The sequence below is a fragment of the Variovorax sp. YR634 genome (assembly GCF_900106655.1).
Classification (GTDB): Bacteria; Pseudomonadota; Gammaproteobacteria; order Burkholderiales; family Burkholderiaceae_C; genus Variovorax.
Genome location: NZ_FNOL01000012.1, coordinates 54,871 through 109,515, shown reverse-complemented (window position 1 = coordinate 109,515; position 54,645 = coordinate 54,871). Strand labels below are relative to the sequence as shown.

The 54,645-nt window shown below is 67.5% G+C and carries 55 protein-coding genes and 1 tRNA gene (2 of these 56 cut by a window edge); 18 read left to right on the top strand and 38 right to left on the bottom strand.

Going from position 1 to position 54,645, the window contains the following annotated elements; genetic code table 11:
• Positions 1-1,048, top strand: partial view of a rhodanese-like domain-containing protein gene (locus BLV60_RS20330; protein WP_093057089.1) — the 3' portion only. It extends 614 nt beyond the left edge of the window; 1,048 of the gene's 1,662 nt are visible here — the last part of the coding sequence; its start codon lies beyond the left edge, outside the window; the stop codon is at positions 1,046-1,048.
• On the opposite strand, the gene minE is transcribed toward BLV60_RS20330, so the two are convergent.
• The 5 genes from minE to BLV60_RS20305 form a co-directional block, all read right to left on the bottom strand.
• The gene (gene minE, locus BLV60_RS20325; RefSeq protein ID WP_093057088.1) at positions 1,005-1,283 is read right to left on the bottom strand and encodes a cell division topological specificity factor MinE; all 279 of its coding nucleotides are present in this window, start codon (positions 1,281-1,283) and stop codon (positions 1,005-1,007) included. The two genes, BLV60_RS20330 and minE, sit on opposite strands and share 44 nt — an antisense overlap.
• 3 nt (positions 1,284-1,286) lie before the next feature.
• Positions 1,287-2,102, bottom strand: coding sequence for a septum site-determining protein MinD (gene minD, locus BLV60_RS20320; protein ID WP_093057168.1), 816 nt, complete (start codon positions 2,100-2,102; stop codon positions 1,287-1,289).
• Between the two features lie 72 nt (positions 2,103-2,174).
• Positions 2,175-2,948, bottom strand: a complete 774-nt coding sequence (gene minC / locus BLV60_RS20315) for a septum site-determining protein MinC (protein ID WP_093057087.1) — start codon at positions 2,946-2,948, stop codon at positions 2,175-2,177.
• Positions 2,949-3,076: 128 nt separating this feature from the next.
• On the bottom strand, positions 3,077-4,360 hold the full coding sequence (locus tag BLV60_RS20310; protein WP_093057086.1) for a solute carrier family 23 protein: 1,284 nt from the start codon (positions 4,358-4,360) through the stop codon (positions 3,077-3,079).
• Positions 4,361-4,473: 113 nt separating this feature from the next.
• Positions 4,474-4,896 (bottom strand): hotdog fold thioesterase, encoded by a 423-nt coding sequence (locus BLV60_RS20305; protein WP_093057085.1) that lies wholly within the window; start codon positions 4,894-4,896, stop codon positions 4,474-4,476.
• A gap of 93 nt (positions 4,897-4,989) precedes the next feature.
• Here BLV60_RS20305 and BLV60_RS20300 point away from each other — a divergent pair, with 93 nt between their 5' ends.
• Entirely contained in the window at positions 4,990-6,342 is a 1,353-nt protein-coding gene (locus tag BLV60_RS20300) for an AsmA family protein (protein WP_093057084.1), read from the top strand.
• Here BLV60_RS20300 and BLV60_RS20295 read toward each other — a convergent pair.
• The 3 genes from BLV60_RS20295 to BLV60_RS20285 form a co-directional block, all read right to left on the bottom strand.
• Positions 6,326-7,714, bottom strand: a complete 1,389-nt coding sequence (locus BLV60_RS20295) for a tripartite tricarboxylate transporter permease (RefSeq protein ID WP_093057083.1) — start codon at positions 7,712-7,714, stop codon at positions 6,326-6,328. The genes BLV60_RS20300 and BLV60_RS20295 overlap by 17 nt on opposite strands.
• Entirely contained in the window at positions 7,711-8,163 is a 453-nt protein-coding gene (locus tag BLV60_RS20290; RefSeq protein ID WP_093057082.1) for a hypothetical protein, read from the bottom strand. The genes BLV60_RS20295 and BLV60_RS20290 overlap by 4 nt, the downstream gene beginning before the upstream one ends.
• A 66-nt stretch (positions 8,164-8,229) precedes the next feature.
• On the bottom strand, positions 8,230-9,516 hold the full coding sequence (locus tag BLV60_RS20285) for a hydroxymethylglutaryl-CoA reductase, degradative (protein WP_093057081.1): 1,287 nt from the start codon (positions 9,514-9,516) through the stop codon (positions 8,230-8,232).
• 136 nt (positions 9,517-9,652) lie between these two features.
• On the opposite strand from BLV60_RS20285, the gene BLV60_RS20280 reads away from it, so the two are divergent.
• Complete coding sequence (locus tag BLV60_RS20280) at positions 9,653-11,038, top strand: aminotransferase-like domain-containing protein (protein WP_093057080.1); 1,386 nt, start codon at positions 9,653-9,655, stop codon at positions 11,036-11,038.
• On the opposite strand, the gene BLV60_RS20275 is transcribed toward BLV60_RS20280, so the two are convergent.
• Positions 11,028-11,810: a crotonase/enoyl-CoA hydratase family protein gene (locus BLV60_RS20275; RefSeq protein WP_093057079.1), complete on the bottom strand. Its 783-nt coding sequence runs from the start codon at positions 11,808-11,810 to the stop codon at positions 11,028-11,030. The two genes, BLV60_RS20280 and BLV60_RS20275, sit on opposite strands and share 11 nt — an antisense overlap.
• A gap of 77 nt (positions 11,811-11,887) precedes the next feature.
• On the opposite strand from BLV60_RS20275, the gene BLV60_RS20270 reads away from it, so the two are divergent.
• Positions 11,888-12,694, top strand: coding sequence for a PaaX family transcriptional regulator (locus BLV60_RS20270; RefSeq protein ID WP_093057078.1), 807 nt, complete (start codon positions 11,888-11,890; stop codon positions 12,692-12,694).
• A gap of 4 nt (positions 12,695-12,698) precedes the next feature.
• Here BLV60_RS20270 and BLV60_RS20265 read toward each other — a convergent pair whose 3' ends face one another.
• Genes BLV60_RS20265 through BLV60_RS20255 form a run of 3 tightly spaced genes read right to left on the bottom strand, consistent with a single transcriptional unit; the run spans position 12,699 to position 15,844 of the window.
• Positions 12,699-13,958, bottom strand: coding sequence for a metal-dependent hydrolase family protein (locus BLV60_RS20265; protein ID WP_093057077.1), 1,260 nt, complete (start codon positions 13,956-13,958; stop codon positions 12,699-12,701).
• Positions 13,955-14,464 carry a GAF domain-containing protein gene (locus BLV60_RS20260; RefSeq protein WP_093057076.1) on the bottom strand — a complete coding sequence of 170 codons (510 nt, stop codon included), beginning with the start codon at positions 14,462-14,464 and terminating at the stop codon, positions 13,955-13,957. Before BLV60_RS20260 ends, BLV60_RS20265 begins: the two co-directional genes overlap by 4 nt.
• A gap of 12 nt (positions 14,465-14,476) precedes the next feature.
• Positions 14,477-15,844, bottom strand: a complete 1,368-nt coding sequence (locus BLV60_RS20255) for an MFS transporter (protein ID WP_093057075.1) — start codon at positions 15,842-15,844, stop codon at positions 14,477-14,479.
• A 118-nt stretch (positions 15,845-15,962) separates the two neighbouring features.
• Here BLV60_RS20255 and BLV60_RS20250 point away from each other — a divergent pair, with 118 nt between their 5' ends.
• The gene (locus BLV60_RS20250; protein WP_093057074.1) at positions 15,963-16,880 is read left to right on the top strand and encodes a LysR family transcriptional regulator; all 918 of its coding nucleotides are present in this window, start codon (positions 15,963-15,965) and stop codon (positions 16,878-16,880) included.
• A 9-nt stretch (positions 16,881-16,889) separates the two neighbouring features.
• On the opposite strand, the gene BLV60_RS20245 is transcribed toward BLV60_RS20250, so the two are convergent.
• From BLV60_RS20245 to BLV60_RS20230, 4 genes are all read right to left on the bottom strand, one after another.
• A complete protein-coding gene (locus BLV60_RS20245; RefSeq protein ID WP_093057073.1) occupies positions 16,890-18,701 on the bottom strand; it encodes a feruloyl-CoA synthase in 1,812 nt (603 codons plus the stop codon).
• A gap of 127 nt (positions 18,702-18,828) precedes the next feature.
• Positions 18,829-19,779 carry a 3-hydroxyacyl-CoA dehydrogenase NAD-binding domain-containing protein gene (locus BLV60_RS20240; RefSeq protein ID WP_371127387.1) on the bottom strand — a complete coding sequence of 317 codons (951 nt, stop codon included), beginning with the start codon at positions 19,777-19,779 and terminating at the stop codon, positions 18,829-18,831.
• A 2-nt stretch (positions 19,780-19,781) separates the two neighbouring features.
• Positions 19,782-20,990, bottom strand: a complete 1,209-nt coding sequence (locus tag BLV60_RS20235; protein ID WP_093057072.1) for an ABC transporter substrate-binding protein — start codon at positions 20,988-20,990, stop codon at positions 19,782-19,784.
• A gap of 43 nt (positions 20,991-21,033) precedes the next feature.
• Positions 21,034-21,954, bottom strand: coding sequence for a beta-keto acid cleavage family enzyme (locus BLV60_RS20230; protein WP_093057071.1), 921 nt, complete (start codon positions 21,952-21,954; stop codon positions 21,034-21,036).
• A 153-nt stretch (positions 21,955-22,107) separates the two neighbouring features.
• Here BLV60_RS20230 and BLV60_RS20225 point away from each other — a divergent pair, with 153 nt between their 5' ends.
• The 3 genes from BLV60_RS20225 to BLV60_RS20215 are packed head-to-tail and all read left to right on the top strand — an operon-like array spanning position 22,108 to position 23,686.
• Complete coding sequence (locus BLV60_RS20225; RefSeq protein WP_176928843.1) at positions 22,108-22,488, top strand: DUF1090 domain-containing protein; 381 nt, start codon at positions 22,108-22,110, stop codon at positions 22,486-22,488.
• Positions 22,489-22,495: 7 nt separating this feature from the next.
• Positions 22,496-23,203 (top strand): Crp/Fnr family transcriptional regulator, encoded by a 708-nt coding sequence (locus BLV60_RS20220; protein ID WP_093057069.1) that lies wholly within the window; start codon positions 22,496-22,498, stop codon positions 23,201-23,203.
• 24 nt (positions 23,204-23,227) lie between these two features.
• Positions 23,228-23,686: a hypothetical protein gene (locus BLV60_RS20215; protein WP_093057068.1), complete on the top strand. Its 459-nt coding sequence runs from the start codon at positions 23,228-23,230 to the stop codon at positions 23,684-23,686.
• A gap of 43 nt (positions 23,687-23,729) precedes the next feature.
• On the opposite strand, the gene BLV60_RS20210 is transcribed toward BLV60_RS20215, so the two are convergent.
• The 9 genes from BLV60_RS20210 to BLV60_RS20170 all read right to left on the bottom strand — a co-directional run bounded on the left by BLV60_RS20210 (position 23,730) and on the right by BLV60_RS20170 (position 32,882).
• A complete protein-coding gene (locus tag BLV60_RS20210) occupies positions 23,730-24,431 on the bottom strand; it encodes an ABC transporter ATP-binding protein (RefSeq protein WP_093057067.1) in 702 nt (233 codons plus the stop codon).
• Complete coding sequence (locus tag BLV60_RS20205) at positions 24,431-25,180, bottom strand: ABC transporter ATP-binding protein (RefSeq protein ID WP_093057066.1); 750 nt, start codon at positions 25,178-25,180, stop codon at positions 24,431-24,433. Before BLV60_RS20205 ends, BLV60_RS20210 begins: the two co-directional genes overlap by 1 nt.
• Positions 25,177-26,136 (bottom strand): branched-chain amino acid ABC transporter permease, encoded by a 960-nt coding sequence (locus tag BLV60_RS20200; protein ID WP_093057065.1) that lies wholly within the window; start codon positions 26,134-26,136, stop codon positions 25,177-25,179. Before BLV60_RS20200 ends, BLV60_RS20205 begins: the two co-directional genes overlap by 4 nt.
• Positions 26,133-27,005, bottom strand: coding sequence for a branched-chain amino acid ABC transporter permease (locus tag BLV60_RS20195; protein ID WP_093057064.1), 873 nt, complete (start codon positions 27,003-27,005; stop codon positions 26,133-26,135). The genes BLV60_RS20200 and BLV60_RS20195 overlap by 4 nt, the downstream gene beginning before the upstream one ends.
• A gap of 149 nt (positions 27,006-27,154) precedes the next feature.
• On the bottom strand, positions 27,155-28,339 hold the full coding sequence (locus BLV60_RS20190) for an ABC transporter substrate-binding protein (protein WP_093057063.1): 1,185 nt from the start codon (positions 28,337-28,339) through the stop codon (positions 27,155-27,157).
• A complete protein-coding gene (locus BLV60_RS20185; protein WP_093057062.1) occupies positions 28,336-29,142 on the bottom strand; it encodes an alpha/beta fold hydrolase in 807 nt (268 codons plus the stop codon). The genes BLV60_RS20190 and BLV60_RS20185 overlap by 4 nt, the downstream gene beginning before the upstream one ends.
• On the bottom strand, positions 29,139-30,686 hold the full coding sequence (locus BLV60_RS20180) for a benzoate-CoA ligase family protein (protein ID WP_093057061.1): 1,548 nt from the start codon (positions 30,684-30,686) through the stop codon (positions 29,139-29,141). The genes BLV60_RS20185 and BLV60_RS20180 overlap by 4 nt, the downstream gene beginning before the upstream one ends.
• Before the next feature lie 30 nt (positions 30,687-30,716).
• Positions 30,717-32,267, bottom strand: coding sequence for a 3,4-dehydroadipyl-CoA semialdehyde dehydrogenase (locus BLV60_RS20175; RefSeq protein WP_093057060.1), 1,551 nt, complete (start codon positions 32,265-32,267; stop codon positions 30,717-30,719).
• Positions 32,268-32,390: 123 nt separating this feature from the next.
• A complete protein-coding gene (locus BLV60_RS20170; RefSeq protein WP_093057059.1) occupies positions 32,391-32,882 on the bottom strand; it encodes a DUF4863 family protein in 492 nt (163 codons plus the stop codon).
• Positions 32,883-33,045: 163 nt separating this feature from the next.
• Here BLV60_RS20170 and BLV60_RS20165 point away from each other — a divergent pair, with 163 nt between their 5' ends.
• From BLV60_RS20165 to BLV60_RS20145, 5 genes are all read left to right on the top strand, one after another.
• Entirely contained in the window at positions 33,046-34,002 is a 957-nt protein-coding gene (locus tag BLV60_RS20165; protein ID WP_093057058.1) for a helix-turn-helix transcriptional regulator, read from the top strand.
• A 411-nt stretch (positions 34,003-34,413) separates the two neighbouring features.
• Positions 34,414-36,090 (top strand): 2,3-epoxybenzoyl-CoA dihydrolase, encoded by a 1,677-nt coding sequence (gene boxC, locus BLV60_RS20160; protein WP_093057057.1) that lies wholly within the window; start codon positions 34,414-34,416, stop codon positions 36,088-36,090.
• A 31-nt stretch (positions 36,091-36,121) separates the two neighbouring features.
• The gene (boxB, locus tag BLV60_RS20155) at positions 36,122-37,549 is read left to right on the top strand and encodes a benzoyl-CoA 2,3-epoxidase subunit BoxB (RefSeq protein WP_093057056.1); all 1,428 of its coding nucleotides are present in this window, start codon (positions 36,122-36,124) and stop codon (positions 37,547-37,549) included.
• 50 nt (positions 37,550-37,599) lie between these two features.
• On the top strand, positions 37,600-38,886 hold the full coding sequence (boxA, locus tag BLV60_RS20150) for a benzoyl-CoA 2,3-epoxidase subunit BoxA (RefSeq protein WP_093057166.1): 1,287 nt from the start codon (positions 37,600-37,602) through the stop codon (positions 38,884-38,886).
• 10 nt (positions 38,887-38,896) lie between these two features.
• Positions 38,897-39,340: a MaoC family dehydratase gene (locus tag BLV60_RS20145; RefSeq protein ID WP_093057055.1), complete on the top strand. Its 444-nt coding sequence runs from the start codon at positions 38,897-38,899 to the stop codon at positions 39,338-39,340.
• Between the two features lie 65 nt (positions 39,341-39,405).
• On the opposite strand, the gene BLV60_RS20140 is transcribed toward BLV60_RS20145, so the two are convergent.
• The 3 genes from BLV60_RS20140 to BLV60_RS20130 all read right to left on the bottom strand — a co-directional run bounded on the left by BLV60_RS20140 (position 39,406) and on the right by BLV60_RS20130 (position 42,293).
• Positions 39,406-39,885 (bottom strand): adhesin, encoded by a 480-nt coding sequence (locus BLV60_RS20140; RefSeq protein WP_093057054.1) that lies wholly within the window; start codon positions 39,883-39,885, stop codon positions 39,406-39,408.
• A gap of 177 nt (positions 39,886-40,062) precedes the next feature.
• Positions 40,063-41,091: an alpha/beta hydrolase family protein gene (locus BLV60_RS20135; protein WP_093057053.1), complete on the bottom strand. Its 1,029-nt coding sequence runs from the start codon at positions 41,089-41,091 to the stop codon at positions 40,063-40,065.
• Between the two features lie 107 nt (positions 41,092-41,198).
• Entirely contained in the window at positions 41,199-42,293 is a 1,095-nt protein-coding gene (locus tag BLV60_RS20130) for an AraC family transcriptional regulator (protein ID WP_093057052.1), read from the bottom strand.
• A 118-nt stretch (positions 42,294-42,411) separates the two neighbouring features.
• Here BLV60_RS20130 and BLV60_RS20125 point away from each other — a divergent pair, with 118 nt between their 5' ends.
• From BLV60_RS20125 to BLV60_RS20115, 3 genes are all read left to right on the top strand, one after another.
• Positions 42,412-42,873, top strand: a complete 462-nt coding sequence (locus BLV60_RS20125) for an RrF2 family transcriptional regulator (RefSeq protein WP_093057051.1) — start codon at positions 42,412-42,414, stop codon at positions 42,871-42,873.
• Positions 42,863-43,765 carry an NAD(P)/FAD-dependent oxidoreductase gene (locus BLV60_RS20120; protein WP_093057050.1) on the top strand — a complete coding sequence of 301 codons (903 nt, stop codon included), beginning with the start codon at positions 42,863-42,865 and terminating at the stop codon, positions 43,763-43,765. Before BLV60_RS20125 ends, BLV60_RS20120 begins: the two co-directional genes overlap by 11 nt.
• Before the next feature lie 63 nt (positions 43,766-43,828).
• A tRNA-Gly gene (locus BLV60_RS20115) sits at positions 43,829-43,904 on the top strand.
• A 57-nt stretch (positions 43,905-43,961) separates the two neighbouring features.
• Here the strand turns inward: BLV60_RS20115 and BLV60_RS20110 are convergent.
• The 9 genes from BLV60_RS20110 to BLV60_RS20075 all read right to left on the bottom strand — a co-directional run bounded on the left by BLV60_RS20110 (position 43,962) and on the right by BLV60_RS20075 (position 51,647).
• A complete protein-coding gene (locus BLV60_RS20110) occupies positions 43,962-45,002 on the bottom strand; it encodes an RNA ligase (ATP) (protein ID WP_176928841.1) in 1,041 nt (346 codons plus the stop codon).
• 100 nt (positions 45,003-45,102) lie between these two features.
• Positions 45,103-45,243, bottom strand: a complete 141-nt coding sequence (locus BLV60_RS34445) for a hypothetical protein (protein ID WP_176928840.1) — start codon at positions 45,241-45,243, stop codon at positions 45,103-45,105.
• Between the two features lie 100 nt (positions 45,244-45,343).
• Positions 45,344-46,666 (bottom strand): fumarylacetoacetase, encoded by a 1,323-nt coding sequence (gene fahA / locus BLV60_RS20105; RefSeq protein WP_093057048.1) that lies wholly within the window; start codon positions 46,664-46,666, stop codon positions 45,344-45,346.
• 13 nt (positions 46,667-46,679) lie between these two features.
• Complete coding sequence (locus BLV60_RS20100; RefSeq protein WP_093057047.1) at positions 46,680-47,486, bottom strand: cyclase family protein; 807 nt, start codon at positions 47,484-47,486, stop codon at positions 46,680-46,682.
• A 68-nt stretch (positions 47,487-47,554) separates the two neighbouring features.
• Complete coding sequence (locus BLV60_RS20095; RefSeq protein ID WP_093057046.1) at positions 47,555-48,346, bottom strand: ABC transporter permease; 792 nt, start codon at positions 48,344-48,346, stop codon at positions 47,555-47,557.
• Positions 48,343-49,113 carry an ABC transporter permease gene (locus tag BLV60_RS20090; RefSeq protein ID WP_093057045.1) on the bottom strand — a complete coding sequence of 257 codons (771 nt, stop codon included), beginning with the start codon at positions 49,111-49,113 and terminating at the stop codon, positions 48,343-48,345. Before BLV60_RS20090 ends, BLV60_RS20095 begins: the two co-directional genes overlap by 4 nt.
• Positions 49,106-49,963, bottom strand: a complete 858-nt coding sequence (locus BLV60_RS20085; protein ID WP_093057044.1) for an ABC transporter ATP-binding protein — start codon at positions 49,961-49,963, stop codon at positions 49,106-49,108. Before BLV60_RS20085 ends, BLV60_RS20090 begins: the two co-directional genes overlap by 8 nt.
• Positions 49,960-50,904 (bottom strand): ABC transporter substrate-binding protein, encoded by a 945-nt coding sequence (locus tag BLV60_RS20080; RefSeq protein ID WP_093057043.1) that lies wholly within the window; start codon positions 50,902-50,904, stop codon positions 49,960-49,962. Before BLV60_RS20080 ends, BLV60_RS20085 begins: the two co-directional genes overlap by 4 nt.
• The gene (locus BLV60_RS20075; RefSeq protein WP_093057042.1) at positions 50,901-51,647 is read right to left on the bottom strand and encodes a TetR/AcrR family transcriptional regulator; all 747 of its coding nucleotides are present in this window, start codon (positions 51,645-51,647) and stop codon (positions 50,901-50,903) included. The genes BLV60_RS20080 and BLV60_RS20075 overlap by 4 nt, the downstream gene beginning before the upstream one ends.
• Positions 51,648-51,747: 100 nt before the next feature.
• On the opposite strand from BLV60_RS20075, the gene BLV60_RS20070 reads away from it, so the two are divergent.
• Positions 51,748-53,754, top strand: a complete 2,007-nt coding sequence (locus BLV60_RS20070; RefSeq protein ID WP_093057041.1) for an acetoacetate--CoA ligase — start codon at positions 51,748-51,750, stop codon at positions 53,752-53,754.
• A gap of 7 nt (positions 53,755-53,761) precedes the next feature.
• Positions 53,762-54,205 carry a YbaY family lipoprotein gene (locus BLV60_RS20065; protein ID WP_256329361.1) on the top strand — a complete coding sequence of 148 codons (444 nt, stop codon included), beginning with the start codon at positions 53,762-53,764 and terminating at the stop codon, positions 54,203-54,205.
• On the opposite strand, the gene BLV60_RS20060 is transcribed toward BLV60_RS20065, so the two are convergent.
• Positions 54,202-54,645 carry the 3' end of an adenylate/guanylate cyclase domain-containing protein gene (locus tag BLV60_RS20060; RefSeq protein ID WP_093057039.1) on the bottom strand. The gene runs 1,494 nt beyond the window's last position, so the window shows 444 of its 1,938 coding nt (coding positions 1,495-1,938); its start codon lies off the right edge, out of view; the stop codon is at positions 54,202-54,204. The two genes, BLV60_RS20065 and BLV60_RS20060, sit on opposite strands and share 4 nt — an antisense overlap.

Sequence of the window (54,645 nt, the reverse complement as noted above, 5' to 3'; positions counted from 1 at the left end):
CGTCGGCGCGACCACGCTGCGGCTGCTGGGCCGCGCGCCCGATGCAGTGTTCGTCGAGGACGGCGTCATGGCCTGGGGCCTGCAGGGCGCACCGACCGTGCAGAACGCAGCCCCCAGCGACGAACTGCCCCCCGAATCCCCCGAAGTGCTGCGCCGCATCGCCGACGACCTGCTCGAGCGCTTCGCCTTGCCCGTGGCCGACGCCGCACAGCTCGCCCGCTGGCGCGACGACAACGACCGCACCCTCTACGTCTTTGACGTGCGGCCTACCGCCGACCCGGCCTTCGTGGGCACAGGCGTGCAGCAGGTACCGGGTGGCCAGCTGCTGATGCATTTCGAGAACCTCGTCGGCACGCGCGGCGCGCGCATCGTGCTGCTCGACGATCCGGCGCATCGGCTGCGCGCCGCCATCACCAGCTTCTGGCTCACGCAGCTCAACCAGGCCGAGATCTACGTCTACGAAGGCGAGCTGGCGCCGGACCAGGCACCGCCTGCCACCGCAGCGACGGTGAACGATGCCCCTTCGCCTCTCGCCCCCGACGCGCTGGCCCAGCTGCGCAGGAACGGCGCTGTCACGGTGATCGACGTCGGCCCCAGCCTCGACTACGAGCGCGGCCACCTGCCGGGCGCGCTCTACATGCTGCCGGCCTCGCTGGCGCCATTGGCTTCGCACGCCGTGGCTGGTCGCACACTGGTCTTCACCTCGCCCGACGGCACGGCCGCCGCCCGCGTGGCGCGCGATGCGCACCAGCGCTGGCCGGGTTCGGGGGCGGTGTTCACCTGGCTCCAGGGCGGAACACAGGGCTGGAAGGCTTCTGGCAGGCCGCTCGCGACCGCTTTCGTGGCGGCCCAGCTGCTGACCCCCTTCGACGACGACTGGGGCTCGGTAATGCGCGTGTTCGGTCCGCGCCGCGATGCGGCCTGGGCCGACTACCTCGCGTGGGAACGCGCATTGACAGAACGGGTCCTGCAGGACCCGTCCGTGCGCTTTCGCTTCTTTCCGCTCAGCGCGCCGGCGCAGGAGTCGGGTCGGGCAGCTCGATCTTGATGTCGAGCACTTCGAGGTTGTCCTGGGTCTCCAGGTGCACCTTGATGTCTTCCGCGTTGATGGACACGTACTTGGAAATCACCGCCACCAGCTCGCGCTGGAGTTCGGGCAGATAGTCGGGCCGCTTCTTGCCGCTGAGGCTGGACCGCTCGTGGGCGAGGATGATCTGCAGCCGCTCCTTCGCGACGCTGGCAGTCTTCTTCTTTTCGCCCAGCAGGAACGAGAGAAAGGACATGGACTACTTGCCTCCGAAAATCCGCTTGAAGAAGCCCGGCTTCTCGGCGTCGACGAAGCGCATCGGCTTGTCTTCGCCGAGAAAGCGCGCCACCACGTCGCTGTAGGCCTGCGCCACGTCGGTTTCCTTGTCGTGGATCGCGGGCACGCCCTGGTTGGAAGCGTGCAGCACGCTTTCCGACTCGGGGATCACGCCGATCAGCTTGATGCGCAGGATGTCCTGGATGTCTTCGAGCGACAGCATCTGCCCGCCCGCCACCCGGTTCGGGTTGTAGCGGGTGATGAGCAGGTGCTCCTTGATGGGCTCGCTGCCGTCCTTGGCGCGCTTGGTCTTGCTGCTGAGCATGCCCAGGATGCGGTCCGAGTCGCGCACCGAAGAAACCTCGGGGTTGGTCACCACCAGCGCCTCGTCGGCGAAGTGCATGGCCATCATGGCGCCGGTCTCGATACCCGCGGGCGAGTCGCAGACGATGTATTCGAAGTCCATCGCGGCGAGGTCGGTCAGCACCTTCTCCACGCCTTCCTGCGTGAGCGCTTCCTTGTCGCGCGTCTGCGATGCGGCCAGCACGAACAGGTTGTCGCACTGCTTGTCCTTGATGAGTGCCTGGCTCAGGTTGGCTTCGCCCTGGATGACGTTGATCAGGTCGTACACCACGCGGCGTTCGCAGCCCATGATCAGGTCGAGGTTGCGCAGGCCCACGTCGAAGTCGATCACCGCCGTCTTCTTGCCCGCGAGCGCGAGGCCCGACGCGAAGCTGGCGCTCGTCGTCGTCTTGCCGACGCCGCCCTTGCCCGAAGTCACCACCACAATTTTGGCCATGGCCATTCCTTCTTGTTTCGATTCAGTTGTTGCTTGTCAGGGTCGCCGCGTTCCTTGAGCCGGTGATCCGGGTCATGGAATAGCGTCGATCGCAATTTTCTTGCCGTCCAGCCGCACCTGGGCCGACTTGCCCAGCACCGTGTCGGGCAGCGGCACCTCGTTGGTCCGGTAGATGCCCGCAATGGCCACCAGCTGCGCTTCCATGCAGGTCGAGAAGATCCGCGCCTCGGTGTTGCCCCGTGCGCCGGCAATGGCCTTGCCGCGCAGCGGTGCGTACACATGCACGTTGCCGTCTGCGATGACCTCGGCGCCGAAGCTCACCACCGCCGTCACCACCACGTCGCCGCCCCGGGCGTACACCTGCTGGCCCGAGCGCAGCGGCTTGTCGATCAAGAGCGTGCCGTTGGCTGGCACCGGCACCTCGCGCACGATCTGCGGGGCCTCCGAGGCGGGCGCCTCGGCCGGTGGCGCCGGGGCGCGGGGTGCGGGGGCTGCAGGCATGGCCGCCACCGAAAGGCCGGCAGCCCGGGCCGCGGCGTTCTGCTCGGCATTGCCGCCGCGCACCGCGATGGGTTGGGTCTGGTGGCGCGCCAGCAGGCTGCGCAGGGCGGCAAAGTCGATGTCGCCGACGGTTTCGCCACCCTCGCCCTGTGCTTCCTGCAGCAGCGAGAGGTCGATCACCACCGGCTCCTGCTCGAAGAAGTCGGGCGAATCGGCCAGCTGGGCGTCGAGTGCCTCGGCCAGCACGTCCAGGTCGGACGTCTTGAGGATCACTGCGATCAGCGGCAGCGTGGCGCTCTTGAATTCGAAAACCGCCTTGGTGCGCGCGGCGGAGACATCGGCCATTGGAAAACGTCGGTGCGAAAAGCGTTGGAGTCTAACGGGCGCGGGCCAAACCCCGGTGACCTGCCCCCGCAACAGGCCCCTTGGAGAACACTTCTTTCATGAGGTTGCACTTTTCCGGGGGCTTCGCTTCAGTTCTTCGAACGGCCCAGCAGGGCATAAAGAATGATCGCGCCGAAGGTCGCGGTACCGATGCCGCCGAGAGCGAAGTCGCCGAACTTCAGCGTGAAGTCGCCCGTGCCGATGATCAGCGTGATGGCCGCTACGATCAGGTTCTTGTTCTGCGAGAAGTCGACCTTGTTGTCGACCCAGATCTTGGCGCCGGCAATGGCGATCAGGCCGAACACCACGATGCTCACCCCGCCCATCACCGGCAGCGGAATCGCCTGGATCAGCGCGCCGAACTTGGGGCTGAAGCCCAGCACCAGCGCGATGACGGCCGCTACCACGAACACCGCCGTCGAGTAGATGCGCGTAGCCGCCATCACGCCGATGTTCTCGGCGTAGGTGGTCACGCCCGTACCGCCCGCGGCGCCGCTCACCACCGTGGCAATGCCGTCGCCGATGAAAGCGCGGCCCATGTACGGGTCGAGGTTGCGGCCCGTCATGGCCGTCACCGCCTTCAGGTGGCCGAGGTTTTCCGCCACCAGGATGATCGCCACGGGCGCGATCAGCAGCATCGCGTTGGCCGTGAACACCGGCGTCGTGAAGGTCGGCAGGCCGAACCACGCCGCGTTGGCAATGCCGCTCAGATCGACCGGCTTGCCCATGCCCATGACGTTGGTCAGCACCGCATAGACCACAGTGGCCAGGATCAGCCCCACCAGGATCAGCAGGCGCTGCAGCATGCCGCGCGCGAACACCGCCACCAGGCCCACGCAGAGGAAGGTCACGGCCTGCATCCACGAGTCGAAGTTGCTGGCCGCCATGTTCTTGATCGGTACGCTCGCCAGGTTGAGGCCGATCACCGCCACCACCGCGCCCGTGACCACCGGCGGCATGAAGCGCTCGATCCACCCCGTGCCGACGGCCTGCACGATGGCCCCGATCAGGATGTACACCACCCCGCAGGCCACGATGCCCCCCAGAGCCACCGCGATGTTGGCGTTGGGCCCCTTGCCCGCATAGCCGCTGGCCGCGATCACCACGCCGATGAAGGCGAAGCTCGAGCCCAGGTAGCTGGGCACCTTGCCGCCGGTGACGAAATAGAAGATCAGCGTGCCGATGCCGCTCATCAGGATCGCGATGTTGGGGCTGAAGCCCATCAGGATCGGCGCCAGCACCGTGGCGCCGAACATCGCGATCACGTGCTGCACGCCCATGGCGCCGGTCTGCAGCCAGGGCAGCCGCTCGTCGGGCGCGATGACCGCGCCGTTGGCCAGCGAGGACGCGGGCCGTTCAGTCCAGTTGAACATTTCTTGTCTCCTCTTGTTGGTTGTTGGTGGGGCGTGATTGTGGTCGATGAACCCCGCTCTGAACACACCGCAAGAGAAGAAGGAATGGCAGCCGCCCGCCGCCGCACTCTGCCTCAGCGCGGCTGCAGCACCGCCATCGTGATGCGCGACACGCAGGTCAGTTCGCCCGCCTCGTTCGTCAGGTCGATCTGCCAGACCTGCGTGGTGCGTCCGCGGTGCACCGGCCGCGCCGTGCCGATCACCCAGCCGCTGGTGACGGAGCGGATGTGGTTGGCGTTGATGTCCAGGCCCACGGCGCGGTCGCCTTCGGGGGCCGAGTAGTGGGCGCCGCAGGAGCCCAGCGTCTCGGCCAGCACCACCGACACGCCGCCGTGCAGGATGCCGTAGGGCTGGCGGGTGCGTTCGTCCACCGGACAGCGGGCGCGGATGAAGTCGTCGCCCACCTCCAGGAATTCCATGCCCAGTGCCGATACGACGGTGCCCACGTGGTTGCGCGTCAGCGCCTCGACGGAGATTTCTTTTTTCCAGATACGCATGGCGTGCTTCTTTCTTTGTGCCTGTAACAGTGGCCAAAACTATAGCGATGGCGACTGACAAACCGAGTCGCCTTTGCGTGTTACCTTGAATCGATGAAGCACCCCGTCCGCCGCTGGCTCATTGGCATTGCCGTCGCACTGCTGCTGGGCGCGGGCGCGCTGGTGTGGGTGGTGAGCGCGCGCCTGCCCACCGACGACGAGGTGGCCGCGAAGATCGCCGAAGGCTTCGAGAAGCGCTTCGGCGTTGCCCTGAAGGTAGGCGGCGCCCACTGGTCGCTGTTGCCGGTGCCCGTGCTGGTGCTGTCCGACATCGCCACCGACCAGCCGCGCCCCATCACCCTGCGTCGCGCCACCCTGCGGCTGCAGCTTGCACCGCTGCTGCAGCGCGTCATTGCCGTGGACGAGATCGAAATCGAAAGCCTGGTGCTGCCGCGCGCCTCGGTGCGGGCGTTCCGCGGCAAGGGGCCCAAGCCGCAGGAGGGCAGCGGCAACGTCGTCGCGCTGCCCGCGCCATGGACGCTTGCCCCCGTGCCCGTGGAACTGCTGCGCTGGCGCGACGTGGTCTGGATCGACCGGCGCGACATCTCGCTGGCCTACGACGGCGACGTCCGCTTCGACCCTGGCTGGCGCCCGCGCCAGGCCCGGCTCGAGCGCGCCAGTGTCACGCCACCCGTGCGCCTGCGCCTGGACCGCCAGGCCGGACAGGACCGCTGGCGCACCCGCATCGACGCGGGCGGAGGCACCTGGAACGGCGTCTCCCGCTTGGAGACACTGCCCGACGGCAAGCTGCAGTTTTCCGCCGAACTGGAGCCGCGCCAGATCGACATCGAGAGCCTGGTGCAGGCCTTCGACCGCCGCACTTCGGTGGCGGGCAAGTTCTCGGGCAACACCACGCTCGTGGCCGAGGCCGGGAGCTCCGAGGAACTGGGCGCGCTGATCCGCAGCCTGCACACCCGCACCACCTTCTCGGTGCAGCCCGCCACGCTCACCAAGCTGGACGTGGCCAAGGCCGTCGCCACTGCAGGCGTCAGCCGCGGTGGCACGACGCAGCTGGACGAGCTCACCGGCACAGTCGACACCCAGGGCACGGAAGACGGCGTGGTGATCCAGTACACCAACCTCAAGGCCCGCTCGGGCGTGCTCACGGCAAGCGGCAACCTGAAGCTCTTCAACCGCAAGCTCGACGGCGAGATCGCGGTGGACCTTGTCGACGGCGTGATCGGCGTGCCGCTGAAGATCGGCGGCACCGCGAGCGACCCCGAGCTCTCTCTGACCGGCGCCGCGCTCACCGGCGCGGCCATCGGCAGCGCGGTGCTGCCGGGCGTGGGCACGGCCATCGGGGCGCGCGTGGGGCAGCAGGTGGAGAAGATGTTCGGCGGGAGCAAGCCGAAGCCCAAGCCCAAGCCGGCACCCAGGCCGCGCACCGGCCCTAGGCAAACGCCTTGATCGCCGCCGGCACCGTCAGCACCGCCGTGTAGTACCCCATGAACTGCACGCCGGTGTTGAACCCGATCGCGCGCGACAGCAGCCCGCCCAGCAGCCCCATCGTCAGGATCACCAGCAGCCCGAGCAGCTGGCCTTCCCATACGCTGATGACCACGATCAGCCCGACGAAGGTCGCGATGATCGCCTCGTGGCTCACCTTGCGCGACACGAACAGCGCCGCGCGGCGCGCGAAGTTCATCGTGAACGGATAGGCCACCAGGGCAGCGAGCACCACCGCCAGCATGCCGTAGCCCAGGAACTCCCAGTGGTTCAGCAGGTTGTGCAGGTTGTGCGTCTGGCCGGTGGCCGCATCGATGGTGAACACCGGCGGCGCGTTGAACAGCGGAGCGGCCGGGCCGGCCGCCACAGGGCTCAGCGGCAGGCCGATGGCGATCAGCGGGATCAGCGCCTCGGCGATGTAGGTGGCCTCGGTCACGCCGTTGCGCGCGGCCAGAGTGGTGGTGAGCCGGTGGTACGCATGCTTGATGCGCGAGCCCACCAGTTCGCCCAGCACCACGGTCATCGCGACCGGGCTGAACACGAAGGTGGCGCTGGAGATCGCGGCCGTCGCGAAGGTCCACTTCACCTGCGTGCGGTCCAGCACCTTGAACGGATTCGGGAAGTAGCCCGACCAGCCCTTCACGTCGGGGGCGAGCGAGAAGGTGCGGACCTTGTCGCGCTTCATGCGTGCGCGCGCCGCCGGCGAGATCACCGAGAACAGGTCGGCCACCAGCGGCCCGATGGCAATGCCCAGGAAGTAGCTGATGCCGAGCTTCACGCCGTACTTGCCGGTGAGCGCCTGCAGCGCCACGATCACCATCACGAACGGCACCAGCGTGGCCACCGAGGCCCAGCGCCCGCTGGAGAAGTACGCGATGGCCACGGCCGCCACCACGAAGATCCACGGGGCCGCCTTGGTGATGGCCGCGCCGTAGGGCGCCAGCAGCACCGCGAACAGCACGGCCAGCGGCACCGCGATGAAGGCCGCGATGATCGCGCCCGACACCATCTTGCGCAGCGCGATGTGCGGCACGCCGAGGTTGCGCAGCACGTTCGCATCCTGCAGCAGCGGCGTGGCCATGGTGTCGCCCGGAATGCCCAGCAGCGCGGTGGGCACCGCATGCGTCATGTGCTTGGCCACGGCCGCCGCCAGGAAGAAGGTGAACACGCCTTCGGGCGGCACGCCGAGCAGCACCACCAGCAGGGTGAGCGGCGCGAGCGTGGTGGTCTCGTCGGTGCCCGAGACCAGGCCGATGGCCGCGAACACGACGGCGCCGACCAGGCCCATGCCGGTAGCCACGAGGATCTGGTTCAGGAGTGCGGCATCGATCATGGCGCGGCTCCTTCGGTACGGCGAGCGCGGGGCTTGTACGACGCGAACAGGTCGTGGATTTCGAGTTCCTTCATCTCGCGCACCACGGCAGGCGGCAGGTCGTCCACCGAGCCGAGGTCGCCTTGCTCGCCGGCCAGTTCGGCCAGCACCTCCTCGCGCCAGCGCGGATCGGCCGCTGCTCCTTCGACGACTTCGCGCTTCGGCGTGAAGAGCTTTGCGCAGATCAGGCCCGACACCACGCAGCCGCCCAGGCCGGCGAGCATGGCGTAGGCCCGTGCCAGCTCGGGCGTGCCGACAGTGCTCATGAGCACGCGGCTGGCCACGAGGTAGCCCGTGAGGCTCACCGCGATGCCGATGGCGATCGACCACGCGAGGTGGCCCAGGTCGGCCGTGTCGCCCCATATCTCCACCAGCCGCCAGCGGGCGGGCGTTGCACTGTCTGCACTCATTTTTCGATGTCTCCGTCTGTGGTTATCTGACGGCCGTCTTGCGTGGCCGCCGCGGTGCTCGTCTGCTTACTTCTTGCGCAGCGCTTCGAGCAGTGCGACCGCGCGGTCGGTGCGCACGTCGTGCTCGACCGCCATCTGCTTCGCGATGCTGTCGACCTCGTCTCCGGTGGCGCCCGCGACCAGCGCAATGTTGCGGGCATGCAGCGCCATGTGGCCGCGCTGGATGCCTTCGGTGGCGAGCGCGCGCAGCGCGCCGAGGTTCTGCGCGAGGCCCACGGCCACCGCGACTTCGCCCAGCTCCTGTGCCGACTTCACGTCGAGGATCTTCAGCGCGAGCCGTGCGAGCGGGTGTGTCTTGGTCGCACCGCCGACCAGACCCACCGGCATCGGCATCTCGATGGTGCCGACCAGCGCGCCCGCGGTGTCCTTCTCCCAGGTGGTCAGCGAGGTGTAGCGCCCGCTGCGGCAGGCATAGGCATGCGCGCCGGCTTCCACTGCGCGCCAGTCGTTGCCGGTCGCGACGATCACGGGATCGACGCCGTTCATGATTCCCTTGTTGTGCGTCGCCGCGCGGTAGGGGTCGATGGCCGCGAAGGTGTATGCGTCGATCACGCCCTCGACCACCTCTTCGCCGCTGCGCTCGCGCGTGGCCAGCACCGAGGGTGCCAGCCGCACGCGGGCACGCGCCAGCCGCAGATCGGCCAGGTTCGACAGGATGCGCAGCCGCACCGTGCCGCCCGTGAGCTTCTCGACCAGCGGCGAAACCGCCTCGGCCATGGTGTTGACCGTGTTCGCGCCCATCGCGTCACGCACGTCGACGATCAGGTGCATCACCACCATCGCGCCGCGCGGCGTGTCGCCGAACACATGCACCTCGATGTCGCGGCAGCCGCCGCCCAGGCCGATCAGCACCTTGTCGCGGCTGTTCGCCACGGCAAGGATTTCGTCGCGCGCGCGCAGCAGCGCCAGTCGCGCGCCATACGGATCGGTGATGCCGATCACCTGCACCTGTGCGCGCATCAGCGGGCCGGTGCTCGAAGCCTCGAAACCGCCGCCCTCGCGCGCCAGCTTGGCCATGAAGGAGGCGGCGGCCACCACCGAGGGCTCCTCCACCGCCATGGGCACGAGGTAGTCGCGCCCGTTGACGGTGAAGTTGCCGGCCACGCCCAGCGGCAGCTCGAAGGTGCTGATCACGTTCTCGACCATGCCGTTGGCGCGGTCTACGCGGAGGGCGCCGGGCTGGGAAAGCAGTGCCACTTCATCCCCGGAGAGCGATGCGGCCTGCGCGATGTGGGCCAGGCGCTGCGCGGGCGTGAGTGCGCGGAAATTGGGAATGCGGGAATCGGCGACCATCGTTGCTTGTCTCTTCGGAAGATGAATTCGGAGCAGGCAATTTAGGTCGGCTGTACCGCCGGTGGAAGGCACAGTTTGGCGGGACAGTGCGGACAGTGGTGCGCGAAAGCGGGCCGCTGTGTCACAGTCGGCGCCCATGACCACCATTGCCGATTCGCTCGCCGAGACTCTCGCGCGCCAGATCGCCAGCGGCGCCTACAAGGCCGGCGACAAGCTTCCTTCTCTGCGCGAGCTTGCGCAGCTTCATCGCTACGCCAAGAACACCGTCGTGGCCGCCTTCGAGCTGCTGGTGTCGCGCGGGTTGGTCGAGCCGCGCCGCGGTTCGGGCTACTTCGTGCTGCCGCAGCAGGTGGTCAAGCCGGTGGAAGAAGACGCCGGCAGTCTCGGTCGCGCCATGGACATCGTGTGGCTCATGCGCGAGCAGCTCAAGACCCAGCCCGACGCCATTGCGGTGGGCGATGGCTTTCCACCGGTCGAATGGCTGGCCGACGTGCGGCTCGACAAGTACCACCCGAAGGTGGTCCGCACGGGGCTCGGCGCGCTGTTCCGCTACGGCAGCCGCTTCGGCTATGCGCCGCTGCGCGACCATCTCGTGCGCAAGCTGGCCGACTTCGGCATCGGCGCCGAGCCGCGGCAGATCGTGCTGACGCACGGCGCCAACGAGGCGATGGACATCGTCATCCGCTACTTCGTGCCTCCCGGCGGCAAGGTGCTGGTGGACGACCCTGGCTACTACCCCCTCTTCGGCAAGCTCAAGCTCGCGGGCGCGCAGGTGCTGGGCGTGCCGCGCCTGGCCGACGGGCCCGACCTCGAGGCGCTGGAGCGCCTGCTCGTTGCCGAGCGGCCGCGCCTGTTCTTCACGCAGTCGATCGCGCACAACCCCACGGGCTCCGACATCTCGCCCGCCAAGGCCTTCCGCGTGCTGCAGCTCGCGCAGAAGCACGACCTGCTGATCGTCGAGAACGATCCGCTGGCCGACTTCAAGCCCACCTCGCTGCCGCGCCTGGCCGCGCTCGACCAGCTGGAGCGCACGATCTACATCGGCAGCTTCTCCAAGTCGTTCTCCGCAGCGCTGCGCGTGGGCTTCATCGCCTGCGGCGCCGACCTGGCGAGCGACCTCGCGGACCTGAAGGCACTGATCCACGTGAGCAGTTCGGAGTATTGCGAGCGCACGGTCGACGTCATCCTGAGCGAGGGCCACTACCAGCGGCACCTCAATCGCCTGCAGGCGCGGCTCGGCGAAGCCACGCGCAACGCGATCAAGCTGTTCGACTCGGTCGACGCAGAGGTGTTCGCGCGCACCCCGCAGTCGCTCTACGTGTGGGCCGCGCTGCCCGGCGTGGCCGACTCGCTGGCCTTTGCGAAGGAGCTGCTGCCACGCAAGATCGTGATGGCGCCGGGGCGTATCTTCAGCGTCGATTCGACGCAGGTGTCGCGCTGGTCGCGCTTCAACGTGGGCGCCATGGCCGACCCGCGCTTCGCCAAGGCGCTGCGTACCACGCTGCGCTTCTTCAGCGCTTGAACTCCCCGTGGCGACCGGCACCACCGGCGAAGCGCGCCGCGCCGGCTTGGCCTTCGGCGAAAACCATCGGCACGCCCTGCGCACCCTCGCGGCGCAGCGCCTCGGGCAGCGGCATGTCCCACTGCCCGTAGGCGGAGCGGCGGTCGGCCAGCATGCATTGCTGCGGGAAGGCGGCGAGTTGATGGGCCAGCTCTTGCGCGGCGGCCAATGCGCCGCCGGATGGCGTCACACGGTTGACCAACCCCATCGTCAATGCTTCGGATGCGCCCACCGGACGGCCCGAAAGAATCATGTCGAGCGCGCGCCCCATGCCCACGATGCGCGGCAGCCGCACCGTGCCGCCGTCGATCAGCGGCACGCCCCAGCGGCGGCAGAACACGCCGAACACCGCGTCGTCGTCGGCCACGCGCAGGTCGGCCAGCAGCGCGAGTTCGAGGCCGCCCGCCACCGCATAGCCGTTCACCGCCGCGATCAACGGCTTCGACAGCGCCATGCGCGTCGGCCCCATCGGGCCGCTGCCACCGCCTTCGGTATCGAGCTCATTGCGCCGGGCCGGGTCGCCTACGGCCGAGAGGTCGGCGCCCGCGCAGAAGTTGCCGCCCGCGCCGGTCAGCACCGCGACGCGCAGTGCGTCGTCGGCTTCGAAGCGCTCGAAGGCCTCGCGCAGTTCGGCGGCCACGACGCCGTCGACCGCATTGCGCTTTTCCGGGCGGTTCAGCGTGATGGTGCAGACCGTGCGGTCCACGTCGTACGCCACGTACTGCATGGCCATGCGTGCATCCTTTCGGGCTAAATTACATTAGCGGTCGCTCGGTTGCATCGTAGGAAATATTTCTCTGTTTCGCAATTATGGACAAAGTATGTAATGTGCCGGTCGCCATCCCCAGCGCGCCGGAGCTGATCCTCGACCTGCTGGTGGCCGACGGCGGCACGCTGAGTTCGCAGGCGCTGTGCCGCGCGGGCGAACTCATGGGCATCGGCGAATCGACGCTGCGCGTGGGCCTGACCCGGCTCGCGGCCGAGGGCAAGATCGCGCGCGGCGAGCGGGGCAGCTACGCGCTCAACCGCAAGGGCCCGGCGCTGTCGCGCGCGGTCGACGACTGGCGGCACAAGCAGGCGCAGGCTGTCGCATGGCGTGGCGACTGGCTCGCCGTGCACGACGCCGGCGTGCCGCGCGCCGACAAGACGGCGTGGCGCCATCACGCTCTTGCGCTGTCGCTGCGCGGCTTTGCGGCGCTGCGGCCGGGGCTGAACATCCGGCCCGACAACCTCGCGGGCGGGCTGGAAGGCGAGCGCGTGCAGCTGGCGGCCCTGGGCCTGTCGCGCACCGCCCTGGTGTTCCGGCTGGCCGATCTGGACGATGCCGCGCAGGCCGCCGCACGCAAGCTTTGGAATGTGCGTGCGCTGACGGCCGATTGCAGCCGCCTGCAGACGGGCCTGGAACGCAGCGAGAAGCGGCTGCGCACCCAGCGGCTCGAAGTGGCCACGCGCGAGTCGCTGCTGCTGGGGCGCGCCGTGATCGCGCACCTCATCCGCGATCCGCTGCTGCCGGCCGAACTCATGTCGCCCGAACCGCGCGCCGCGCTGCTCGCCGCCACCCGTCGCTACCAGGACAAGGCGCTGGTTCTCTGGCGCAAGTGGCTGGCGCTGCCGTAGCCCTTCAGTGGACGGTGCCCAGCTCGTCGAACTGCACCACGCCTTCCTTCATGACCAGCGGAATGCGCTCGCCCTGGCCGAGCAGGCAGCCGACGTCGCGCAGCGGATTGCCGTCCACCACCAGAATGTCGGCCAGCGCGCCGGGCACCAGCCGGCCCAGGCGTTCGCTCATGCCCAGCACCTCGGCCGCGACCGTCGTTGCGCTGGCAATGGCCTCGGCGGGTGACAGCACGTCGGCGCGCAGGCGGAACTCGTCGCTCTGCAGGCGCTGCGATTCGCCCAGCAGGTCGGAGCCGTAGCCCATCTTCACGCCCGCTGCCTTGTAGATCTCAAGCGAGCGCAGGCCGGCCTCGCGCACGCTGGCCACCTTGGCCACGCTTTCCTTCGGCAGCCCGAAGCTCTCGCCCTCGTTGGCCAATGCGTCGTAGGTGACCAGCGTTGGCACCACATACGCGCAGAGCTGCGCCATGAGTTCGGCCGTGGGCGCATCGACAAGGTTGCCGTGCTCGATGGTGCGCACGCCGCAGCGCACGGCCCGCGCGATGGCCTCGGCGGTGTAGGCGTGTGCCATCACATAGGTGCCGCGCCCGCGGGCCTCTTCGACGATGGCGCGGATCTCGTCCTCGCTGTAGCCGAAGGCGCCCACCGGGTCGGTCGGGGAGGCCACGCCGCCGGAGGCCATGATCTTGATCTGGTCAGCGCCCATCTGCAGCTCCTCGCGGACGGCACGGCGCACCGCGTCCACGCCGTCGGCCACGCGCGCCAGCGCACCGACGCGTACGCAGGTGGCGCACGCCCCGTCGTTGCTTATCAGGTAGTCGGAGCGCGCGCGCATGTCGCCGTGCCCGCCGGTCTGGCTCAGTGCGCGGCCGGAGACGAACAGGCGAGGACCCTGCGCCAGCCCTGATTCCACCGCCTGCTTGAACGCGAAGCCCGCGCCGCCCGCGTCGCGCACCGTGGTGAAGCCACGGCGCAGCATGCCGCGCAGCATGGGCACGCTGCGCAGCGTGATGAGCACGTTGGGCATATGCACCTGCCGCGAGAGATTGAGCTCCACCGCGATCACGTGCACGTGCAGGTCGATGAGGCCGGGCATCACCGTCTTGCCCTTCACGTCGATCGTGCGGGCCGAGGGGCTGTGGATCGGCTTGTCGGAAACCTCGCGGACCACGCCGCCTTCGACCAGGATGTGGTGGTTTTCCAGCAGCTCGGGGCGCTGCGGGTCGAGCAGGTTGGCGTTCCTGAAAAGTACGGTGTTCGTCATGCCATGGACTCCTTGGTCTGTTGTGCCATCACGGCGGGCAGCGCCAGCTGCGCGAACACGCGCGCGAGCTCGACGTGCCCGGTGTCGTACCAGTTTTCCTCGTGCAGCATGTTGAGCGTGCCCAGCGTCTCGCCGCGCCAGCGCAGCGGAATGTTCAGTACGCTGCGGCAACCCAGCGACACGATGAGTTCGTGGTCGTAGAACACGTCGCGCAGGTCGTCGGCGTTGCGGCCGATGTAGGGCAGGCCGCGCTGCATCACCTGCTGCATCCACGGGGAATCGGTGATCGGCTTGCGCCCGCCCACCGGGTAGGCCTCGCGCATGTTGGTGTAGATGCGTTCCGACTCGCGCGCCTCGCGGTGGTGCACCAGGATGGTGAAGAGCCGGTGGCCGATGGTCGCGGCCACCGCCTTCTCGAGCGCGTCGAAGGTGGCCTGGGGTTGTTGCGTGTCGGCATGCGCGCGCGCGACGGCCGACAGCGATTCATCGAGAAGCTTGGGTTGCATGGATGCTCTGAGTCAGGAAAGTTCGGCGGCCGCAATGTCTTCCAGCGAACGGCCGCGCGTCGGAATGCCCATGAAGGTGACGGCCGCCGCGCCCAGCAGCAGCACTGCCGTCGTCATGCCGAACACCCCCGCGAAGCCCAGCGCCGGATAGATGAAGCCCACCAGGATCGGCGCCGTGATGCCGCCGATGCGCCCGATGGCCGACGCCAGGCCGGAGCCGGTCGCGCGCACCTGCGTCGGAAACACCTCCGGCGTGTAGGCATAGACGCCCGCATAGGTGCCGTTCATGAAGAAGGACAGCAGCACGCCCGCCGCCATGATCTGCCCGTCGCTGTGCGTGAAGGCCAGCCCCAGCGCAGAGAGGCCGCCCAGCAGCATGTAGCTCACGATGGTGGCCTGCCGGCCGATCTTCTCGTTGAGCCAGGCGGCCGAAAAGTAGCCCGGAATCTGCGCGAGGTAGATCACCAGCGAGTAGCCGAAGCTCTTGGTGATCGTCATGCCGTTCTGGATCAGCAGGCTCGGAATCCAGGTGAAGAACGAGTAGTAGCTGAAGGTGATCGCCAGCCACATCAGCCAGGTCATGGTGCTGATGCGGATGAGCTTGCCGGAGACCAGCGTGGCGTAGTTCTTCAGCAGGCTGCCGCGGCTGTTGCTGGGCGGCGGCGCGGCCACGTCCTCTGCGTTGAGCGCGGGCAGCGCAAGGCCGCGCTGCACGGTCTCGGACTCCATCGCGTCCACGATGGTCCCGGCCTCGGCCTGCCGCCCCTGGCTTTCCAGCCAGCGCGGCGATTCGGGCAGCGCGCGCCGCCACCACAGCAGCAGCAGCACCGGCATCGCGGTGATGAAGATGACGATGCGCCAGCCCTGCGGATGCGCCGGCACGATGAAGTAGCCCAGCAGCGCCGCCGCCACGAAGCCGAACGAGAAGAAGCCCGCCAGTGCGCCGGTGAAGGTGCCCCGGTAGCGGCGCGCCACGAATTCCGACAGGTAGGGCGCGATGATCGCGCTCTCGGCGCCGGCGCCGAAGCCGGCCACGATGCGCAGCCCGAGGAACACCGTCCAGCTGTCGACCATGCCGCTGAAGAGCGACGCCACGCAGTAGATCGCCAGTGCCGACATCATCACCACGCGCCGCCCGAACAGGTCGCCGCAGGTGCCGGACGCGAGGGCGCCGAAGAAGAAGCCGATGAAGTTCGCACTGGCCAGCACGCCGATCTGCACGCTGCTGAGCCCCCATTCGGTGCGCAGCACCGGCAGCACGAAGGCGATCACCGCGGCGTCCATCGCGTCGAAGGTGTAGCCCAGTCCTCCCATGAGGAGCAGGCGCCGATGGAAACCGGAGAACGGCAGGCGCTCGATGCGGGCCGACAGCATGGTCATGTGAATCCCTCGACTTCGGTGGTGCAGAGAAGCGGCAGATCGTAGGATCGCGGGGATATCACGACAAATTTATACGTGTGATTGTGTTTATTGATTCAGTGAATGGTCAGGCCGCACGATGAACTACCGCTCCGCCGATCTCAACCTGCTGAAGGTGTTCGAGGCCCTCATGACCGAGGGCAACGTCACGCGTGCCGCCAGCAAGCTGTCGCTGACGCAGCCTGCGGTCAGCAATGCGCTGCGCCGGCTGCGCGAGACCTTCGACGACGCGCTGTTCGTGCGCAGCGGGGCCGGCGTCAACCCGACGCGGCGGGCTATCGACCTGTGGGAGCCGCTGTCGCAATCGCTGCATGCGATTCGCGGCACGCTCGACCTGGAGCGCTTCGATGCGCTGCGCAGCACCGCCAGCCTCAGCATCGCGATGTCTGATTACGTCTCGGGCATCGTGGTGCCGCGGCTCGCCAGCAAGCTCAGCAAGGCGGCGCCGTCGATGTTGATTCACGCGATTCCCAACACGCTGGTGGATTTCGACAAGGTGCTGGCCGACAACAAGGCCGACTTCGCGATCAGCGTCTACAACGAGGAAGTGCAGCGGCCGGCGTTCCTCAAGTCGAGGGCGTTGTGGTCGCCTGACTTCGTGTGCGTCATGCGCACGGGGCATCCGCTGGCGCGTGCCGACAGGATTCCGCTGAAGAAATTCCTCGCGGCGCGCCATGTGGACGTGAGCCTGGTCGGCAAGACCACGCCGACTTACGACCTGTTCCTGCACAGCCGAGGGCTGCAGCGCAACCTGGTCGCGACGGTGAACCACTACGGCGCCGCGTACGAAGTGGTGCGCCGCTCCGACCTGATCGCGGTGCTGCCGTGGTCCGAGAAGTTCGAGCCCGCGCGCCTGGCCGGCCTGCGCCGGATGCCCGTGCCGCTGGAGGCGCCGGCGCGCGTCATCGAACTGTTCTGGCACCAGCGGCACGAGACCTCCGCGCTGCACCAGTGGCTGAAGAACACGCTGCTGGCGCTGTTCGAGCAGCCTTCGTGATCTTCTTGATCAGGCGCGCAGCCGCACCACCTGCGGGTCGTCATCGGCAAGGGCGTGCAGGCGTGCCACGTCCGCCGCTCGGCGCGTGAGCACGGCGCGCTGGTTGATGTAGCCCTTGTCGGTGATCTCGCCCGCATCGAGGCTCGGCGGCTCGGCCAGCACCAGTGCACAGGCCGGGCATTGCGAGGAACCCGCGCCTTCGTCGCGCAGCGAACGCAGCACGCCGGCGATGCGCTCGCCCATGGCCTCCGGCGGCAGCGCCGCGCCTTGCGGGCTCGCAAACACCAGCATGCCGATCTCGTCGCGGTCGTGGCCGGTGAGCACCACGTCCTGCGCATGCGGCGCGAGCATCGACACCAGCTTCACGCGCAGCGTGCCCACCGACACCCAGGTGCCGGTCGAGAGCTTGAAGTCTTCCGCCACGCGGCCGTTGAAGATCACGCCATGCGCGGGCTGCGCCGGGTTCGCGAGAAAGCCGGCGTCGCCGATGCGGTAGTAGCCTTCTTCGTCGAAAGCCTGCGCCGTTTCGCGCGGCGCATCGCGGTAGCCGGGGAACACCGAGACGCCCTTGACGCGCATCTCCAGCTTCTCGCCGTTGGGCACGAACTTCAGCTCCAGCCCCGGCAGCGGCGCGCCGATGCAGCCGGCACCGTCAAGCTTCCAGTGCGCGGAGGTGATGGCGGGCGAGGTCTCTGTCGCGCCCCACGAGGTGGTGAGCCACAGCGGCCGCGTGGGCCGCACGCGCTTTGCCACCGCTTCGAGCCGCTGCCAGGTGGAGGGCGCCAGCGCCGCCGCCGCATAGAAGGCAAGCCTTAGCCGCGAGAACACTTCGGCGGCCAGCGCGTCGTCGGCTTCGAGAAAGGGCAGCAGCATGTCGAAGCCGCGCGGCACGTTGAACAGCAGCGTGGGCTTCACCTCGCGCAGGTTGCGCACCGTCTTCTCGATCAGCCCCGGCGCGGGCCGGCCCTCGTCGATGTAGAGCGCGCCGCCGTGGCACAGCACCATGTGCAGGTTGTGGTTCGCACCGAAGGTGTGGCTCCAGGGCAGCCAGTCGACCAGCACCGGCTTTTCCTGCGCGAGGAAGCGCCAGGTCTGCGCCATCATCTGCTGGTTGGCGCACAGCATGCGGTGCGTGTTGATGACCACCTTGGGCTTGCCGGTGGAGCCGGAGGTCAGCAGGTACTTGGCGTGCGTGTCGGGCAGCACGTCGGCGAAGGCCTGCATGACGGCGGGTGTTTCCTTTGCTGCGAGCAATCGTTCAAACCCGATCGCACCGGGATGCGCATCGGCGTTGCGGCTGAACACCGTGACCGCTTCCACGCCACAGCCCGCGAGCGATGCGCCGTATATCTTGGCGTCGGATGCATAGATCAACGCGGGCTTCAGCGCCTGCAGCATGCCGTGCAGCCGCGAAGGGTCCTTGGCCATGCGCGAATAGGCGCTTGAGAGCGAACACGCGGTGCGGCCGATGTGCATGGTCGCGAGCATCAGCACGGCGTGGTCTATGGCGTTGTCCGAGAGGATCACGACCGGCTGGCCTGCCGGCAGGTTCAGGTCGAGCAGGCCTTGCGCCACGGAGCCGACTGTTTGGCGCAGCGCACGGTAGTCGAGCTTGCGCCAGCCTTCGCCTGTTTCGTCGCGCTCGGCGAAGGCCAGTGCGTCGGGCGTTTCCGTGGCCCACCGTTCCAGCCATTCGCCGATGCAGCGTGCGTAGGGCTTCAGCGCCATCGGCGAGCGCAATGCGAACGAACCGTCGTCGAAGTCGATGCGCACCGTGCGGGGTGGGGCGATCAGGCTCTCGTCATTGAGGAAGTCGGTCATTTCAGTGTTCCGGGGTTTGTTCAGGGCGTGTGCGAATGACACCGGGTACTCCCCTCCGCGAATGTCCCCCGTCGGCGTGATCGCACCCCGAACGAACAACGCGAAAAATCGAAAAGCAAGCTTTCATCTAGTCGAGCTTGCCGGTCTCTGCCTTCGCGCGAATCAGGTTTAACAGCAGGGTGTCGCGCGCAGCTTCGAGGTCGCTGGTGCGGCGTGAGCCCAGTTCGTCGGCCACGCCTTGCGTCACTTTCTGCTTGAGATCTGCCGTCATCGACGGCGCGCCCAGGTCCTTCCACCAGTCCTCGATCGGCCCACCCAGGTGCGCGAGCACGTGCTCGATACCGCCCGCACCGCCCGAGAGATGCAGATTCATGAACGGCCCCATCACCGCCCAGCGCAGGCCGGGTCCGTGCGCGATGGCCGTGTCGATGTCGGCCACGCTCGCCACGCCTTCGTTGACGAGGTGGAAGGCTTCGCGCCACAGGGCCGCCTGCAGCCGGTTCGCGATGTGGCCTTTCACCTCGCGCTTCACGTGGATCGGCCGCTTGCCGATGGCGGCGTAGAACGCCATCGTGCGCTCGATGGCCTCGGCCGAGGTCTGCTCGCCACCGATCACCTCCACCAGCGGAATCAGGTGCGGCGGGTTGAACGGATGCCCCAGAACGACGCGCTGTGGATGCGCGCAGCCCGACTGCACGCCGCTGATCGCAAGGCCTGACGAGCTCGACGCAAGAATCGTTTCCGGCGGCGCCGCCGCGTCCATGCGGCGGAACAGGTCGATCTTGAAGTCCATGCGCTCGGGGCCGTTCTCCTGCACGAAGTCGGCCACGGACACCGCGTCTTCCAGGCTGTCGTGGAAGCGCAGGCGGTCTACCGACGCACCCGGCACCAGGCCAAAGCGCTCCAGCGTGGGCCAGTGCTGCGCCACCGCAGCGCGCAGCCTGTCTTCGGCGCCGGGCGACGGATCGGTCGCATTCACGTCGAGCCCGTGCGCGAGAAAGTACGCGACCCAGCTCGCACCGATCACCCCGGTGCCGACAACCGCCACGCGCTTCACGTTCGAAGAAGAAGTGCTCATGCTCATGCTGCTTTCCACCGCGCGCAGCGGCTTTCTGCCTTCGTGGTCCATGCGGCCTCGCCGCGGATCGGCTCGACCACCTTGTAGTAGTCCCATGGCTCCTTCGACTCGGCCGGCGTCTTCACCTGCATCAGGTGCATGTCGTGCACCATCAGCCCGTCGTCGCGCAGCCAGCCGCCCTTGACGAACATGTCATTGAACTTCGTCTTGCGCAATTGCGCCATCACCTTGTCGGCATCGTCGCTGCCCGCGACCTTCACGGCCTGCAGGTACTGCAGCGCGGCCGAGTAGTCGCCGGCATGGAAGGAGGAGGGCATGCGCTTGTGCTTGTCGAAGAAGCGGCGCGCCCATTCGCGCGCCTCGGGGCTCTGGTTCCAGTACCAGCTGTCGGTGAGGTACATGCCCTGCGAGCTCTTCAGGCCCAGCGCATGAACGTCGTTGATGGTGATGATCATGCCGGCCAGCTTCATGTTCTTGCTGATGCCGAACTCTGCCGCCGACTTGATGGCATTGACCGTGTCGCCGCCCGCATTGGCCAGCGCCAGCACCTGCGCTTTCGAGTTCTGTGCCTGGAGCATGAACGACGAGAAATCGCTTGCGCCCAGCGGATGCTTCACCGAGCCCGCCACCGTGCCGCCACTGGCCTGCACGATCTTGGCCGCGTCGTTCTGCAGCGCCGCGCCGAAGGCGTAGTCGGCCGTCACGAAGTACCAGCTCTTGCCGCCAGCCTTGACCACCGCGCTCGCAGTGCCGCGCGCCATGGCCACCGTGTCGTAGGCGTAGTGCACCGTGTAAGGCGAGCAGTACTCGTTGGTGAGGCTCGATGCGCCCGAGCCCACCACGAAGTAAGGCTTCTTCTTGTCGGCCGCCACGCCGGCCATCGCAATGGCCGCGCCCGAGTTGACGCCGGCGATCAGCATGTCGACCTTCTGCACGTCGAACCACTCGCGTGCTTTCGCGGCGGCGATGTCGGGCTTGTTCTGGTGGTCGGCCGTGACCAGCTCGATCTTCTTGCCGCCGATGGCCCCGCCCATGTCGGCAATGGCCATGCGGATGGCCTCTGCGCCGGCCGGGCCGTCGTAGTCGCGGTAGATGCCCGACATGTCGCTGATGAAGCCGATGCGTATCGTGTCGTCGGGCATCTGGGCAGAGGCGCTTGCTGCGAAAGCCGTGCCCAGGGCGAGGGCCAGGGCGGTGCGGGAAATGTTCATGTGCCTGTCTCCGTTCGTTCGTTGTTCGGGTTCTTCTTCGTCGTCAGCCCAGCGCGAATTCGGGCCGTGGCGTGCCCACGCGCGGCAGGCCCATCATCTGCCGCGCCTCGGCCGGCGTGGCCACCTCCATGTCGAGCTCGCGTATCACCCGCACGATGCGCTCGGTGAGCTGTACGTTGGTGGCCAGCTCGCCCTGGCGGAAGTAGAGGTTGTCTTCCAGGCCGACGCGCGCGTGGCCGCCCAGCAGCAGCGCCGCCACGTTGGCTTCGAGCTGCGAGGGGCCGATGCCGCTCACGCAGAAGATGCTGCCCTTGGGCAGGGTGTCGACCATCATCTGCAGGAAGCGCGGCGAGTAGGGCATCGCGTTCTGGAAGTTGCGGTGCACGTTCATCACAAGATTGATGAAGTAGGGCTCGTCGTCGTGGCCTTCCTGTATCAGCGTGGTCGTGTCCTGCAGGATGTGCGTGGGGCTGAACACCTCCCACTCGGGCTTGATGCCGCGCGCCTTCATGCCGGCGGCCAGCTCGCGGCCGCGGGTGATGGGCGTGTCCATCAGGATCTGCCTGCCTTCGAAGCTCAGGTTGAGCGTGGTCGCGTCGAGCGTGCACATCTCGGCGCCGGCGTCCATGCCCTTGATGCGCTCTTCCCATGCGATCTCCCAGCGCTCGCCGGCCAGCGGTTTCACCATGTCGCCGTGCACGCCGCCACCAGTGGAGTTGTTGATGACGATGTCGCTGCCGCCCGCGCGGATGCGGCTGTTGATGTCGCGGTACACGTCGGCGTTGCAGGTGGCGCCGTCGTCCGGGCGGCGCGCGTGGATGGCCACCACGCTGGCGCCGGCATTCCAGCAGCGCAGCACGTCGGCAGCGATTTCGGCGGGCTGCGTGGGGAGGTGGGGGTTCTGCGACTTGTGCGCCATGCCGCCGGTAGGGGCGATGGTCACGATCACTTTGCGCTTCGACATGCTCGGGGACTCCTGGTGTCTTTCATGGGGGCGCGTCATTATTTTTTGGGGCGCATTTGCACTCAGTCATCGCGACGACATTTGGGGGCAGGGTTTACGCTGCGCCAAACGCTAAAGTCGCCCCAGCGCCATTGCGCGCATCAAGGAGAACCAATGAGACTACTGCCCATCCTCCTGGCCGTCGCGGCCGCGCTGACCTCGACCTGGACGCTCGCGCAACCGGCAGGCCCCGCAACTTGCGACGCCAAGCGCGAGGCCATTGGCCGCGACATCGAGGCGGCCAAGGCCAAGGGCCAGAAGCAGCGCGTGCGCGGGCTCGAAAAGGCGCTGGGCGAAGTGCGCCGCACCTGCAGCGACGCGAAGCTGGCGGCAGAGCACCAGCGGCGCATTCGCAGCCAGGAGCGCAAGGTGGCAGAACGCGAGCGTGACCTGCGCGAGGCGCAGCACAAGGGCCGAGCCGACAAGATCGCAGACCGCGAAGAAAAATTGCGTGAAGCGCAGGCCGAGCTGCAACAGCTCAAGGGCGCGCAGTAAAAAGAAGATGCCCACGACCAGGCCCGCCATCCAGGCGGCATCGTTCACGATTCCCCAGTTGCTCCAGGGCTCGGCCTGGTTCCCGCTGCTCGACGTGGCGGCGGGCGAGCGCGTGCTCGACGAGATACGCGAGGTCGACGTGGCCGCGGGTGCCGCGCTGTGCCGGCGCGGCGACACGCCACTGCACTGGTACGGCACGCTCGAAGGGCTGCTCAAGTGGTCGATCACCTCGAGCGACGGACGCTCCGTGACCTTCGGCGGGCTCTCGGTCGGCAGCTGGTTTGGAGAAGGCACGCTGCTGCGGGCGCTGCCGCGTTCGGCCGACATCATCGCGCTGCGGCCGAGCCGCGTAGCGCAGTTGCCGCTCGAAACCTTCGAGTGGCTGCACCGCACGCAGCGCGGCTTCGACCACTTCCTGCTGCAGCAGATCAACGAGCGGCTGCACTGGTTCATGGGCAACTACGCGGCACACCGACTGCTCGATGCCGACAGCCAGGTGGCGCGCGCGCTGGCGGGGCTGTTCCACCCGTGGCTGCATCCGGGGAGCGAGCCGCACCTGCAGACCTCGCAGGAGGAGATTGCGAATCTCTCGGGCGTGTCGCGTCAGCGGTGCAATGCGGCGCTGAACCGGCTGAAGGAAGCGGGCTTCCTGCGGATCGAGTACGGTGGCATCACCGTGATTGATCTCGAAGGGCTGCGGCGCTTCATCGAATAGCAAAAGGGAATCGGAGTACGCCCCATGCACGAATTCAGCATCTTTGCCGACTACTTCCAGTTCTACATCCAGGACGAGGCCGCGGATGGCGACCTCTCCGATGCGTGGACAGACGAAGCCGTGGAACGCATGCTTGCGACCGAAGCCGGCGTCGTCGGCATCGGCACCGTTCGCAACATGGACGTGCCCGTCACCGTCGAGATCCTCGACACGGAAAGCCCGCTCGATCTCGATCAGTGGGAGCATGTCGTCGAATGCACGCTGGTGACGCAGAGTGCCAACCTGGTCATTGCCGGTTGTACCGACTACTTTCCCGATGCGGCGCGCATTCCCGTTGCGCCCGGAACCTACAGGCTGCGCGCCTGCTATGCGGGCCTGAACACGCTTTCCGAAGATGGGCTGGAAGGCAGCGATCGCTACCACCTGCAGCTCTGGCCGGCGCCGGCCATTGAACCGATTGTTCTCAAGCGGCGCGTGGCCTGATTTCTCACTGCGTCAGCCGCAACCGCGTGCGGGCGCACCCCTTCTACACGCCCAGCAGTTCTTCCAGCGCCTGCGGCTCGGCCAGCAGATCGGCCGAAGCCCCGTGCCGCACGATCTGTCCCTTCTCCATCACCACAGCAAGATCGGTGTGCGCCAACACCTTGCGGTAGTCGCGATCGACGATCAGCGTCGCGATGCCGGTCGCACGGATCTCGCCGATCACGCGCCAGATCTCGGCCACGATCAGCGGCGCCAGGCCTTCGGTGGCCTCGTCGAGGATCAGCAGGCGCGGGTTGGTCATGAGCGCGCGGCCGATGGACAGCATCTGCTGCTCGCCGCCCGACAGCTGCTGGCCGCCGTGCGACAGCCGCTCCGACAGGCGCGGAAATGTCGCCATCACGCGGTCGAAGGTCCACTCGCGCCGGCCGTCGATGCCCGCGCGTTCGCTCATCACGAGGTTCTCGCGCACCGACAGGTTCGGAAAGATGCCACGGCCCTCGGGCACGTAGCCGATGCCCAGCCGCGCCATCTTCTCGGGCGGCAGGCCGGTGACGGTGCGGCCGTCGACCTGCACTTCGCCCGAGGCGGGGCGCACGTAGCCCATCATCGTGCGGATCAGCGTGGTCTTGCCCATGCCGTTGCGCCCGAGCAGGCCGACCGAGGTGGCCGCCGGAATGCCGGCGTGCACGCCGCGCAGGATGTGGCTGTTGCCGTAGTAGGTGTTGAGGTCGCGGACGATGAGCATCAGTGGTCTTCTCCGAGGTAGGCGGTGCGCACTTCGGGGTTCTCGCGAATCTCTTTGGGGTTGCCTGTGGCGATGACGGTGCCGTTCACCATCACCGTGATGCGGTCGGCAATGCGGAAGACCGCGTCCATGTCGTGCTCCACCAGCAGGATGGCATGCGTGGCCTTCAGCCGCGCGAGCAGCGTGAGCATGCGGTCGGTTTCCTCCGCGCCCATGCCGGCGAGCGGCTCGTCGAGCAGCAGCACGCGCGGGTTGGTTGCCAGGCACATGGCCACTTCGAGCTGGCGTTGCGCGCCGTGGCTCATGGTGCCGGCGATGCGGCCCGCTTCATGGGCGAGGCCAGCAGCTTCGAGCGCCGCGTCGGCCGATGCGTTGCTGGTGGCGCAATCTTTCGACGATTGCCAGAACGCCCAGGGCTTGGGCGTGGCGGCTTGCGCGGCGAGGCGGCAGTTCTCGTGCACGCTGAACTCCGGGAAGATCGTCGTGCGCTGGTAGCTGCGGCCCACGCCGTCGCGCGCGCGCTTCGACTGGGCGCGGCCGGTGATGTCCACGCCGTCGAGCGCGATGCGGCCTTCGGAGGCTTCGATCTCGCCGGAGAGCATGTTGATCAGCGTCGACTTGCCCGCGCCGTTGGTGCCGATCACCGCATGGACTTCGCCGACGTGCAGGTCGAGCGTGACGGCATTGACGGCCGTGAGGCCGCCGAAGCGGCGCGTGAGGCCTTCGACGGAAAGCAGTGCGGTCGTCATGCGGCCCCCTTCGGCGACAGGCGTTGGACCAGGCCGATCAGCCCCTTGGGCAGCAGCGCCACGAACACGATGATCGTCAGCCCCAGCGTCAGCTGCCAGTGGTCCGCCAGCGGGCCCATCACCGCATGCGTCGAGAAGATTTCCTTCAGCAGCGTGAACGCGATGGCGCCGATCACCGCGCCGCGCAGATGGCCGAGGCCGCCGAGGATCACCATCAGCAGCACTTCGCCCGAGTTGTGCCATGCCATCAGCTCCGGGTTGACCACGCCGTCGCGCGAGGCCAGCAGGAAACCCGCGAGCCCGGCCAGCGCACCGGCCAGCACGAAGGCCGCGAGCTTGTAGCCATACACCGCGAACCCTGCCGCGCGCATGCGCTGCTCGTTCACGCGGATGCCGGCCAGCGCTGCGCCGAAGCGCGAGCGGCGAATGAGTGCCAGCAGCCCGTAGGTGAACACCAGCGACGCCAGCACCACGTAGAACAGCACAGTGCGGTTTTCCATGTCGAGCGCACCGATGGCGGGGCGCACATACATGTAGATGCCGTCGCTGCCGCCGCCGACCTTGGTGTCGTGGAACACGAAGAAGGCCATCTGCGCGAAGGCCAGCGTCACCATGATGAAGTACACGCCGCGCGTGCGCAGGCTCAAGGCACCGACGAACAGCGCATAGAGCGCCGCCGCGCCCATGGCCAGCGGCAGCAGCAGCGCGAAGTTGCCGCCCTCGCTGCCCGAGGCGAGCACGGTCATGTACGCACCGATGCCGTAGAACGCCGCGTGGCCCAGGCTCACGAGACCCGTCATGCCCACCAGCAGCTCCAGGCTCAGCGCGAAGATCGACAGGATCATCACCTTCACGATGAAGTCCGACGCATAGTTGCCCAGCAACGGACCGGCGATGCCGATGGCCACCGCGCAGGCTACGGGCAGGAGGAAGGCGCCTTTTTTCATGGCTGTCATGGCCGCCTCCCCATCAGCCCCTCGGGCTTCCATATGAGCACGATGGCCATCAGAAGGTAGATGCCGATGCCGCTGAGGTCCGCGAAGAACACCTTGCCGAAGGTGTCGACGAAGCCCACCAGCAGCGAGGCCACCAGCGCCCCGGTGATCGAGCCGATGCCGCCGATCACCACCAGCACGAAGCAGATGATGAGCACGCTCGCACCCATGTTCGGGTACACCGAGGACATCGGCGCGGCGATCATGCCGGCCAGCGCCGCCAGCGCCACGCCGGCCGCGAACACGATGCGGTAGAGCCGCTTCACGTCGATGCCCAGGCCACGCACCATGTCGCGGTTGCTCGCGCCGGCGCGGATCATCATGCCCAGCCGCGTGCGGTTGACCACCCAGTACAGCCCCACGGCCAGCACGATGCAGGCGGCCGAGGCGAAGAGGCGATACCACGGGTAGCTCATGACGTTGCCCAGCGCGAAGCTGCCGTCGAGCCATGCGGGCACCTTCACGCCGTGCACGTCGTTGCCCACCAGGATGGAGCGCAGTTCCTCGAACACCAGGATCAGGCCGTAGGTCATCAGCACCTGCTGCAGATGGTCGCGCTGGTAGAGGTAGCTGAAGAAGGCCCATTCGAGCAGGTAGCCGAACACGGCGGCCAGCACCACGCCGGCCACCAGCATCAGCAGGAACTGGTCGCCGAACAGCGGCGCGAGCGCGAACGCCATGTACGCGCCGATCATGTAGAAGCTGCCGTGGGCGAGGTTGATGACGCCCATGATCCCGAAGATCAGCGTCAGCCCCGAGGCCACCAGGAAGAGGAGGAGTCCGTACTGAACCGAGTTCAGACACTGGACCAGGAAGGTGCCGAAATCCACGAGGAGGTTCTCTCTGGGCGGGATCGTTGTTCAATGGGAATGCACTGCGCGGGACACCGCGGAACCGGCTTTGCCGGGCCGCAGGTGTCGCCCCCTGCAAGGGGGTTGGCGCAGCACACGAAGTGAGCGAAGCCTGGGGGTGAGCCTATTTACATCCTGCAGCCGCGGGCTGGGTCAGCCAGTCCCTTGATGGCCGTGCTCACCAGCTTGTTTTCCTTGCCCTCGACCTTGCGCAGGTAGATGTCCTGCACCGGGTTGTGCGACTTGCTCATCGTGAACGTGCCGCGCGGGCTGTCGATCCTGGCCTTCTCGATGGCGGCCGTGAACTCGGCCTTCTTGCCGATGTCGCCCTTGGTGGCGGCAAGGCCCACACCCAGCATCTGCGCCGCGTCGTAGCCCTGCACGGCATACACGTCGGGCTGCAGCTTGAAGGCCTTGGCATAGCCGACGCGGAAGGCGTTGTCGCGCGCGGTGTTCAAGCCGTCGGCGTAGTGCAGCGTGGTCAGCATGCCTTGGGCCGATTCGCCCTGTGCATCGAGCGTGCCGTCGGTCAGGAAGCCGGGGCCGTACAGAGGAATGGTCTTGTTCAGGCCTGCGGCCTGGTAGTCCTTCACGAACTTCACCGCGCCGCCGCCCGCGAAGAAGGCGTACACCGCATCGGGCTTGGCCGCCGCGATTTCGGTCAGCAGCGCCTGGAATTCCACGTTGGGGAAGGGCAGCGTGAGCTGCTTGTCGACCTTGCCGCCGTTTTTCTCGAAACCTTCCTTGAAGCCGTTGACCGACTCGTCGCCGGCAGCGTATTTCCAGGTGATGGTCATCGCCTTCTTTTTGCCCTGCTGCTTGGCCGCCACTTCGCCCATGGCGAAGGCCGGCTGCCAGTTGCTGAACGAGCTGCGGAAGATGTTGGGCGCGCACATCGGCCCGGTCACGGCGTCGGCGCCGGCATTCGGCACGATCAGCACGGTGCCGCTTTCCTTGGCGGCCTTGGCCATGGCCATCGCGACGCCCGAGTGCACGGTGCCGACGATCACGTCGACGTTGTCGCGCTTGATGAGCTTGTTGACGTTGTCGGTGGCCTTGGCGGGGTCGGACTCATCGTCGACCTTGAAGTATTCGATCTCGCGGCCGGCGAGCTTGCCGCCTTGCTCGTCGACGTAGAGCTTGAAGCCGTTCTCGATGGCCACGCCCAGGGCGGTGTAGGTGCCGCTGTAGGGCAGCATCAGGCCGACCTTGAGCTTGCCGGTGCCCTGGGCGCCGGCGGCCGAGGCCAGCGCGGCGAAAGCGATGGCCGTGAGGGCCAGTCGGGCTGTACGCACGGAGGTGGGAAGGGTCATGGTGTCTGTCTCCTGTTTTTGGTGATGAAAGAAGTGGCCGCGACGATGACACGATCCGGCTGATCGCGATGCGGGGAATGCCCGCATTCAGGGATTTCGAGCAGCTCGCAACCACTGACGCGCGCGGCGATGCCGCGGATCTGCGCAAGCGTGCCGTACTCGTCGTCGATGCCCTGCACGGCAAGCACGGGGCAGCGGATGGTGTCGAGCTCCGCCTCGATGTTCCAGTCGCGAAAGGGCGGGTGCAGCCAGATGCGGTTCCAGCCCCAGAAGGCTGAGTCGGCGCTGTCGTGATAGCGGCCGAGCTTCTTCGGCAGGTCGGTGCCCAGGTATGCGGTGCGGGCGATCTCGATGTTCGCGACGGTCTTGTCTTCCACGAAGATGTGCGGAGCGAGCACGACCAGGCCTTCGACTTTTTCGGGAAAGCGCGAGGCGTACAGCAGCGCGATCGAGCCGCCGTCGCTGTGGCCGAAGAGCCAGGGCTTTTCATCGCCGAGCTCCAGCGCGGTGAAGAGGGCGGGCAGCACTTCGTGCGCCTGGCGGTGCATGAAGTCGACGTCCCAGATCTCGTCGTCGGCGCGCGGGGTGGAGCGGCCGTAGCCGGGACGCGAGAAGACCAGGCCTCGCGCGCTGGCGGCTTCGCAGACTTGTGCGGGGAAGTCCTTCCACATGGCGATGGAGCCCAGGCCTTCGTGCAGGAACACGATGAGCGGGGCGTCGGTGCGCTCGGGGGCGATCCACTGGCACTCGATCTGCACGCTGCGGCCGCGCCAGTCGATGGCGGCGAAGTCGGGCGTGCTCATGCCTGCTTCTCGCGCTCGCGCAGCCTGAAGCGCTGGATCTTGCCGGTCGCCGTCTTCGGCAGCTCGCTCACGAACTCCAGGAAGCGCGGGTATTTATATGGCGCAAGGCGTTCCTTGACGAAGGCCTTCAGCTCTTCCTCGGTTGCCGCGCTGCCGTCTTTCAGCACCACGAAGGCCTTGGTCTTGGTCAGCCCTTCGGTGTCTTCCTTGCCGATGACTGCCGCTTCGAGCACGGCCGGGTGCTGCATCAGCGTGGCCTCGACCTCGAAGGGCGACACGTAGATGCCGCTGACCTTGAGCATGTCGTCGCTGCGCCCGGCGTAGGTGAAGTAGCCGTCGGCGTCGCGTGTGTACTTGTCGCCGCTCTTGGTCCAGCCGCCCTGGAAGGTCTCGCGCGACTTCTCGCGGTTGGCCCAGTACATCAGGGCCGAACTGGGGCCGCGGATGTAGAGGTCGCCCACTTCGCCGTCGGGCACCGGGCGACCGTCTTCGCCGCGCAGCTCGACCTCGTAGCCGTCCACCGGCTTGCCGGTGGTTCCGTAGCGGATGTCGCCGGGGCGGTTGGAGATGAAGATGTGCAGCATCTCGGTCGAGCCGATGCCGTCGATGATTTCGCAGCCGAAGTGCGCCTTGAAGCGCTGAGCGATCTCGCCCGGCAAGGCTTCACCGGCCGATGAGCACATGCGCAGCGCCACCGCTTCGCGCGCAGGCAGCTTGGGCGATGCGAGCATGCCCGCGAAGCCCGTGGGCGCACCGAAGAACACTGTGGGCTTGTGCTCCACCCAGCGGCGGAAGGTGGCGTCGGGCGTGGGTCGCTCGGCCATCAGCACCACGGTGGCGCCGACCGACAGCGGGAAGGTCAGCGCATTGCCGAGGCCGTACGCGAAGTACATCTTGGCGGCCGAGAAGCACACGTCGTTCTCGGTGAGGTCGAGCACAGGCTTGCCGTAGAGCTCGGCCGTCCACCACAGGTTGGCATGCGTGTGGACCGTGCCCTTGGGCTTGCCGGTGGAGCCGGAGGAGTACAGCCAGAAACCCGGGTCATCGGAAGCGGTTGTCACGGGCGACGCCAGGGGCTCGACGGCGGCGAGCGCGGCATCGAATTCCTTCGCGCCATCGGGCAGGGCGCCCGTGGGCTGCGACACGATCAGCGTGTGCACTTCATGGCCGCCGCGCGCCATCGCCTCCTGCAGCGTGGGCAGCAGCGCGCCCGACACCAGCACCGCCTGCGCGCGGCTGTGGTCGAGCATGTAGGCGTAGTCGTCGGGCGTGAGCAGCGTGTTGACAGCGACCGGCACGACGCCGGCATAGAGGCTGCCGAGAAAGCTCACGGGCCAGTCGTTGCCATCGAGCATCAGCAGCAGCACGCGCTCTTCGCGCCGGATGCCTGCGGCCTTCAGCGCGGCGGCCAGCCGGCGCGCGCGGTCTTCGAGCTGGCCGTAGCTCAGCGTGCCGCGGTCATCGATGTAGGCGGTGCGTTCGGCGCGGCCGCGGTTGAGGGCGAACAGATGCTCGGCGAAGTTGAATCGTGTGGGCAGGGTCATGGTCTTGTCTCCTTCGGCCGTGTTCTTGTTCTAGAGGCCGAGCGCGGCGATGACGCCGGGGCTCGCCTGCACCGCGCTGCGGCGGTGATAGAAATCGAGCGCGCGCAGCCCGCCGAGCTCGGCGCCGCCGCCCGCGCGGCCTGGGCCGCCGTGCAGCGACATCGGCATCACGTTGCCGTGGCCGGTATGGGCCTGTGCCACTTCGGGGGTGATGACGTGCACGCGGCCGTGACTGGGCGCGACCGACAGCGCGGCTTGCGCCAGAGCTGCGTCGTCGCTGCCATATAGAGAGGTGACGAGCGAGCCCTGGCCGCGGTGCGCCAGCGCGATGCCGTGCGCGAGGTCGCGGTAGGGCAGCAGCGTGGCCACGGGGCCGAACACTTCCACGTCGTGCACGCGCTGCGCCGCATCGGCGTCACGCGCGCCAAGCAGCACGGGGCCGATGCAGGCGGCGATGTTCGGGTCGGCGTCGATCAGCGGCTTGTTGCGGCCATCGTGCAGCACAGTTGTTTGCGCGGCCAGTGCGTCGAGGCCTTCGCGCACTGCGTTCAACTGCGCGCGGCTCACGAGCGAACCCATGCGCACGCTCTCGGTGCGCGGATTGCCGACGGTGATGCCCGCGAGCTTGGCGCCGATGGCTTCGGCCGCCGCGTCGTACACCTCGGCTGGCACCAGGATGCGGCGGATGGCCGTGCATTTCTGGCCCGACTTCACCGTCATCTCGCGCACCACTTCACGCACGAGCAGGTTGAAGGCCTCGCTGCCGGGTGCGGCGCCGGGCAGCAGCAGGGCGCTGTTGAGGCTGTCGGCCTCGATGTTCACGCGCACCGAGCGTTCGGCCACGGCGGCGTGCGAGCGGATCACTGCGGCTGTCTCGGCCGAACCGGTGAACGAGGCCACGTCGAAGGGCTGCAGCGCATCCATCAAACCGGCCGAGCTGCCGCAGACGATGGAGAGCGCGCCAGCGGGCAGCACGCCTGCATCGACCACGTCCTTCACCATGCGCTGCGTGAGCCAGGCGGTGGCCGTGGCGGGCTTCACGATCACGGGCACGCCCGACAGCAGCGCGGGCGCAGCCTTTTCCCACAAGCCCCAGGAGGGGAAGTTGAAGGCGTTGATGAACAACGCCACGCCGTGCGTTGGCACCTGCAGGTGCTGCGACTGGAACACCGGTTCCTTGCCGAGCTTGACGGGTTCACCATCGCGCAGCGCGCGAACGTCGCCGAGCGCGTCGCCCCATTTCGCGTATTGGCCGATCGTGAAGATCGCGCCGTCGATGTCGACGGCCGAGTCGTTCTTCACCGTGCCGGAATTGGCGGTGGCGATCTCGTAGTACGCGTCGCGGTTGGCTTGCAGCACCTTCACGACGGCTGCGAGCAAGGCGGCGCGCTGGCGGTAGGTGAGGGCGCGCAGCGCCTCGCCACCCTGTTCGCGTGCAAAGGCAAAGGCCGCGGGCAGGTCGAGGCCGGTGGCATCGACGCGCGCGAGCTCGGTGCCCAGCACCGGGTCGAACAGGGGCGTGCCGGCGCCCGATCCGCTTTGCCAGCGGCCGGCGACGTAGTTGGAAAGGAGCTCGGTCATTCGATGGGTCTCAACGTGGGCAGGTTCGGGGAACACCGCGGAACCGGCTTTGCCGGGCCGCTGGTGTTGCCCCCGGCGAGGGGGTTGGCGGCCACACGAAGTGGGCAAGCCTGGGGGAGTGCTTCATACGGTGAACTTGATCTGCCCTTCGGGCAGCAGATACAGGACGAGCGCGCGGCCACTGGCCACGGTCGGGCGGTGCGCGGTGCCGGGCCCGTAGACGCACCAGCCCGCGGGCCGTCCGTCGAAGGTGGCGGCGCTGTCGTCGAGCGGCATGATCAGGTCGATCTCGCCGTTCGGATGCGTGTGGTGCGGGCCGGCGATGTCCTTCATGTCGACCACGTCGACCGAGAAGCGGTGCAGCGCGTCTTCGGCCTTGAAGACGCGGCCGTACCTGATGCCGCCGCCTTCGCGTTCGCAGAGCCAGCCTTCGGCGACGCCGCCGATGCAGGCCTGGCGCAACTGCTCGAAGCTGGCGCTGCCCGCGCCGTGGGTGGCGTTGAGCCACTGGTCGAGCGTGCCGTCGAGCGGCCTGCCGGCAATCTCGGCGGTCAGGCCGGCGATCAGCTGGTGAAATGCTTCCTTGCCGGTGGCGGGAGTGCTGCTGTCGGACATCGTGGGGCCTCGAACTTTGGAACTACCTTGCAGGATCACTGCGCGTGCAGTATCTTGCGTGTGGCCGAACAATAAGCATCGAGACAATGAGTGTCAAGCAATATAGTGCATCTATGGTGTTTACCCTGAGCGCGCACAATCCCGGCGAAGAACGAGGAATTGCATGAATGAGCATGTAGACGCGGGGCTGGCCGCCGCGCTGGAAAGCGGCAACGGCAGCAACGGTGCCCAGGGCCACGCCGTCGCAGGGGAGGCGAAGAATCCGCTGCTGGTGGCGCTGGGCGACCGCGTGCGCAACCTGCGCGCGCAGCGCGGCCTCACGCGCAAGGCGGTGGCCATTTCGGCCGACGTGTCGGAGCGCCACCTGGCCAATCTTGAATACGGCATCGGCAACGCGTCGATCCTGGTGCTGCAGCAGGTGGCCGGTGCGCTGCACTGCTCGCTGGCCGAACTGGTGGGTGACGTCACGACCAGCTCGCCCGAGTGGCTGCTGATCCGCGAACTGCTCGAGCACCGCAGCGAAGCCGACCTGCGCCGCGTGCGCGTGGCGCTCGGCGAGCTGCTGGGCACCGCCTCTGTCGACCCGGCGCGGCACCGGCGCATCGCCCTCGTGGGGCTGCGCGGCGCGGGCAAGTCGACGCTGGGGCAGATGCTGGCCGAAGACCTGGAACTGCCCTTCATTGAGCTGAGCCGCGAGATCGAGAAGCTCGCCGGTTGCAGCGTGCGCGAGATCCACGACCTGTACGGCACCAACGCCTACCGTCGCTACGAGCGCCGCGCGCTCGAGGAGGCTGTGCAGATCTACAGCGAGGTGGTCATCGCCACGCCCGGCGGCATCGTGTCAGACCCGGCCACCTTCAACGAACTGCTCGCGCACTGCACCACCGTGTGGCTGCAGGCCGCGCCCGAGGAGCACATGGGCCGTGTGGCCGCGCAGGGCGACACCCGCCCGATGGCGGCCAGCAAGGAAGCGATGGAAGACCTGCGCCGCATCCTGAACGGCCGGGCCGCCTTTTATTCGAAGGCCGATCTGTCGGTGGACACCAGCGGCAGGACTTTGTCGCAGAGCTTCCAGGCGCTGCGGGCGGTGGCTCGGCAGTCGATGGGGTTGGGCGCCTGAGCCTTCGGGGTGGGATCACGCCGACGGGGTACCTTGCTCCGCGAATGTCCTCCGGCCTGCGGCCTCCCCCTTTATTTCGCTGCGCAAGGCACCCCGCCGTCGTGATCGTTGGACAGAGCGCTGGCTGGTCGGCAGAACACCAGCAGCGTGCCCTGTGCGCAGGGCGCCGGGTGCTCCCCGCAGCGAAATAAAGGAGGAGGGGCGAAGCCCCGGGGGACATTCGCGGAGGGGAGTACCCGGTGGCCTGCGCACGTACCCTGACCCCCTCAACCCAGCCTGAAATCTGAAAAAAAGTGCACTAGGCATTGACTTGCCTATTTGCATGCAGCATGATGCATGTCATCGGAGCAAGAAAGTGCACTATCTTTCCTGTTCACGGTTTCCGAACACTGCCCCACAGGAGACTTCCGCATGACCGACACCACCACGCTCCAGGCGCCCCCGCGCGTCGACTACCGCACTGAACCCGGCCAGTACCGCCACTGGTCCCTGAGCTTCGACGGTGCCATCGCGCGCCTCGTGCTCGACATTGCGGAAGACGGCGGCATCCGCCCCGGCTACAAGTTGAAGCTCAACAGCTATGACCTGGGCGTGGACATCGAGCTGAACGACGCGCTCAACCGCGTGCGCTTCGAGCACCCCGAAGTGCGCAGCGTGATCGTCACCAGCGGCAAGGACCGCATCTTCTGCTCGGGCGCCAACATCTTCATGCTCGGCGTCTCGGGCCATGCGTGGAAGGTGAACTTCTGCAAGTTCACGAATGAAACGCGCAACGGCATCGAAGACTCCTCGAAGCATTCGGGCCTGAAGTTCCTCGCGGCCGTGAATGGTGCCTGCGCGGGCGGCGGCTACGAACTGGCACTGGCTTGCGACGAGATTTTGCTGGTGGACGACCGCTCCTCCGCCGTGTCGCTGCCCGAAGTGCCGCTGCTCGGCGTGCTGCCCGGCACCGGCGGCCTGACCCGCGTGACCGACAAGCGCCACGTGCGCCATGACCTCGCCGACATCTTCTGTACCAGCGTCGAAGGCGTGCGCGGCCAGCGCGCGGTCGACTGGCGTCTGGTCGATGCCGTGGCCAAGCCCGCGCAGTTCGCCGCTGCGGTGCAAGACCGTGCTTCGCAGCTCGCCGCAGGCAGCGACCGCCCCGCCGGCGGCAAGGGCGTGGCCCTGACCCGCCTCGAGCGCACCGACAGCGCCGACGGCATCGCCTATTCGCACGTCAACGTGCAGATCGACCGCAGCAAGCGCACCGCCACGATCACCGTCAAGGCCCCCACCGGCACGCAGCCGGCGGACATCGCCGCCATCGAAGCCGCAGGCGCTGCCTGGTGGCCGCTCGCGATGTGCCGCGAACTCGACGACGCCATCCTCAACCTGCGCACCAACGAACTCGACACCGGCACCTGGCTGCTCAAGACCGAAGGCGATGCCGCCGCCGTGCTCGCGTCGGACGCCGTGATGCTCGCCAACAAGGACCACTGGCTGGTGCGCGAAACCATCGGCGCGCTGCGTCGCACGCTGGCACGCCTCGATGTTTCTTCGCGCAGCCTGTTCGCGCTGGTCGAAGCCGGCTCGTGCTTCGCCGGCACGCTGGCCGAGCTGGCCTTCGCGGCCGACCGCACGTACATGCTTGCGCTGCCCGACGACGCCGACCGCGCACCCAAGCTCACGCTCGACGAGTTCAACTTCGGCTTCTTCCCGATGGTGAACGACCAGAGCCGTCTGCAGCGCCGCTTCTATGAAGAGGCCGCGCCGCTCGAAGCCGCGCGCGCCGCCGCCGGCAAGGCGCTCGACGCCGACGAAGCGCTGAAGCTCGGCCTGGTCACCGCCGCACCCGACGACATCGACTGGGACGACGAGATCCGCATCGTCATCGAGGAGCGCGCCGCCATGTCGCCCGACGCGCTCACCGGCCTCGAAGCCAACCTGCGCTTCGCGAGCAAGGAGAACATGGCCACTCGCATCTTCGGCCGGCTCACCGCCTGGCAGAACTGGATCTTCAACCGCCCCAACGCCGTCGGCGAAAAGGGTGCGCTCAAGGTCTACGGCACCGGCGAAAAGGCCGGCTTCGACATGAACCGCGTTTGAGCTGACAGTCCGCACAACCCAAGGAACAACGATGAGCACGATCAACTACAGCGAGAAGATCCCCAACAACGTCAACCTCGGCGAAGACCGCACGCTGCAGCGCGCGCTCGAAGGCTGGCAGCCCAACTTCATCAACTGGTGGGACGACGTGGGCCCCGAAGGCTCCACCAACCACGAGGTGTACCTGCGCACGGCCGTGAGCGTCGACCCGCAGGGCTGGGCCCAGTTCGGCCATGTGAAGATGCGCGACTACCGCTGGGGCATCTTCCTGAACCCGGGCGACGCCAACCGCGAAGTTCACTTCGGCGACCACAAGGGCGAGAAGGCCTGGCAGGACGTGCCCGGCGAACACCGCGCCAACCTGCGCCGCATCATCGTGACGCAGGGCGACACCGAGCCCGCATCGGTCGAGCAGCAGCGCCACCTGGGCCTCACGGCGCCAAGCATGTACGACCTGCGCAACCTGTTCCAGATCAACGTGGAAGAAGGCCGCCACCTGTGGGCGATGGTCTATCTGCTGCACAAGCACTTCGGCCGCGACGGGCGCGAGGAAGCCGAGGCGCTCTTGCAGCGCACCTCGGGCGACGAGAACAACCCGCGCATCCTGGGTGCCTTCAACGAGCGCACGCCCGACTGGCTCGCGTTCTTCATGTTCACGTACTTCACAGACCGCGACGGCAAGTTCCAGCTTTCGGCGCTGGCCGAAAGCGCGTTCGATCCGCTGGCGCGCACCACGAAGTTCATGCTGACCGAGGAAGCGCACCACATGTTCGTGGGCGAAAGCGGCGTGTCGCGCGTCATCGCGCGCACCGCTCAGGTGATGAACGAGCTGAAGACCGATGACGCGCAGAAGGTGCGCGCCGCGGGCTGCATCGACCTGGGCACCATCCAGCGCTACCTGAACTTCCACTACAGCGTGACCATCGACCTGTTCGGCGCCGACCAGTCGAGCAACGCCGCCATCTTCTACAGCTCGGGCCTGAAGGGCCGCTACGAAGAAGGCAAGCGCACGGACGATCACATCCTCAAGGGCCAGACCTACAAGGTGCTGGAAGTGAAGGAAGGCCAGCTCGTCGAGAAAGACGTGCCGATGCTCAATGCACTGAACGAAGTGCTGCGCGACGACTTCATCAAGGACTCGGTGGCCGGCGTCGGCCGCTGGAACAAGGTGCTGGAAAAGGCCGGCATCCCGACCCGCCTGGTGGTGCCGCACAAGGCCTTCAACCGCCAGATCGGCGCGCTCGCCGGCATCAAGATGTCGCCGGAAGGCCGCGTGGTGAACGACGTGGAATGGGCCGCCAAGCGCGACGAATGGCTGCCGAGCGCCGAAGACTTCGCTTTCGTGGCATCGTTGATGGGCCGCGTGGTGGAGCCGGGCAAGTTCGCAGGCTGGATCTCGCCGCCGGTGATGGGCATCAATCGCCAGCCCGTGGACTTCGAATACGTGCGTTTCGGCTGAGCGCCTGGATATGAATCCCTCGTCCCCACGGCGAGGGGATGGAGAACAACATGGACATGGCCGTTGAAGCCGGGGTCATCAAGCAGCACCTGATCGACCCCGAGATCTGCATCCGCTGCAACACTTGCGAGGCCACCTGCCCCGTCAACGCGATCACGCACGACGATAACAACTACGTCGTGCGAGCCGACGTCTGCAACGGCTGCATGGCCTGCATCTCGCCGTGCCCGACGGGCTCGATCGACAACTGGCGCACGATGCCGCTGGTGCGCGCGTACACGATCGAGGAACAGCTCACCTGGGAATCGCTGCCCGCCGAGCTCTCGCCCGAAGAACTGGAAGCGGCCGGCGTGTCTGCCGAAGCCGCTGGCGATGGCGCCGCGCCTGAGCAAACCCAGGCGCAAGCCCAGGCTGCAGTCGAATCCGTCGAGCCGGCCTTCAACTCCGCGCAGTACGGCGCCACCGTGCCGCCCTGGTCGGCTGCGCACGCCTACACCAATCTCTTTCCGCCGAAGACGCCGACCACCGCCACCGTGGTGGGCAACTTCAACTGCACCGAGGCGGGCTTCGACAGCGAGACGCATCACATCGTGCTCGACTTCGGCGTGTTGCCATTCCCGGTGCTCGAAGGCCAGTCGATCGGCATCGTGCCGCCGGGCGTGGACGCCATCGGCAAGCGCCACCATGCGCGCCAGTACTCGGTGGCCAGCCCGCGCAACGGCGAGCGGCCCGGCTACAACAACGTCTCGCTCACCGTGAAGCGCGTGACCGAAGACCATGAAGGCGAGCCGGTGCGCGGCGTGTGCTCCAACTACGTGTGCGACCTGAAGGTGGGCGACACGGTGCAGGTGGTGGGGCCCTTCGGCGCGTCGTTCCTGATGCCGAACCACCCCAGGTCGCACATCGTGATGATCTGCACCGGCACCGGCAGCGCGCCGATGCGCGCCATGACCGAATGGCGCCGCCGGCTGCGCAAGAGCGGCAAGTTCGAAGGCGGCAAGCTGATGCTGTTCTTCGGCGCGCGCACGCAGCAGGAGCTGCCGTACTTCGGTCCGCTGCAGTCGCTGCCCAAGGACTTCATCGACATCAACCTCGCGTTCTCGCGCACGCCGGGGCAACCCAAGCGCTACGTGCAGGACCTGATGCGCGAACGCGCCGCCGACCTGGCCGCACTGCTGAAAGACGGCAGCAGCCACTTCTACGTGTGCGGCCTCAAGAGCATGGAAGAGGGCGTGGTGCTCGCACTGCGCGACGTGGCGAAGGAAGCGGGGCTCGACTGGGACTCCGTCGGCGCTGCCCTGAAGCGCGAAGGCCGCCTGCACCTCGAAACGTACTAAGCTGCGGCGGATGAAGTTCGCCGACTTCCATGCGGGCCAGGTTATCGAGGCCGGCCCTTACGTGCTTGCCGAAGCCGAGCTCCTGCAGTTCGCGCGGGCCTACGACCCGCAGTCGTTTCACACCGATGCCGACGCGGCTGCCGACAGCCCTTTCGGCGGGCTGATCGCCAGCGGCTGGCATACGTGCTCCATCGCGATGCGGCTGGTGGTCGGCGCGGCGCTCGCCGGCTCCGAGTCTTTTGCGTCGCCGGGGCTCGAGCATGTGCGCTGGCCCAACCCGGTGCGGCCCGGCGACGCGCTGCGACTGGTGGCAGACGTGATCGAGGTGCGCCGCTCCGAGAAGCGCCCCACGCTCGGCATCCTGCGCTGGCGCTGGCGGCTCTTCAACCAGCGCGAGCTGGTGGTGCTCGACGCGGAAGTCACCAGCCTGTTCAAGCTCAAGCTGGCCGACTGAGGCTTCATCAATAAAAAAGCCCGCAACACGGGCGCTGCGGGCTTTCTTCGGCTTGGCCGCCGGGGTTACTGCTGCTTGATGTCGACAGCGCCCGAGCCTTGGGCCTTGGCGCGAGCCTTTGCGCCGGCGTTTGCCGGCTTCACGGTACCGGCGGTCGAGCCCACGGCGCCGGTTGCGCCATTCAGCGTGCTGCCAGCGGTGTTCGCTACGCCGCCCACTGCATTGGTGGCGCCGCCGACAGCGCCGGTGGCACCACCCAGCACGCCACCGACGGCATTGCCAACGCCGCCTGTCGAGTTGCCGGCCGCGTCGGTGGCGGTAGTGCCGGCATTCGTGCGGGCGCCTGCGGCCGCACCGGTGCGTGCACCGGCGCCTGCTGCGGCTCCGCCCTGTGGGGAGCCGGTGCCGGCGGCGCCCGAAGTGTTCACGTCTGCATTGACTCCCACGCCGACCCCGACGCCTTGCGCCTGGGCTGCGCCGCCGACGGCCAGGAGGCCTGCGAGCAGGGCGCCGAGGAAGATGCGGTTGTGTTGCTGTTGCTTCATGGGTGACTGTTCCTTTCGTAGCATGGTCACGATTTCAAGAACCGACCGAGGTTCGATCGATTCGGGTGCAACCATGGCCGGGCCGCCATCTGTCGCCATGTGCGCGACAGTCGCCCACGCATGTGGGAATCGGCTGTCGGCGAAATCAGAGGCTCGTACGTTAGGCCCCGGCCCGCATCAAGGCAGCAGATGCGTGCTGAAGAACGCTGTTGTCTTGCGGTTCACGTCCGGTAACACGCCGCTGCGGTCGAAGCCAGATGGGTCGTTGAGCATGTCGCCGATCAGCCCGGTGAGTCCCGGCGGCAGCGGCGACAGCAGCGAACCGTGCCCGGCGGTGGGCATGTCGGCAATCAGTTCGCAGCGCGGCAGGCAGGCCGCCAGCACCCTGTCGCTGTGAAAGCGCGGGATCAGCCAGCGGTCTTGCCGGGCGGTGATGAGCCCCAGCGGCACGCGCGGGTTGGCCAGCGAGGCCATGTCGAAATCGGCCGACGAAGGCACGGCCGCCGCGATGGCGGCGATGCGCGGGTCGGTGTGCTCGCGCGGGGTGGCGTCGTCGAAGCGATGGCGGATGACCCACAGCGCGGCCCATTTCTTCAGGCCATCGAAAGGCCCGCCCGTCAGCCGCATGATCAGGCCGACACAGGACTGGAAGTCGTCCACCAGGTTCGCCTCGCAATGCTGTTTGAACCCGGCCGGCGACCAGCGCCCGCCCGCGAGGCTCAGCGCCGTATGCCCGCCGGCCGACATGCCGTACATGCCGACCTTGTCGAGCTGCAGCAACGGCGCGAAGCGAGGGTCGCGTGCTACTGCGTCGATGGCGCGCGACACCTCGGCCGGGCGCATCGTCCAGCTGTCGGGGCCGGGGTTGCTGTCGTCCTTGTAGTTGTCGGCCTTGTGCTCGGGCATGGCGACGATGAAGCCGGCGTCTACCAGGCTGCGCGCCAGGTCCACGTGCACCCATGGCGCGCCGCCGGAGCCGTGCGAGACGACGACCAGCCGGCCATTGCCGCGCACCGGTGCGCCCTGCGCCGCCACGTCGAGCGTGAAGCGGGCGCGCCGGGTCGGCTGGGCCGCATCTGCGGACGGGTAGAACACCGTGACCGGGCCGTCGTCAGCCGTGGCAGGAAGCTCCGCCATGCCCATCGAGGCTTGCGCCCATCCGGACCACAGGGCCAGCAGGAAGATGAAATGGAAACGTCGTCGCATCGAACTCCTTGTCATCGGAGGCCCATGCCCCCGGCGACCCGGACGATGCAGCGGCGCGCCGGCAACGTCTTGCCGAAAGCCGCAAACGCGGTTTTCGGCAAGAGATTTCAGGATTCGGCCAGCTTCTGCTTGCGGAATTCGGTGGGCGTGAGGCCGGTGGCGGCCTTGAACGCGCGGTTGAACGGGCCGATGGACTGGAAGCCCGCGGTCAAGGCGATGGTCAGCACCGGCAGCTCGCGCTTCGAGGAGTCGGCCAGCGCCGCCGTGGCCTCGGCCAGCCGGAAGCCGTTGACGAAGGCGTTGAAATTGCGATGGCCCAGCCGCTGGTTGATGAGGCGGCGCAGGCGGTATTCGGGCACTGAGAGCCGTGCGGCGAGGGCGGCGATGCTCAGGTCTTCGCTGCGATAGGCGTGATCGACCGCCATGGCGTGTTGCAGGGATTCGGCGAGGCGGTCTTCGGCGGGGTCGGGGGCCGGGGGGGCGACAGGGGGCGGTTCGACCGTTGGGATAGGCGCATCTGGAACCATCGCGGCCGGAAACAGCTCCGACCCCGCCAGCCGCACCATCCGCCAAGCCACCACCGCCACGATCAGCAGCAGCATCGCCACATCAGCCGTCGCCGACAGGCTGGACAGCTGCCCGCGCGGCGAGGCCAGCCGGACGACCAGCATCCCGACGCTGTAGCCGACGCCCGTCACCACGATGAACACGCGCAGCCGGCGCCGCCCCTCCACCAGGTCCGCCCGCCACTGCGAGGCTGCCGCCATCGCGGCCAGCACTGCGAACACCAGTGGCACGGCGCGCTGAACTCCCATCGTCACCGGTGCGAGCACCGAGGCGCTGCCCGCCACCACCGCGCAGTTGAGCGCGGCCACCGCGGCCACCACGAGCCAAGCGGCAACGTGCACGGGCCGCGGCCTGAAGTCATCGTTGAATAGCGCCTGCACGAACACCCAGAACAGCACTGCATTGCCGACCGCCACGGCGACGAACGGCGACTGCCACACGCGCGGCACGAGCGATTCGAAGGCCGGCGCGGAGCCGATGACCTGGATGCACAGGCCCAGCGTCAGCAGCACGCCGGCGCGCGCGACCGGCAGGCGAGGGCGGTCGCGGCCGAGGACCAGCGCGAGCACGAGCAGCAAGGCCAGCAGCACGCCGCGCAGGGCGGCGTCGAGCAGGGTTGTCGGGGCGGGCGTCATGGTGGGGTTGGTGCAGCCGGCCCGATTCTCACCTCAGTGCCGTGACAACCGACGGGCGTTCCGGCCCCGCAAGACCCTTCGGCACGCCATGACAAACATATGCAACTCATAATGTTGCATGAAACGAGACAGCAAGCTTTCAGCCGTTCTCCACGTGCTCCTGCACATGGCCGAGATGAACGACCCCGTCACTTCCGAGTCGCTCGCGGCCGCGATGCACACCAACCCGGTCGTCGTGCGCCGCCTCATGGCCGGCCTGCGGCAGGCGGGGTTCGTCAGCTCGGCCAAGGGCCATGGCGGCGGCTGGGTGCTGTCGTGTTCGCTGGCGGCGGTGACGCTGGGCGACATCCACAACGCCGTCGGCGCGCCCGCGCTGCTGGCCATGGGCAATCGCACCGAGAGCCCGGGCTGCATCGTCGAGCAGGCCGTGAACGCGGCGCTCGACGGAGCGTGCGACGAGGCCGAGGCGCTGCTGCTCAGGCGTTTCAACAGCATCACGCTGGCCGATCTTTCCAGGGACTTCCACCGCCGCATGACGGGCGGCGGCTTTACATCGAAGGACATTGAACATGCGCTATGACGCTCTGATCGTGGGCGGCAGCTTTGCCGGCCTTTCCGCTGCCATGCAGCTGGCGCGCGCACGAAGGAACGTATGCGTCGTCGATGCGGGTGCGCCGCGCAACCGCTTTGCCGCGGCGTCGCACGGTTTCTTCGGGCAGGACGGCGTGCCGCCCTTGAAGATGATTGCCGACGCGCGCGACAAGCTGCTTGCGTATCCGTCCGTCAAGTTCGTCAGCGGCAGTGCGGTGGCCGCGAGCTCCGATGGCGCCGAGGGGTTCACGGTGTCCCTGAACAACGGCGAGCAGGTCCAGACCCGCAAGCTGCTTCTGGCGTACGGCATTCAGGACGGCCTGCCCGACATCGCCGGCATCAGCGAGCGCTGGGGCAAGAGCGTGTTGCACTGCCCCTATTGCCACGGCTACGAGTTCAGCGGGCGTCCACTGGGCGTGCTGTTCCACAGCGGGCATCCGCCGGACCATTCGCTGCTGATCAACGAGTGGGGCCCGACCACGGTCTTCCTGAATGGCGGCGACGGGCCTGATGCCGAGACGCGCGCGAGGCTGCAGTCGCGCGGCGTGGCCATCGAGCCGGGGCGCATCGTTGGCCTGGAAGGCGCGGCGCCTCAGCTTGCCGGCGTGCGCATCGACGATGGCAGGCTCGTGCCGATCGAGGCGCTGTACGTGGTGCCGCACACGCGTCCGTCCAGTCCGCTGGCCGAACAGCTCGGCTGCGCCTTCGACGACGGCCCCTTCGGCCCGGTGCTGCGCGTCGACGGCATGAAGATGACGACGGTGCCCGACGTCTACGCGGCGGGCGACCTCTCGATGAAATTCACCAATGCCACGCTGGCCTCGGCGGACGGCCTGATGGCCGGCGTGTCGCTGCATCGGTCGCTGGTGTTCGACGCTTGAGCGAACTTTTTTCCCGGATTCGGGAAAAGTGGCTCAAGATCACCCTATAATCTGAGGCTTCACGCGGGAATAGCTCAGTTGGTAGAGCGCAACCTTGCCAAGGTTGAGGTCGAGAGTTCGAGACTCTTTTCCCGCTCCACATTGCAGAAAAAAGGCCACCTCATCGGGTGGCCTTTTTCATTGGGCGCTTGATTGCTCAGCGGTCCGAGTGCTTCAGCAGGTAGCTGTTCGAGATCGCCTTGAACGACAGCCCGCCGTCCAGCCGCTTGAACACCACCCCCTCGCGTGAGATGCCCGGGTTCAGCGACGGCCCTTCGGCATACGCCAGCACCTCGGCCATCGATCCGCCGAAGCGGTCGAGCGTGCTCACTTCGAGCAGCGGCACGGTGCGCACCCCCGCTCCCAGCACGCGCAGCGCGTCGACGACGGCGTTGCGCTCATCCATCCCGCAGTGGCTGCCGCGGTCGATGTCGAACACATCGAAAACGTGGAACTGCTGACCGCGCAGCTTCTCCGGGTTGCCCTGGATGCCCTCGCCGACGATCTCTCCCTGCAGCGCCACATTGCGGCCCAGCGTCGCGAGTGCTTCCAGCAGGCGGTTTTCCCGCGCCACCCGCCACAGGCTGTTGCCCGGGGTTTCACGCAACTGCCAGTTGCGCCCGCATACGCCGAGTGCGCCTGCGTTGTGAAACACGGTCATGCTCGATCCGTCGAGCTTGACCGTGACCTCGAACGCAAGCCCGTCGTTTGCCGCAAGCACCTCCGGCAGGTTCTGGATGCGCTCCTGGTCGGTCTTGGCAATGAACGACGGAAACGCGCCCTCTACCTCGCCCGACAGGCAGGCCGGTATCACCGGCTCCCATTTGCCGATGCCGAACAGCTCGGCCCAATCGCGCTGGCGCAGTGCCGGATCGGCCAGCGCGAGCGCGTCGATTTCCGCGAACTGTGACAGCGGCAGGATCAGCCCTTGCGAGATCTGGCCGCGCAGCTTCATCGTGCGCAGCCGCACGCCGCGTTGTTCGTTCCAGGTGATCGCGGCCTTCTCCAGGAAGGCGAAGCGTGGATCGTCGAGCGGCAGGAACGCGTCGATCTCGAAGAAGACGCAGCGGTCGCCGACGGCGAACTCCCCCTTCTTGATGACGACGGTCCAGCCTTCGACGATGGCGCATTCGATGGCATCGGCCCCGGGGATGGGGCGGATGGCGTCGACGGTGCGGACGGTGACGAGTTTGCGCATGGTTGTTTTCTCCCTGTGGTTGATGGTGACGCAAAAGAAAAGAGGCCCGGAACCATTCGGTGTCCGGGCCTCCTTGAAAAGAGTGCTGAAGAGATGCGCGCTATGCGCCGACTCCTCCCGGTGATGCGTGATGGCCCGTTTGCTGCAAGCCGATCGCATGGCCCATGCCGCACGCGAACGCAAGGCCCGATGTCGGGCTCGCGTTGTCGATGTCGTTGGCAATGACCAGTGCTGCGTTCACGAAGAGGCTTCCGGGTGGTGGTTGTGGGTGTGTTTCGTTGTCGGATCGACGCGAGCAAATTCGCGAAGGAGGCGGACTGTAAATAATGTTTACGGCGGCGTCAACCCCTGGCCGCCAACACCGTCCCCCGGCTCTCCCCAAACCCGATGCGCGCATGCCCCGGCTTCTCGCACCAGCCGCGCAGCAGCACCGCATCGCCGTCTTCCAGAAAACCGCGCTGTTCGCCATTGATCAGCGTCACCGGGCTTTGCGCGGCGCGCGTCAGCTCGATGATCGCGCCGGCTTCACCTGCACCGGGCCCGGAGATCGTGCCGCTGCCGAACAGGTCGCCCGGGTTCAGGCTGCAGCCGCCCATCGTGTGGTGCGTCACCATCTGCGCGACGCTCCAGTACTGGTGCCTGAAGCTCGTGGACGACAGGCGCGACGGTCCGGTCTTCTCCTTGCGCGCCTTCTCGCTTTCGAGCCAGACCTCCAGGCGGATGTCGAGCGCGCCGCCCGCGCGGTTCTTCGCGTTCTCCAGGTACGCGAGCGGTTGGGGCTCGCTCGTTGGCCGCGTCCACGCCTGCCGGTAGGGCGCAAGCGCTTCCATCGTCACGATCCATGGCGAGATCGTGGTTGCGAAGTTCTTCGCGAGGAAGGGACCGAGCGGCGCCATCTCCCAGAACTGGATGTCGCGCGCCGACCAGTCGTTCAGCAGGCAGATGCCGAAGATGTGTTCTTCCGCATGTTCGAGCGCAATGGGCTCGCCCTGCGCATTGCCCCTGCCGATCCACACGCCAAGCTCCAGCTCGTAGTCGAGCCGCGCGCAGGCCTGATACGTCGGCGCCTTCGCGCCCGGCGCCATCGCCTGCCCCATCGGCCGGCGGAAGCGTTGGCCGCTCACGCCGATGGTCGACACGCGCCCGTGGTACGCGGTCGGAATCCAGCGGAAATTGGGCGTCACGTCGCCATCCGGATTCATCAGGCGGCTGATGTTCAGCGCATGGTCGATCGAGGTGTAGAAGTCGGTGTAGTCGCCGATGCGTGCAGGCACCGTGTATTCGACTTCGGCCTGCGGCACCAGGCATTCGCGCACGGCCTGTACCGTGGCGACGGGTGCGTCGTTCTTCAGCAGGTCGAAGAGCGCGTGCCGCAGCGCCTTCCACGCGGCGCCGCCGAGCGCGAAGAAGTCGTTCAGCACGGGCAGCGCGGCCGCTCGCGCCGCATCGAGTGCAAGACCGTCGAGCTGTTGCTGGGCGGCCAGCGCAGCAAGGTCCAGCACCTGGTCGCCGATGGCGACGCCGCCGCGAAACGCCTCGCTGCTGCCCGCGCGGCGAAACACCGCATGCGGCAGGTTCTGGATCGGAAAGTCGCTGTCCGCTGCATTGGCCGATTCGACCCAGCTGCGCGCGTTGGCGTCGTGCGTGTGGTTGAGTGCGCTCATGGTGAAGAGGCCCTCACACCGAAGCCATCAGCGCGTCGTCGAAGATCGCGACCGCGCGCGTCCACCCCGCCGACGCGCCGCGAATCTTGTGCGGAAAGCAGCTGATGAAGAAGCCCGTGGGCGGCAGCACTTCGAGGTTGTGCAGCTTCTCGATGTGGCAGTAGCCGATGTCGCGGCCGGCCTTGTGGCCTTCCCAGATCAGCGAGGCGTCATGCGTCTCGCCGTACTTCTTCGCGGTGTGCACGAAGGGCGCGTCCCAGCTCCATGCGTCGGTGCCCGTGAGGCGCACGCCGCGCTCAAGCAGGTACATCGTCGCCTCGTAGCCCATGCCCGCGCCGGCCGACACGTAGTCGGGGTTGCCGTAGCGCGAGCCGGCGCGCGTGTTGACCACCACGATCTCCAGCGGACTCAGCGCGTGGCCGATGCGCTTCAACTCGGCCTCGACGTCGTCGGCCGTCACCACGTAGCCGTCGGCGAAGTGGCGAAAGTCGAGCTTCACGCCCGGCTGGAAGCACCATTCGAGCGGCACGTCATGGATCGCGATGGCGGGCTTCTTCTCGCCCAGCGCCTTGTCCATGGTCGAGTGGAAGTGATAGGGCGCATCGAGGTGCGTGCCGTTGTGCGTCGACAGCTGCACCAGCTCCACCGCCCAGCCTTCGCCGTCGGGCAGGTCTTCGCGCTGAAGGCCGGGAAAGAAGGGCTCGATCTGCTCGTAGGTCTGCTCGTGCGTGAAGTACTGGATCTTCGGTGCGAAGGCCGGCGGGTCGGAGAGCACGTCGTTTTCGAGAAAGATCGAGAGGTCGACGAATTTGCGTGGCATGGCGGGGCTCCTTGTGGGGTGTTCGTGTTGGAAGAAGAGGAAAGAGAGGGAAAGAGAAGAGGAAGGAATCAGGGCTGCTGCCAGCGCAGCAGGCGTTTCTCGGCAAAGGCCAGCAGCGCGTTGCTCACGAAGCCGATGAGCCCAAGCAGCACGATGCCGGCGAACAGGTCGCTGGCGCGAAAGGCGCGTGCTGCCAGCAGAATGGCCTGGCCCAGGCCGCTTTGCGAGGCGATCATTTCGCCCACCACCGCGACGATCAGCGCAATGGTCAGCGCGAGCCGCATGCCGGCCAGGATGTCGGGCATCGCATTGGGCAAGCCCATCTTCCAGATGTACGCCGCGCGCGACATCTGCAGGCAGCGCGCCACTTCCGACAGGCGCGGCTCCACCGCCGCGAAGCCGTGCACCGTGGCCAGCAGCACCGGCCACATCGCGCCGAAGGCGACCACGAAGAGCACCATGCCGGGGTTCAGCCCGAAGATCGAAATGGCCAGCGGCAGCAGCGCCGAGGCGGGCAGGGGGCGAATGAACTCCAGCGTCGGCTGCACCCACGCACGCACCGAGGGCGACACGCCGATGGCCGCGCCCAGCAGCACGCCGAAGAGCGAAGCAAGCAGCCAGCCCTCGATCATCCGGCCCACAGTGGCCTGCGTGAAACCGAGCAGTTCGCCGTTGCCGCCTTCGCCGGAGAGGTTGAGTCCTTCGAGCAGGCTGGAGAAGGTAGCCTGCGGCGTCGGCAGGAACACGCGGCTGACCCAGCCCGCGTTGCTCGCGACCCACCACAGCGCGATCAGCGCGAGCAACACGCCCAGCGAGCCGAGCCAGTTCAGGCCGGTGCGATCGTTGTTGTTGCCGCTCATGACGGCACCCCCATGCGCCGCGACACCACGCGCTGCAACAGCAGCATGCCCGCATTGACTGCGAAGCCCACCACCCCGATCCAGCCCAGCCAGGCGAGCATCAGCGCGGGGTCGAAGCTCTGCTGCGCGATCATCATCGCGTAGCCCATGCCGTTCGGGTTGGCGGCGATCTCCACCGTCACGGCCACCACCAGCGCCACTGCCACGCCCAGCCGCAGCGCGACGAACAGGCGCGGCACGATGGCCGGCAGCACGATCTTGAAGGCCCGCTCGCGCGCCGACAGGCCCAGCATGCGGCTGACTTCGAGCAGCCGTGGCTCGATCTGCTGCACCGCCGACTGCACCAGCACCAGCAGCGGCCAGAAGGTGGCAAACGCCACGATGGCCAGTTCCATGCGCACGCCGAAGCCGAAGGTCAGCATCGCGAGCGGAATCAGCGCGACCGAAGGCACCGGGCGCAGCACCTCGATGGAGACGGAGCCGAGCTGCGCCGCGCGGCGCGAGAGTCCGAGCGCCAGGCCCAATGCGATGCCGAGCACAGCGCCCAGCAGCAAACCAAGTGCCGCGGTGCCGAGCGTGAAGCCGGTGGCCTGCCAGAGCGAGCCGTCCATGGCCGCGCCGACGAAAGCCTTGGCCGCCGCACTCGGTGGCGCGAGCGCATCGCTGCCCAGCGCGGCTGCACGTCGCGCGTACCACTCGAAGGCTCCGACGAGCACCACCGGAAACACCCACGGCCGCAGCCAGCGGAAGAGGCGGTTCTCAGTCATGGCCCTGCTCGATGAAGGCGAACAGTTCACGCCGCAACTGCAGGTACTCAGGATGCTCCTTCGTCGTAAGCTGGTCGCGCGGCCGGGGGATCTTCACGTCGATCATCCGCGCGAGACTCGGCCGCCCCGGCCCCGGGTTGGCCTGCAACGCGATCACGCGGTCACCGAGGTAGATGGCCTCTTCCAGGTCGTGCGTGACGAACAGCACCGTGAGCCCGTCATCGCGCACCAGTCGCGCGAGCTCGTCCTGCAGGCTCTGCCGCGTGAGCGCGTCGAGCGCGCCGAAAGGCTCGTCCATCATCATCAGCTCGGGCTTCTGCGCGAGGCAGCGTGCAATCTGCGCGCGCTGCTGCATGCCGCCCGACAGCTGCACCGGAAACTTCTGCGCATGCTTCGCGAGGCCGACCTTGCCGAGCACGTCGGCGATGCGCGGCGCGCGTTCGGCGGCGGGCACGCCGGCCGCTTCCAGCGCGAGGCTCACATTGCCTTCCACCGTGCGCCAGGGCAGCAGCGCGCGGCCGTAGTCCTGGAACACGAAAGCGACTTCGCGCGAAGGCTCGGTCATCTTCACGCCGTTGCGCCGCACCTCGCCCGCGCTCGCGGTGACGAGCCCGCTGGCCGCGCGCAGCAGCGTGGTCTTGCCGCAGCCGCTGGGGCCGACGATGCAGACGAACTCGCCGCGCGCCACGTCGAATGAGGTGGGCGACAGAATCTCGCGCCCGCCGAGGCGGATGGTCACGCCGTCGAAGCGCAGGAAGGGAGTGGCTTGCATCGTGGGGCTGGCCGGCGAATGAAAGGCGCTCGCCGACAGTGCGGCGCGTGCGGTGATGGGGGCAGGTGCTGAGATCACTTCGCCACCAGCTTCGCAACGTCGATGCTCGTCTTGAGCATGTCCTGCTCCTTCATCAGCCCGGTCCAGTAGGCGAGCTGCTTTTCCGTCACCACGGGGCCGGGCGGCGAGATCTGCACCTTGGCCAGCACTTCGGGCGGCAGCTTGATGTATTTGCCGATGGCAGCGCGCACCTTGGCGTCGTTCTTCGGCTGCTGCATGAACGCGCCAGACTCGACCAGTGCTTCGCGAAAGGCGCGCGCCGCCGCCGGATTTTTCGCCACCCACTCGCGCTTGGCCGCATGCACGATGGTCTGGTTGTTCTCGGGCAGGAAGGTCGAGTAGTACGAAGCCACGTAGCCCGCGCCGCTCTCGGTGATGCGGCTCATGAACGGATCGGCCGACACCACTGCATCGACCGAGCCGCCGCGCAGCAGGTCGGCATGCTGCGGGAATGCGGCCTCGACGAAGTTGACCTTGCGGTAGTCCACGCCGCTGTCTTTCAGCCATGCGCGGAAGGTCACGTGCAGGAAGGCGCCCAGGCCCGGCACGCCGATCTTCTTGCCAATGCAGTCTTGCGGGCTCTTGATGCCCGAGCCCGCGCGCGCCACCAGGCCGAAGCCGGTGATGGTCTTCGAGGTGAGGCCGCCGCCGGCCACCAGCACCAGGTCAAGCCCGCCATCCACCGCCTGCAGGAACACCGAGGGCGTGGGCCCGCCGATCTGCAGCGAGTCGGACTGCAGCGCCGCCGGGATCGTCGAGTTCAGCGGGATGAACTTGAGCTCGACCTCGAGATTGCGCTTCTTGAAGTAGCCCTCTTCGGCCGCCACGAACACCGAGGCGAAGTCGGTCACGGCCGTGTAGCCGAACACGATCTTCGGGTTGGACTGGGCGCGCGAAGGCAGCGCGGCAATGGCCGACGTCGCGGCAAGCGCCGACAGCAGGGTGCGTCGTTTCATCATGGCTTTTGTCTCCTGGAGATGGTCTTGTTCGTGCGTGGGGTCTTGGGCCGCGGCAGTGCGGCGCGCAGGCCGCCGACGATGAAGCTCACCAGCATCGGCGCCACGGCCGGGTCGGCGCGCGTGTTCTCGCCGCGCGAGAGCCGTTCGATGCGGCTGTCGTTCAGGTGGTGCAGCAGCGAGCCCAATGCGAACTGATAGCCCCAGGCCGCCTGGCTGCGCGTGGCATGCGGCAGCGCGACGTGCAGCGCATCGATGTACGCCTCGGCCAGCGGGTCGAAGTAGGCGCGCAGCACGCGGTCGGCTTCCTCGGTGGCGTGGTACAGCTCGCGCGCGACCAGCAGCGCGTAGTACTCGCCCTCTGAACTTGCGCGCAGCGCCAGCACGGGCGCGGTGAAGGCTTCGATGATGCGCGGCAGTGTGCGCGCGTCGTCGGGGTCGATGTTCACAGCGGCCAGCCCCGCGAGCCGCGCCTCGATGGAGTGGCCCCAGTGCTCGAAGATCGCGTGAAACAGCTCGTGCTTCTGGCCGTAGTAGTAGCCCACCAGCGCCAGCGGCACGCCGGCCTCCTCGGCGATCTGGCGGATCGTCACCACGTGGTAGCCGTGCTGCGCAAAAAGCTTCTCGGCCGCCAGCAGGATCGCCTGCTTGCGATCGGGCCGCGCAGTCGCGATGGCGACTGCGGCGGGGGGCGGCGTCGCGGCGCGCGAGGTAATGCGCCTTGCGGCAGGTGTGCGGGTGCTCATGAGGGCGTATTGAACGCTTGTACAAAAACATTGAACACGCGTACAAACCCTGAGGTCAACCCCGATTGAGCACGGTCGTTCGCAGCGCTACGCTCGTGCCATGCCCGCTCCCAACATCCCCCAGATCTGCCTCTATCAAGACTGGCTGCGCGAGACGCGCGGCCTCGTGTTCGACAGCTACGACGCCCTGTGGCGCTGGTCCGTCACCGAGCTCGACGCCTTCTGGCAGAGCATCTGGGACTACGCCCGCATCGAGTCGCCCACGCCGCACACAGCCGTGCTCGCCGAATCGCGCATGCCCGGCGCGCGCTGGTTCCCGGGCGCCCAGGTCAACTACGCACGCGAGGTGCTGCGCCATGCCGATGCGGCACACGCGGCCGGCATGCCCGCCATCGTGAGCGACAACGAACGCGGCGAAGTGCGCGAGATGTCGTGGCCCGAAATGCGCCGCCAGGTGGCGTCAGTGGCGCTCACGCTCAAGTCGCTCGGCGTGCAGCGCGGCGATCGCGTTGCGGCCTACATGCCCAACGTGCCCGAGACCATGGTGGCCTTTCTCGCGTGCTCCAGCATCGGCGCGATCTGGAGCGTGTGCGCGCCCGACATGGGCACGGCCGCAGTGGCCGACCGCTTCCGCCAGATCGAGCCCAAGGTGCTGATCGCCGTCGACGGTGTTCATTACGGCGGCAAGCCGCTCGACCGCAGCGCCGTGCTGCAGGAGCTGCGGGGCCAGCTGCCGAGCGTGCAGAAGCTGCTGCTCGTGAAGTCGCCGTACGCCGCCAGCGCGGTGCCGCATGACGTCGACTGGGCGCAGGCCACCGACCGCAACGGTGCCGAGGTTGCCGCCTTCGAGCCCGAATGGCTGCCCTTCGACCACCCGATCTGGATCGTCTATTCGAGCGGCACCACCGGCCTGCCCAAGCCCATCGTGCACGGGCAGGGCGGCATCATCCTCACCATGCACGCCTGCGGCCTGCACAACGACGTGGGCGCGAGCTATGGCGCCAACAACTTCGGCGAGCGCTACCACTGGTACAGCTCCACCGGCTGGGTGATGTGGAACTCGCAGCTTTCGGGCATGGCCTTCGGCGCCACCATCTGCATCTACGACGGCAACCCGGCGGGCAGCAAGGAGAAGCCCGACTGGAGCGTGCTGTGGCGCTTCGTGGCGCGGCACAAGGTCACGTTCTTCGGCGCGGGCGCGGCCTACTTCACCAACTGCATGAAGGCCGGCCTTGTCGCGAAGGAATGCGGCGACCTGTCGCGCGTGCGTGCACTCGGCAGCACCGGCTCGCCGCTGCCCGAAGAGGTGCAGCGATGGGGCTCCAGGCAGATTCTCGACGCGGGCTCGAAGGAAGTGTGGTGGTGCAACATCTCCGGCGGCACCGATTTCTGCGGCGCCTTCGTCGGCGGCAACCGCGACCTGCCCGAAGTGCCGGGCCAGATGCAGTGCCGCGAACTCGGCCATGCGGTCGAGGCGTGGAACGAGCAGGGCCAGCCGGTCATCGGCGAAGTCGGCGAGCTGGTGTGCACCAAAGCCATTCCGTCGATGCCGCTCTACTTCTGGGGCGACGAAGGCAATGCGCGCTACCTGTCGAGCTACTTCGACACCTACCCCGGCGTGTGGCGCCATGGCGACTGGATCAGGATCGGCGAGGACGGTGGCTGCATCATCTACGGCCGCAGCGACGCCACCATCAACCGCCAGGGCCTGCGCATGGGCACCAGCGAGATCTACAGCGCCGTCGAGGGCCTGCCCGAGGTACTCGACTCGATGGTGGTCGACCTCGAATACCTGGGCCGCGACAGCTACATGCCGCTGTTCGTGGTGCTGCGCCCCGGCGTGTCGCTCGACGACGCCATGCGCACGCGGCTCAACAACGCCATCAAGACTTCGCTGTCGCCGCGCTTCGTGCCCAACGACATCTTCCAGGTGGCCGAGATCCCGCGCACGCTCTCGGGCAAGAAGCAGGAGCTGCCGATCAAGAAGCTGCTGCTGGGCCAGCCCATCGAGAAGGTGGTCAACCGCGAGGCGATGGCAAACCCCGGCAGCCTGGACTGGTACGTGGCCTTTGCCGCACAGCGTGCCTCCGCAAGTGCCTCCGCATAATGGCCGCATGAAAAGACGCACCAGCCTCCTCATGTTCTCCGTCATCGCAGGCGCCTCGTTGCTGAGCGCTTGCGCAGTGCCTTCTTCGCCAGCTGCAGGCGGTGCCGCGCAGCTTCGCGTGAGCGGCACCGTCACCTACCGCGAACGCATCGCGCTCGACCCCGCGGCCGAAGTCGTGGTGCAGTTGCTCGACGTGTCGCGCATGGACGCGCCCTCGACCGTGCTTGCCGAGCAGCGCATCAAGGCCAACGGCAAGCAGGTGCCCTTTGCCTACGAGCTGAAGGTGGATGCCGCGCGCATCGACCCGCGCATGCGCTACGCCGTGTCGGCGCGCATCTCGCGCGGCGACCAGCTTCTGTTCATCAACGACACGCAGTACTCCGTGCTCACGCAAGGCGGCGCCACCAGCGCCGACCTGGTGCTGGTGCGCGTCGCCCAGGCTCCGCGCTAGGAAGTCATCAGCTCGTAGAGCACCATGCGCGTCTGCCGGCCGCGCAGTTCCGCCTGCTCCTCGACGCGCCGCGTGTGAAGCCGGCCGCCCAGCCCGGCGAAGGTGGTTTCCGACATCAGCGTCTGCGTGCCGAGCTGCTTGTTGAAGCCCTCGATGCGGCTCGCCACGTTGATCACGTCGCCGAACGCCGTGTACGACAGCCGATCGTTCGAGCCCAGCACCCCCGCGATCACCGTGCCTGTGTGGATGCCCACGCGCGTGCGGAACTCGGGCAGGCTCTGTGCCGCCCACTTGCGGTTGAGATCGTCCATCTCCACGTGCAGCTCCAGCGCGGCCAGGCAGGCCTTGTATTCCGCGTCCTTCAGGTCGGAGGGCGCGCCCCACAGCACCATGATGCCGTCGCCGATGAACTTGTCGACCACGCCGCCGTGCCGCGCGAA

Coding starts and splice junctions, on each gene's coding strand:
- BLV60_RS20130 (WP_093057052.1), bottom strand. CDS start 42,293: ATGACGCCCGCCCCGACAACCCTGCTCGACGCCGCCCTGCGCGGCGTG.
- BLV60_RS20190 (WP_093057063.1), bottom strand. CDS start 28,339: ATGACCCTTCCCACCTCCGTGCGTACAGCCCGACTGGCCCTCACGGCC.
- BLV60_RS20200 (WP_093057065.1), bottom strand. CDS start 26,136: ATGACAGCCATGAAAAAAGGCGCCTTCCTCCTGCCCGTAGCCTGCGCG.
- BLV60_RS20205 (WP_093057066.1), bottom strand. CDS start 25,180: ATGACGACCGCACTGCTTTCCGTCGAAGGCCTCACGCGCCGCTTCGGC.
- BLV60_RS20290 (WP_093057082.1), bottom strand. CDS start 8,163: ATGAGTGCAGACAGTGCAACGCCCGCCCGCTGGCGGCTGGTGGAGATA.
- BLV60_RS20280 (WP_093057080.1), top strand. CDS start 9,653: ATGACCACCATTGCCGATTCGCTCGCCGAGACTCTCGCGCGCCAGATC.
- BLV60_RS20185 (WP_093057062.1), bottom strand. CDS start 29,142: ATGAGCACGCCCGACTTCGCCGCCATCGACTGGCGCGGCCGCAGCGTG.
- BLV60_RS20305 (WP_093057085.1), bottom strand. CDS start 4,896: ATGCGTATCTGGAAAAAAGAAATCTCCGTCGAGGCGCTGACGCGCAAC.
- minC (WP_093057087.1), bottom strand. CDS start 2,948: ATGGCCGATGTCTCCGCCGCGCGCACCAAGGCGGTTTTCGAATTCAAG.
- BLV60_RS20235 (WP_093057072.1), bottom strand. CDS start 20,990: ATGAACATTTCCCGCACCGCCCTGGCCCTCGCCCTGGGCACGGCTTTC.
- BLV60_RS20125 (WP_093057051.1), top strand. CDS start 42,412: ATGAAACGAGACAGCAAGCTTTCAGCCGTTCTCCACGTGCTCCTGCAC.
- BLV60_RS20285 (WP_093057081.1), bottom strand. CDS start 9,516: ATGGTCGCCGATTCCCGCATTCCCAATTTCCGCGCACTCACGCCCGCG.
- BLV60_RS20120 (WP_093057050.1), top strand. CDS start 42,863: ATGCGCTATGACGCTCTGATCGTGGGCGGCAGCTTTGCCGGCCTTTCC.
- BLV60_RS20170 (WP_093057059.1), bottom strand. CDS start 32,882: ATGTCCGACAGCAGCACTCCCGCCACCGGCAAGGAAGCATTTCACCAG.
- BLV60_RS20310 (WP_093057086.1), bottom strand. CDS start 4,360: ATGTTCAACTGGACTGAACGGCCCGCGTCCTCGCTGGCCAACGGCGCG.
- boxC (WP_093057057.1), top strand. CDS start 34,414: ATGACCGACACCACCACGCTCCAGGCGCCCCCGCGCGTCGACTACCGC.
- BLV60_RS20140 (WP_093057054.1), bottom strand. CDS start 39,885: ATGAAGCAACAGCAACACAACCGCATCTTCCTCGGCGCCCTGCTCGCA.
- minE (WP_093057088.1), bottom strand. CDS start 1,283: ATGTCCTTTCTCTCGTTCCTGCTGGGCGAAAAGAAGAAGACTGCCAGC.
- BLV60_RS20090 (WP_093057045.1), bottom strand. CDS start 49,113: ATGACTGAGAACCGCCTCTTCCGCTGGCTGCGGCCGTGGGTGTTTCCG.
- minD (WP_093057168.1), bottom strand. CDS start 2,102: ATGGCCAAAATTGTGGTGGTGACTTCGGGCAAGGGCGGCGTCGGCAAG.
- BLV60_RS20175 (WP_093057060.1), bottom strand. CDS start 32,267: ATGACCGAGCTCCTTTCCAACTACGTCGCCGGCCGCTGGCAAAGCGGA.
- BLV60_RS20100 (WP_093057047.1), bottom strand. CDS start 47,486: ATGCCACGCAAATTCGTCGACCTCTCGATCTTTCTCGAAAACGACGTG.
- BLV60_RS20245 (WP_093057073.1), bottom strand. CDS start 18,701: ATGACCGACTTCCTCAATGACGAGAGCCTGATCGCCCCACCCCGCACG.
- BLV60_RS20215 (WP_093057068.1), top strand. CDS start 23,228: ATGCACGAATTCAGCATCTTTGCCGACTACTTCCAGTTCTACATCCAG.
- BLV60_RS20295 (WP_093057083.1), bottom strand. CDS start 7,714: ATGATCGATGCCGCACTCCTGAACCAGATCCTCGTGGCTACCGGCATG.
- boxB (WP_093057056.1), top strand. CDS start 36,122: ATGAGCACGATCAACTACAGCGAGAAGATCCCCAACAACGTCAACCTC.
- BLV60_RS20135 (WP_093057053.1), bottom strand. CDS start 41,091: ATGCGACGACGTTTCCATTTCATCTTCCTGCTGGCCCTGTGGTCCGGA.
- BLV60_RS20065 (WP_256329361.1), top strand. CDS start 53,762: ATGAAAAGACGCACCAGCCTCCTCATGTTCTCCGTCATCGCAGGCGCC.
- BLV60_RS20260 (WP_093057076.1), bottom strand. CDS start 14,464: ATGCAACCCAAGCTTCTCGATGAATCGCTGTCGGCCGTCGCGCGCGCG.
- BLV60_RS20240 (WP_371127387.1), bottom strand. CDS start 19,779: ATGAGCACTTCTTCTTCGAACGTGAAGCGCGTGGCGGTTGTCGGCACC.
- BLV60_RS20110 (WP_176928841.1), bottom strand. CDS start 45,002: ATGCGCAAACTCGTCACCGTCCGCACCGTCGACGCCATCCGCCCCATC.
- BLV60_RS20220 (WP_093057069.1), top strand. CDS start 22,496: ATGCCCACGACCAGGCCCGCCATCCAGGCGGCATCGTTCACGATTCCC.
- BLV60_RS20180 (WP_093057061.1), bottom strand. CDS start 30,686: ATGACCCTGCCCACACGATTCAACTTCGCCGAGCATCTGTTCGCCCTC.
- BLV60_RS20225 (WP_176928843.1), top strand. CDS start 22,108: ATGAGACTACTGCCCATCCTCCTGGCCGTCGCGGCCGCGCTGACCTCG.
- BLV60_RS20070 (WP_093057041.1), top strand. CDS start 51,748: ATGCCCGCTCCCAACATCCCCCAGATCTGCCTCTATCAAGACTGGCTG.
- BLV60_RS20270 (WP_093057078.1), top strand. CDS start 11,888: ATGGACAAAGTATGTAATGTGCCGGTCGCCATCCCCAGCGCGCCGGAG.
- BLV60_RS20145 (WP_093057055.1), top strand. CDS start 38,897: ATGAAGTTCGCCGACTTCCATGCGGGCCAGGTTATCGAGGCCGGCCCT.
- BLV60_RS20210 (WP_093057067.1), bottom strand. CDS start 24,431: ATGCTCATCGTCCGCGACCTCAACACCTACTACGGCAACAGCCACATC.
- BLV60_RS20075 (WP_093057042.1), bottom strand. CDS start 51,647: ATGAGCACCCGCACACCTGCCGCAAGGCGCATTACCTCGCGCGCCGCG.
- BLV60_RS20165 (WP_093057058.1), top strand. CDS start 33,046: ATGAATGAGCATGTAGACGCGGGGCTGGCCGCCGCGCTGGAAAGCGGC.
- BLV60_RS20230 (WP_093057071.1), bottom strand. CDS start 21,954: ATGTCGAAGCGCAAAGTGATCGTGACCATCGCCCCTACCGGCGGCATG.
- BLV60_RS20265 (WP_093057077.1), bottom strand. CDS start 13,958: ATGACGAACACCGTACTTTTCAGGAACGCCAACCTGCTCGACCCGCAG.
- BLV60_RS20300 (WP_093057084.1), top strand. CDS start 4,990: ATGAAGCACCCCGTCCGCCGCTGGCTCATTGGCATTGCCGTCGCACTG.
- BLV60_RS20255 (WP_093057075.1), bottom strand. CDS start 15,844: ATGACCATGCTGTCGGCCCGCATCGAGCGCCTGCCGTTCTCCGGTTTC.
- fahA (WP_093057048.1), bottom strand. CDS start 46,666: ATGAGCGCACTCAACCACACGCACGACGCCAACGCGCGCAGCTGGGTC.
- BLV60_RS20275 (WP_093057079.1), bottom strand. CDS start 11,810: ATGGCCATGCAGTACGTGGCGTACGACGTGGACCGCACGGTCTGCACC.
- BLV60_RS20080 (WP_093057043.1), bottom strand. CDS start 50,904: ATGATGAAACGACGCACCCTGCTGTCGGCGCTTGCCGCGACGTCGGCC.
- BLV60_RS20095 (WP_093057046.1), bottom strand. CDS start 48,346: ATGAGCGGCAACAACAACGATCGCACCGGCCTGAACTGGCTCGGCTCG.
- boxA (WP_093057166.1), top strand. CDS start 37,600: ATGGACATGGCCGTTGAAGCCGGGGTCATCAAGCAGCACCTGATCGAC.
- BLV60_RS20250 (WP_093057074.1), top strand. CDS start 15,963: ATGAACTACCGCTCCGCCGATCTCAACCTGCTGAAGGTGTTCGAGGCC.